Source organism: Microcoleus sp. ARI1-B5 (genome assembly GCF_036705795.1).
Taxonomy (GTDB): Bacteria; Cyanobacteriota; Cyanobacteriia; order Cyanobacteriales; family Microcoleaceae; genus Microcoleus.
The window spans coordinates 1-57,671 of sequence record NZ_JAUBVK010000036.1; the positions used below are offsets into that span (position 1 = coordinate 1).

Sequence of the window (57,671 nt, forward strand, 5' to 3'; positions counted from 1 at the left end):
TGTGACTGTAAAATTATAAGTCGTGCCGCTACCTGTAAAGCCGCTAACCGTACCGTTAGTAAGATTAATGCCACTCGCACTAAATCCTGTCACATTTTCACTGAAAGTTGCTGTGACTAAAAATGGTGCATTTATTGTTGTCGGTGATGCGGATTTCAAGGCAACAGTTGGCGGTGTAAAATCAGCAGTACGAACCAGTTGAGTTGCTGCGGTATTGTTATTATTGGCAGTATCCCTAGCTTTAGCAGCAAGTACATCAACTGTGACATTACCATCAGCATTCGGAGTAACGGTAAAATTATAAGTCGTGCCGCTACCTGTAAAACCGCTAACCGTAGCGTTAATAACATTAATGCCACTGGCACTAAATCCTGTTACATTTTCACTGAATGTTGCTGTGACTAAAAATGGTGCATTTATTGTTGTCGGTGATGCGGAGGTTAATGCAACAGTTGGTGCGGTAACATCAGCGGTACGAACCAGTTGAGTTGCTGCGGTATTGTTATTACTGGCAGTATCCTTCGCTTTAGCAGCAAGTACATCAACTGTGACAGCGCCATCAGCATTCGGCGTGACATCAAAGGTGTAGGTTTTGCCGTCAACTGTGACAAAGTTACCGACAGTCGCATTGGCGAGGGTGATATCAGTATTATCAAACCCGGTGACATTTTCACTGAATGTTGCTGTGACCCTAAATAAACCATTTACTGTTGTTGCTGATGCGGATGTTAAGGCAACAGTTGGTGCAGTAGTATCAATAACTATGGCTTTGCTACCGCCGAGGGAGTTGGCTGAGGCGGTAGTGGGGAGGGTTAAGAAAGCGTCAAAGGCTGTAACAGCAGTTTCTTTAATTGTGCCGCCGTTGAGGGTGAGGGCGGTGGTGGCGAGGTATTCTAAGTCACCGGAGGTGTCTCCTGGTTGCACTACATAGTTGAAGGTGAGTACAGTACCGCCGCTACCGCTGGCATAGGTGGCAAAGCGGTCAGTTGTGCCTGTTTCTAGTTGCAGTTGGGGTGTGCCACCTGTGGTATCTACGTTGACAGCAGCATCGAAGGTGACGGTGATGGCGATGGTATCACCTGCTTTGTAGCTGCCGTTAGCGGTGGTGGCGGTGACAGCAGTAACTTTGGGGGTGGTGTTGAGCAGGATGGAAACGCTGTTGTTGTTGCGGTTCGCCACAGCTAAGTCAGGTTTCCCGTCCCCGTTGATGTCGTCGATGCTGACGGAGAACGGGTTATTGCCAGTAGGGAAGGGGACTGGGGTGGCGAAAGTGGGGGTGGTGGCTCCGGTGGGGGTGGTGTTGAGCAGGATGGAAGCGCTGTTGCTGGGGTTGTTCGCCACAGCTAAGTCAGGTTTCCCGTCGCCGTTGATGTCGCTGATGCTGACGGAGAGGGGGTTAGTGCCAGTTGCGAAGGCGGCTTGGGGAGCAAAACTGGCAGTGGTGGCTCCGGTAGTGGTGGTGTTGAGCAGGATGGAAGCGCTGTTGTTGCCGTTCGCCACAGCTAAGTCAAGTTTCCCGTCGCCGTTGATGTCGCCCATGCTGACGGAGCCGGGGCTAGTGCCAGTAGCGAAGGCGGCTTGAGGAGCAAAACTGGCAGTGGTGGCTCCGGTGGTGGTGGTGTTGAGCAGAACCGAGGCGCTGTTGCTGTTGAAGTTCGCTGAAGCTAAGTCTGGTTTCCCGTCGCCGTTGAAGTCGCCGATGCTGACGGAGTAGGGCTCAGAGCCAGTACCGAAGTTGGCTAGGGGGGCGAAACTGGCAGTGGTGGCTCCGGTGGCAGTGGTGTTGAGCAGAACCGAGGCTGCGTTGCTGAATCTGATCGCTAAAGCCAAGTCTAGTTTCCCGTCGCCGTTAAAATCATCAAGGCTGCCGGAGAGGGGATTAGGGCCAGTAGTGAAGACGGGTTGGGTGGCGAAACTGGCAGCCGTGGCTCCGGTGGCGGCGGTGTTGAGCAGGATGGAAACGCTGTTGTTGTTGCGGTTCACCACAGCTACGTCGGGTTTCCCGTCGCCGTTGATGTCACCGATGCTGACGGAGACGGGGCTAGTGCCAGTAGGGAAGGTGGCTTGGGGGGTGAAAGTGGGGGTGGTGGCTCCTGCGGGGGTAGTGTTGAGCAGGATGGAGACGTTGGCGCTGCCGATGTTCGCCACAGCTAAGTCGGGTTTCTTGTCGCCGTTGATGTCGCCGAGGCTGACGGAGACGGAGTAACTGCCAGTAGGGAAGTCAACTTTGGTGGCGAAGCCTAGCACGCCCCTGTAGGTTTTGAGGGTGTTGGCGTTAAATGGGATTGGTGTTTCAATCAAGCCTGTGTGTACTTCCAGTTCCCAGTCTCCACCCAGTGCCGCATTGCCTGTAAGGTTGGCAGAGGCGGCGATGTCGGCACCAGTTAATTCACTCAGGCGTTGGAGGAATTGGTTAGGTTTTGTGGGCTTAACCCCAGTCGGTTTAACACCAGTCCCGCCGGAGGTTAAAACCCCCGTCCGATCGCGAAAGTCCTCTGAAAAAGACTGAATAAATGAATTCTCTAGATTCTCTTCAGTCGGTTTTAACCGACTTAAGCTATGAGACAGGGGTTTTAACCCCTGGCGGATGTGGGGAATGTGGGGGATGTGGGAGATGTCGGGGCTGTCAATTTTCACCGATACATCGGCGGCGACATTACACCCGTAGAGGAGAATATCGGCACCGGGAATTAATGCTTTGCGCCACTGTTTGAGTTGAGGGCCTAAGCTTTCTATGTTGCTGTTGTTGAGTGTATTTGTACCGAGTTGTACTGCACCTGGACTGCCGTGAGAAATGATATGGATTGCTTCTATATTTTGTTCAATTGTTAGCCTTTCGGTGATTTGCTTGATGCCATCGAGCGTTTCATCTAGGATAATTACTTCAGCCTTTGGGGAAACGCCGCTAATTAAACTCTGATAATCTTCAACACTCGAGTCAATAAAAACTAGAATTGAAACCAACTTTTGGTGTATCATTTGCATCCTATTTAATTTTAGATTTTTAGAGCGTTCATTCAAATAGCATTTATAGAATCACTAGCAATCATAGGCTAGTGATTCCATCAGTCCTTGCGATTGCTTCGCTTCGTTCGCAATGAGATTGTTAGTATTTATGCACTTACTACTATGTCATTACGAATAACAAAGCAAGTTTATGTCGCGATTCAAGAAGCAATTGCAATCACCTTTATACCTTACCAAGGACTCCCAATCATTGTAAAGCCCGACCAATAATAAGGATGGGACAGGTTTTCATTACCTAGTTTAGCTAATTCTGGTGGCAATTCTAACTCCTTATTTAAGTTTGACAAAATTAAACGACCATTTTGAATGCGAACTTGACCTTTAATCATAGCAATCTGAGCCTGCCGCAAGGCTTCCGCTTTAATAGGCGCGACTTTTAACTCATGGTAAAATTCAGCCATTAACCCTAAAGTACCTTCATCGCTGACGTACCAAAGACTCGCCAAAACTGACTTCACCCCCGCTTGCACAGCTAGCCCCGCAAAGCCTAATTCCACGCCCTCATCACCCACAGCAGTTTTACAAGCGCTCAACACCAATAGCTCAACTTTAGGCGACTGATTCCACCCTAGTTCGCGCACGCGATCGAGTGTTAGTCTGGTGTCTGATAACTGAATGTAAGAATTGCTCGGTGCTCCTGGCTTAAATTCTCCGTGAGTGGCGAGGTGAATAATCCGATAGGGTCTGTCTTTGCCCTGCGACCTAAGATTGTTGAGAGTAAAGGTTTGGTTGAGGAAGGATTCGCCTTTCCATTCGGAGGCAATAGCATTAAGTTCTGCGGGCACTGCTGGCAAGGGTTGGTTATTAGTAAATTGTGATGCTCCCATTGCTAAAACTTCAGCATTTTTAACGCTTTCATAGTTAGTATCGGTCAAGTTGACACTGGGAATGAGTGCGATGCTGTATTTTTCTACTAGAAATTGAGAACCGTCATGGAGGGCGGCTAAGGGGAGCGATCGCAACCCCGCATCCATACTAAAAACTAGCGTATCGATGCCCAGAGCTTTCAAATCAGCTTCCAAGGGCGCAATTATCCACTGGTAAAGTTGTTGGGATGCTGGCAAATATGTCTGAGTATTGATTTTGCTGGGATTAAGGAGTTCAGACCTGAAGCTGGCGGCTACTTGCATCAAAGTTTCGCGCCGGGCGGCGGGGATGCTTTTATGAATTGGGATACCCGTAGGGGGGACGATTATCAGGTCTAATTGTTCAGGGCGGGCTAAGGCGTAAATAATGGCTGTTTTCTTACCAGTTTGGTTGGCGATCGCTCTAATTCTTCCCTGTATGGCCGTAAAAGATTGCAAGTCCCGCCGGATTTCCTGGTTGACGTATGACCCCACTTGTTGGCTATAGAAGATATCCATAAACAAAGTGGCTTGAGAGATATCGCCTTTATCGATTAGCCGTGTGATATCGCTGGGGCTAACTATATTTAGAGGCGATGCCGTTTGGACAACTTCGCTTACCCAATCGGATCTGTAGTTAAAAAGAGATTCAATTCTATTAATGCTATTCAGGTTGCCAGATTGGGCGATCGCATTGGTAATTGAAATATCCGGTAATGTCGTTTGTTCTGATATTGGAGATGGCGCGGGTTCCGGTGTTGGTGGTGGTATTGGAGATGGTATTGGAGATGGTGTCGGTTGTGGTGTCGGTTGTGGTGTCGGTTGTGGTATTGGAGATGGAGTTGGTTGTGGAGTTGGAGATGGTGTTGGTTGTGGAGTTGGTTGTGGTGTTGGTTGTGGAGTTGGAGATGGTGTTGGTTGTGGTGTCGGTTGTGGAGTTGGAGATGGTGTTGGAGATGGTGTCGGTTCCGGTGTTGGAGATGGTGTTGGTTCCGGCGTTGGCGATGGCGTTGGCGATGGCGTTGGTTCCGGTGTCGGTTCCGGTGTTGGAGATGGTGTTGGTTCCGGTGTTGGTTCCGGCGTTGGAGATGGCGCGGAAGTAACGATCGCAATATTGCCCTGAGTGTAAGTGCTAGGTGGCACCGGCACCGCGAACTGCGGCGAAATAGTCTCGGAACCTGATGTAATGGCTCCCGTCGTCCCATTCGTTGTCGCATCCCCGACAATAAAAGGTGTAGTAGTGCTCCCCGCGTGGCGAATAGTAATCGCGCCACCACTTGTGCCATTAGCGCTGGAAATGCTCACATTTACACCGTTACTATCTGTAAAAGTGCCGCTGACTGTGAGAAGATTGCCAGCCGTGAGGTCAATACTGCCGCCACTAGACTGAAGAGTGCCTGTAACGGCGATGTCGCTGGCAGCTTTGAGAGTAATATTACCCCCAGAAGTCGCGATCGCATCGAGCGCAATGTCCCCTGCTGATTCCAAAATCACAGGCCCGCCTGCTGTCGAAATCGCTCCCACTCCGATGCTATTGCCCGAAGCAACACCGGGCGAAGCAAAAAATGTCTCCCCTGCTGTCGTATTCGGCGGCACATTGGCAGCATTCGCCAGAGTCGAAACGCCCGATCGCAGAATTAAAGCTGCACTACCTGAAAGCACCGCTGCATCTGGATCGGCGGAACCGGACAAAGTAGTATCTGGCCCAGTGATAGTAATATCTCCCGCCGCGATCGCGCCTTTTGCTTCTACCTTAAGTGAGGTTCCAGTATAATCCCCAAATCTCACATCTCCCTCCGAGCTAATAATCGGGTCGTACAAACTCACAAAACTGCCGCCGTTGCCAGACAATGTGAGAATACTTACATTACCTCCCGCAGCGAAGTGAGCATCGCCCGAAACATTGCCGTTACTCAATAATGTGATATCCCCTGCGGATTGGAATGCAGGGTTAGGATAATTTAGCGCGAAGATATCAATATTTTGATTACCTTGTATAGTAAGATTGCCGCCCGCGATCGCCCTGAAAGGATAACTTCCATCCCTCACCCGCACCGTATCTCCTGCAAATAGATTCAAATTGCCCTCAGTAAGTAGCTGGCTTTCTACCAAAGTGAGATTACGTGCTGCCGAGAGTGTAGCATTCTGACTATTAACAGTAGAACTAGCGATCGCCACATCCCCGCTTTCCACCCTCAAACCCCCCGTCAAAACCACTTCTCCTGCACCGTTAACGGAAATACCAGTAGCAGAGTTCCCACCTGCACCCGCAAGCAATTGCGGAAGAGACAAAGGCAGAGATAATTGCCCATTCTCTGCCAACAATCCCCCGTCAACAACCCCTATTTCTAAACTTAATAAATGTCCTTGTTGACTAATCCGAACTGCCTTCTCACCAGGGACAGCAGCGACAATAATATTACCTTGGGGAGCATTCAGGGAACCAGTGCTGACAACTGTGCCGCCAATTAAACTTATACTTTGTTCCGGCAAAACAGCTAAATTACCTGCATTGAGGATACTTCCCGGTTGGCTGAGATTAAAGTAAAAAGTGTTCGGACTTCCTATCAGCGTACTGTAATCGTTCGCTCCAGCCACATTGAACAAACCGGAATCAAAACCGATGTTAGTAGCAGTAGTAGCTGTAAAGGCAGCCGGAAGATTCAAGCTAGCATTAGGGCCAAAGATAATGCCCGAAGGATTTATTAAAAACAGGTTGGAATTGCCGCCACTTACTTGAATTAAACCATTAATAATAGAAGGATTGCCGCCTACTACCCGACCCAGAATGTTGCGAATAGCGGGAGTAGAAATAAAATTAGCAATCTGCCCTTCGCTGAGTCCAAATTGTTGAAAACTGTGGAAAAGATTCGCTCCATCTCTAGAAGTTTGGCCGCCTGTAATATTCAAGCGATCGCCGCTAGGCGTGACAGTAGTGCCAGCGTCATTGGGTGCGGGAACAATGGGTTGTGCTTGTAGCACCCCTGTACTGACAATAGTGGCTGCGATCGCTAGCATTGCAGCACCATGTATAGAAAAGAAGGCTAGTTTCATTAGCTTTGAGCTGGCAGAGCACGTATCTGACAATTATCACTTTAAGGTATTGGGTGCTCAGTGCGGTCAACTGCAGCGTAGACTTAGCGATTAAGAAGCTCGTCACCATCAGGGCGGTTGCTATACCTGAAATCCACATTCTGCACCCTCAACTGTCACGATCGGTTTTTACTTATTTTTATCCAGCAATAAAGCTATAAATTATAGCTTTATACCGTACATTGACTGATAAAAAACGTTTTAAAGCCATAATTTTTTATTTTAAAAAGAGAGTTTTATGCGTAATTATGCTGTGTCACACCCCAAGCAGCGTAATGTGGGCTGAAAATCAAAGCAAAAGTGCGATCGACTGTTGAGGCATCCTATGCACTAGGCGATCGAAATCTGGGCTACCACAAAGTATTTGCAGGCTGCTACCCGAAAAACTAAACATTTGTTACACAAACAAAAATTTTGCCTTTCTAACGTGCTATTCTATACACAAAGCTGGTGCGTTTTGACTGCGCGTTAATTTTTAGCAAAAAAATCAATATGCTCTCGATTCCAGGCGTTTCGGTTGTGGCGGTTCTTTACGAAAGTGTCAACTCTCTGGTTTACCGGGCGATTCGGGAAGCAAATAACCAGCCAATTATCCTCAAACTTCTGAAAGAAAGCTACCCCACACCTCAAGAATTGCTGCGCTACCGCACCGAATACCGCATCACCCAAGAGCTAAAAGAGGCGGGAGTCGTGCGGGTTTATGACTTGCAAAAATACCAAAACACCCTCGTGATGTTTGTAGAGGACTTTGGCGGCGAATCCTTGACAATTTGGATGCAGCAGCGAAAGTTTAGCCTAAAGGAGTTTCTGGAAATTGCGATCGCCACAACTGAAATTTTAGGGCAAATTCACAGGGCAAACATCATCCACAAAGATATTAACCCTTCTAATATAGTATTCAATCCAGCGACCGGGCAGCTCAAAATTATCGACTTTGGTATTTCTACTCAGTTAACGCGAGAAACGCCAACCCTGAAAAACCCCAACATTTTAGAAGGAACCTTAGCCTATATTTCACCCGAACAAACTGGCAGAATGAATCGCTCTCTCGATTATCGAGCTGATTTTTACTCGCTCGGCGTCACATTTTACGAATTGCTTACAGGAAAACTGCCTTTTGATACAGAAGACGCTTTAGAACTGGTTCACTGCCACATTGCTAGGCAGTCAGCTCCTCCGCACGAAATTGAGCCAGAAGTTCCCGTAATTGTGTCTCAACTTGTCAGTAAATTGATGGCGAAAAATGCCGAAAACCGCTATCAAACTGCCGGGGGGCTAAAACACGATTTAGAAATGTGTCTGGTTCAATTACAAGCAACGGGTAACATTGAGCAGTTTACCTTGGGAACGCGGGATATTACCGACCGTTTCATGATTCCCGAAAAGCTTTACGGCAGAGAAACTGAAGTTTCTAGTCTATTAGCAGCCTTTGAACGAGTCAGTACAGGTAGTGCCGAAATGATGCTGGTGGCTGGCTTTTCTGGCATTGGTAAAACCGCAGTAGTGAACGAAGTGCACAAGCCGATCGCCAGACAGCGCGGCTATTTTATCAAAGGCAAATACGACCAATTTGGGCGCAACATTCCTTTCTCTGCATTTGTGCAAGCATTTCGGGAATTGATGGGACAATTATTATCAGAAAGTGACGCTCAATTACACAAATGGAAGACCAATATTCTGACAGCAGTAGGCGACAGCGGGCAAGTGCTGATTGAAGTGATTCCTGAGTTAGAACGCATTATTGGCCCTCAACGTCCTGCACTAGAATTGTCGGGGAGTGCTGCCCAAAATCGCTTCAATCTGCTGATGCAGAAATTTGTGCAAGTATTTACCCAAGCAGAACATCCCTTAGTGATGTTTCTGGACGATTTGCAGTGGGCAGATTCGGCATCGCTCAACTTGCTACAACTGTTGATGAAAGATACGGGGCATCTGTTAGTATTGGGTGCTTATCGGGATAATGAGGTATCATCGGCTCATCCGTTTATGTTGACGACCTATGAGATTGTGAAGTCGGGAGCCACGGTGAATACGATTATCCTGCAACCGTTGAGTTTAGCAGATCTCAATCAGTTGGTAGCAGATACGCTGATTTGCGATTTATCTTTTGCTCAACCTTTGACAGAATTGGTTTATCAAAAAACCCAAGGTAATCCCTTTTTCTCGACTCAATTCCTCAAGGCGTTGCATGAAGATGCTCAAATTACTTTTGAGTGGAATTTACGGCATTGGCAGTGCGATATTGCTCAAGCTAGACTTACCCATGCCTCGGATGTGGTGGAGTTTATGGCGGTGCAATTGCAGAAGTTGCCTGCCCAAACTCAGGATGTTCTAAAACTGGCGGCTTGCATTGGATCGCAGTTTGATTTAGAGACCTTGGCAATAGTCAGCGAAGAATTACCAGAACAAACTGCATCATCACTCTGGAGAGCATTGCAAGAAGGACTCATTTTACCCATTACTGAAGGCTATAAATGCTTCCTTCAAACACAGGATATATCCCATCCTGAGTCTATTACCAATCCAACTTATAAATTTCTGCACGATCGCGTCCAGCAAGCGGCTTATTCCCTAATACCCGAAAACCAAAAACAAGCCACTCATCTCAAAATTGGACAGTTACTGCTACAAAATTATTCGGAGATAGAAAGAGAAGAAAAACTCTTTGATATTGTGGGGCATTTAAATCAAGGAATTGAGTTAATTAATCAATTAAGTGAACGAGAAGCCTTAGCCCAACTCAACTTAGAAGCGGGACGTAAGGCTAGAAGTTCTACCGCCTACGCTGCGGCAAATATCTATCTGCAAACAGGGATTGAGCTACTGAGGGCCAACTGCTGGCAAAGTCAGTATGAGTTGACCCTGAATCTTTATGTTGCTGCTACCGAAGCCGCCTATTTGAATGCTGACATTGAGGTTATGGAACAGATGGCAGCACAGGTATTGCAGAATGCTCAGACAATTTTAGACAAAATCAAAATTTACGAAATTTCAATCGCCGCCCAGACAGCCCAGGGCAAGCTGTTGGAGGCGATCGCAGTGGGCAGAAATGCACTCTTACAACTGGGGGTTGAATTCCCAACTGAACCTGACGAAGCTTTGATTAGTAAAGCGCTACAAACCCTGAAGAGTCAACTTCAGGGCAGACAAATAGAGGAACTGGTTGACCTACCTGTGATGACAAATTCCCAGACTCAGGCAGCTATGCAAATGTTAGGAATGTTACCGGGAACGATTTTCATGGGAATGCCCGGTTTACTACCACTCCTTAGCTCGACGATGGTGAGTTTATCGCTCTCCTTTGGAAATGCACCCCCATCAAGCGTGGGGTATGCACTTCATGGTATGGTGTTGTGTGGTTTTTTGGGAGAGGTAGAAACAGGCTATCGCTTTGGTCGATTGGCACTCAGCTTGCTCAATGGGTTCACTTCACGGGAATTCAAGTCCATCATTCTGGTGATGTTTGGGGCTTTTATGCAGCATCATAAGGAAGCTATGAGAGCAGTGATATCTACGGAGAAAGATGGCTATATGGCTGGCATGGAATCTGGCGATTTCCTTAACGCTGGCTACAACATACTCACTTACTTTCACGCCAAATTTTTCGGTGGGGTAGAACTAGAGACTTGGGAACCCGAAATAGCAGATTACAGCACTGCCTTATATCTGGTGAAGCACTATTCTGCTCAGGATTCTTTGGATATGATGCGGCAGACGGTGCAGAACTTGAGGGAATGTGTGAGTCAACCGGATTGCTTAATAGGAACTGCATACGATGAAAGTGTAATTATTCCTAAGCAATATCAGAACAATGAATTCGCAGCGATCGCTTTTACCTACATCAACAAACTACTTCTTGCTTACTCGTTTGGCAATTATTCGGCTGCCCTATGCCACATTACCCAAGTTAAGTCGTATTTGATGGCAATATCGGGAAGTGTTTATTTTCCCATTTTCCATTTCTATGCTGCCCTAACACACTTGGCGCTATTTCCCACACAGCTAGAAATTGAGCAACTAGAAATTCTCGCTCAGGTACAAACACATCAAACGACTCTGCAACAGTGGGCGCAAAATGCTCCGATGAATCATCTGCATAAATGGTATTTGGTTGAGGCCGAAAAACATCGGGTTTTGGGTAATAAAGCTGAGGCGATTGAAATGTACGATCGCGCCATCTCCCTTGCCAAAGAAAATCTCTTCCTCAACGAAGAAGCACTAGCTAATGAACTGGCGGCGAAATTTTACCTAGAATGGGGCAAAGAAAAAATTGCTCAAACCTACATGATTGAGGCATATTATTGTTATGTTCAATGGGGAGCCACTGCTAAGGTAACGGATTTAGAAACCCGATATCCGCAGTTATTGGCGCCAATCCAACCTGGAAGAAAAACAACTAAAGCTACGGCATCAGTAACGACCACGGGTTCTGGTTCTAACTTAGATATCACCACAGTAATGAAAGCTTCTCAGGCGATTTCCGGCGAAATAATGCTAGATAAGCTAATGTCTAGCTTGATGAAAATTTTGATGGAAAGTGCAGGGGCGGAAAGAGGATATCTAATTTTATGCAATCAGGGAAAACTGTTAATTGAAGCTGAAGGGAAAATAGATGACAATCCCGTTACCGTGTTGCAGTCAATCTCAGTTGAAAATTGTCAAGAACTTTCCAAAGCGATTGTCAATTATGTAGCCCGCACTCAAGAAAGCGTGGTACTAGATGATGCTGTCCGAGAGGGACAATTTACCAACGACCCCTACATCCAAAAGCATCAGCCCAAATCAATTTTATGTGTGCCGCTGATTAACCAAGCTCAAATCATTAGTATTGTTTACCTAGAAAACAATCTGACAGCCGGAGCTTTTACGCCAGAAAGAGTGGAACTATTAAAAGTGTTATCTGGACAGGCAGCGATCTCGATCCAAAATTCTAAGCTTTATACAGAAGTCCGCGAAAGTGAGAACAGACTCGCTCAATTTTTAGAAGCAATCCCGGTCGGGGTGTCAGTGCTGGATGCTTCTGGCCAATTTTACTATAGTAATCGCGCAGCTATTCAATTATTAGGTAAAGGAGTTCTTCCTAACGTCACCAGCGAGCAAATACCAGAGGTTTATCAAGTGTATAAAGCTGGAACAGAGCAGGAATATCCCTCGGCAGAATTGCCTGCTGTGCGGGCGTTGAGGGGCGAAAGTGCCACCGCTGAGGATATGGAAATTCACCAAGACAACAAGATTATTCCGATCGAGGCTTGGGGTACTCCCATCTATGATGAAAAGGACAACATTTCTTATGCAATTGTAGCCTTTCAAGATATCACGGAGCGTAAAAAAGCCGAAACAGAGCGAATCAGATTTACCAATGAATTGTTCCAACTCAACAAAGCTTACGAGCGCTTCGTCCCCAATCAGTTCCTCCAGTTTTTAGAGAAATCAAGCATTATTGATGTCGAATTGGGCGACCAAGTGCAGTTAGAAATGTCGGTGTTGTTTTCCGACATTCGCGACTTCACCACGCTCTCGGAAAGCATGACGCCGGAGGACAATTTCAGATTTATCAATTCCTATCTTTCTCGCATGGAACCCGTCATTAATGAAAATAACGGGTTTATTGATAAATATATTGGCGATGCGATTATGGCGCTGTTTAGCGGCGAGGCGGATCATGCGGTGAAAGCGGGAATTGCTATGCTGCAGGGTCTCGTTGAATACAATCAAAATCGCGCTAATTTTGGCTGTGCGCCGATTCAGATTGGGATTGGCATCAATACTGGAACTTTGATGCTGGGAACGGTGGGCGGTCAAAATCGCATGGACGGGACGGTAATCAGCGATGCGGTGAATTTAGCTTCTCGCGTGGAAAGTTTGACGAAAAATTATGGGGCGTCGCTGTTAATCACCCAGGAAACTTACTCGCGTTTAGAAAATCCATCCGAGTACGCAATCCGCACCCTCGATACGGTAAAAGTCAAGGGAAAATCTCAATTAGTAACAGTTTATGAGGTGTTTGATGCCGATGGGCCAGAAATCAAAGCGGGCAAGTTAGCTACGCTGGAATTGTTTGCAGAAGCCTTGGCAATTTACTCGGAAGGGAATTTCGCGGAAGCGGCGCGGCTGTTTTCCGAGTGTTGGCGTCACAATCAGGGCGATCGCGTGGCTAAAATTTATTGGGAACGCTGTCAGTCTGCATTGGCGACTCCCACAAAAATCCAAGACAGGCCACACAATTTAGATTAATTGCAACAGTCCCAAACTCGATCGCTACATTGTTGGAAGGGGAGTTCATTTTCATTTTTCATCAGTGGTATTGGGGCGACGGTTGGGTGCAGTCTCGGTTGGAGGGAGTGTCGCTGCTGCCACTGAATTTGGGGCAAACGGCTAGTTTGTTGCGGCTGCGGGAGTTTTTGGCGGGTAAGCATAAAGGCTCAGAGTGATGTGAAGCGCGATCGCACTTATTTTCTGTCAAAGTCTCATTCTTCACGTTTACCGATTTTGCCTGTTAAGGTGTAGTGCATCGCCTTAAGTTTTACCTCATCTTTACTCCCTAACTCTTTCAATTTCCTTAACTAACTCGAAGCCACATTGCCTCACACTATTGACATAACTTTGGCAACATATATATTAATAATTCGTAAATAGCTAGGTCAGGAGGAATACAAATTTCGACACAAATAATTATATCTGAAGATAGACGAATCCTAAATTAAACACAGCTAGGCTATATAACTAGCATCAAATAAACTACTTAAAAATTACTTACTAATAAATTGATTGATATAAGGAATTTTTAAGTAGAGCTTAAGATTAAAAAAAAGGAAATTTATGGTACTAAGCATTATTGTTCACGGTGGAGCAAAAACAATTTCAGAAGAAAAGGTTGCAGCCAACAATGCAGGCTGTACGGCAGCAGCAGAAGCTGGTTGGGCAGTGCTCGCAAGCGGGGGTACAGCAGCAGAAGCTGTTGAGGCAGCTATCCGGGTTCTGGAAACTGACCAGACATTTAACGCAGGTTTTGGATCGGTTCTCAACAACCAGGGAGAGGTAGAACTAGACGCAGCGATGATGGAAGGCGGTTCCTTGGGTTGGGGAGCGATCGCAAATGTTCAAGGCGTGCGCCATCCCATCTCAGTGGCGCGAAAGATTATGGATACAAAACCCATGTTCTTAGTAGCGGATCACGCAGAACATTTTGCAGCAGAAAATGGAGCCGAGATGTCTGCAAAAGAAGACTTAATCGCTGACGAGCAACAGGAAGAGTGGGAGGAGGAAAAAGAAGTTATTGACCGCCCCAATACCGTGGGTTGTGTAGCTTTGGATAGTAATGGCACCTTAGTTGCCGGTACCTCAACAGGCGGCACTATGAATAAGCCCGCCGGTCGGGTCGGCGACAGCGCCATTATTGGCTCAGGCTTGTTTGCTGACAGTCAATACGGCGGTTGCTCGACCACAGGCGATGGTGAGTCGATTATGCCAGTAGTTTTGGCTAAGATAGCGATCGACTTTCTCGCCTCCGGCAAGCACCCAGACGAAGCAGCGCAGATGGCAATTGAGACTCTGGCATCTAAGGTCGCAGGAGAAGCTGGGTGCATCCTCATAGACCCTCAAGGGCGGGTTGGCTGGGCGCATAACTCAACCGACATGGCTTGTGCTTATAGAACCTCAGAAATGGACAAGGTGGCTGTGTTCACTAAGAAAAAACAACTCGTCCATCATTGAAATTATTGAGGTTGCATTCTCTCTAGTTGGAGAGAGCTAAAATGCCGCAACTAATATCTTGTTTCCTAGGTATTAAGTAGCTGGACATCAATAAACATTTTTTCAATTTGTAGGGCGGGCATTGCCCACCCTACTTTTAATTATGTCGAGCTACTTAGTGGCCGAGAAAACAATTCAATTCAAACTCGACTTGGACGTTTCTATGAACTCAACATACGACTTTCCTTACTTTGAGGGTAATTCTCTTTCCGATTTGTTTGCTCCAGACATCACAGATGCACGTTATGCGTTCATCCTAAATTACCCTGCAACTGCGAGTTGGGCTGCTTACCCCAACAGGGAAAAATACTTTATTCAAGACGGCAGCAGTGAAGCCACCAAAACTTCTTTCGACAAGATTGGTCAGAAGGAACCTTGGAAAAATCTGGCTGTGTTAGGCGATGCCATCCCAGGGATTGTGATTAATTCGCCGCCGAAGTCGCTGATTGAATATTGGCGCGAGCATTTTGGCTTCAGCTACAGCAGTATGGAGATTGTAGACTGCTCAACTTATCTCGAAGATCTCAGCCGAAGCGATCGCTTTGACAAACTCATAACTCTATTTCCCTTCGACAATCTCAAACCTGAAAAACACGCCGTCCATCCCGACATCCACTACCACTTGCTCAGCAAAGCAACGCTAGCAGAATTAGGCGTGCAATGTCCGAAATACCAAACCTACAATCTGCACGAAGTCAATCTCGAAAGCATTCAGTTACCAGACCAATTCCCCTACTTGATTAAAACATCCCACGGACTTTCTGGAGAAGGCACTTATATTATCAAAAGCGCCAGCGATCTGAACTACTGCTTGCAGGAAGTGAGGAAATATCTCGATATTAAGTTGGTGGATACGATTATTGTCTCGGAATTCGTCAAGAATGAAGTGCAGAACTATTGCGTGCAGTTCTATGTAAGCAAAACGGGAAATATCAGGCTCATCGGCACTACCAGCCAACTTGTCACCCCAGAGGGCAGCTATTTAGGGGGACTGATTCACTACCGCGAAACCGACATGAGTAGGTTTTTTGAGATGATTGCCGCTATTGGTAAATATGCTCACCAACAGGGTTATTTCGGCGTTATTGGCTTCGACGTGCTGGAAGACTCTGAGGGACAGTTGTATGCCATCGATGCCAATTTCCGAGTTAATGGCTCGACTCCGCTTTGTGTGCAGCGCCATACCTTACTGGGGCTGGGAAAGGAGGTGGCTCAATATTCCAGTAACTGGCGAATGGATGGGACTTTGGAATCGATTCTTGTCACGCTGAAACTAGAACTCGATCGCAAGGACTTGATAATCCTGTCGGCTTTAGAGAAGGTTAAATACGGAAAAATCTACACGGAAATTTACGGGATAGTTGCGGGTGAGGAGATGAAGGAAATGCAGCACATCGAGGAGAATTTGCACAGTAAGGGATTGCAGCAATTTGGTTGATATCTCCTCTACCGATTGCAGCGGTTATGGGGTTTTCCCCCTCATCTCGCGCGCATGGTTCGGTGATATCGGGAAACGGGTCATCAAAAATCAAAATTGAAGGTTCCACAGCTTTGAAGTGACCCGATTCATGGGGTTCGGCAAGATAATGCCACAGTTCGCGAATATCCTCAACTAAATAACACTTTGATTTAGGGGGATTTCGATCCAAAACTCTGTTCTTTCTCCGGGTTCTGATGTACACCACAGTTTTCCTTTATGCTTTTGGCTCACAATTTGATAACTAATAGACATCCCCATTCCCGTACCTTTTCCTACCGGTTTGGTGGTAAAAAATGGGTCAAATAGCCGTTTTTTGACTTCCTCTGTGATGCCACACCCATTATCAGCAATACAAATTCTGACCAATTCTGAGTTATACAGACTCGTACTAATCCGGATTGTCTTTTTCTCCACCCGGTCTCGCTCATCTAAAGCATCCAGAGCATTTGTCAGAATATTCATAAATACCTGGTTAAGTTGTCCTGCATAACATTCGATATGCGGCAGATTACCGTACTCTTTGATCACTTCAATCTCTGGATGTGTGTGTCTGGGCTTGAGACGATTTTGCAGAATCATCAGGGTGCTTTCAATACCTTCATGGATATCGACAGCTTTGAAATCTGCTTCGTCCAATCGAGAAAAATTCCGTAGAGATTTAACAATATCGCGGATACGTTCAGAACCTACTTTCATAGACTTGAGCAGTTTTGATAAGTCTTCGCTCAAAAATTCGATCTCAATATCTTCCGACTTGGCTTGAATCTCCGATACCGGCTGGGGATAATACTTTTGATAAAGCTGTACTAGCTCTAGTAAATCTTGGGTATATTGGCTAAGATGAGATAAATTACCGTGAATAAAATTCGCGGGATTATTCACTTCATGGGCAATCCCGGCTACCAGTTGCCCCAGAGATGACATTTTCTCACTTTGGATGAGTTGGGCTTGAGTCTCCCGTAGTTCTTGAGTGCGTTCTTCTACTTTTTGTTCGAGGGTGTGGTAAGAGTTCTTTAATTCCTGACTCATTTGATTAAAAGATACTGATAAAGTTACCAATTCCTCTACGAGAGTGTCGGGAACATTTTGCTCGAAATTTCCACTGGCGATCGCCTGACTGGCTTGACTCAATCGCCGAATAGGTTTAGCTATCCATTGTGAAGTGATAATTGCTAATCCTGTTGCGATTACCAGTGATAATAGACACAGGATAATCGTCGTATTTCTATTATAATTTATTTGCTCCATAAAATCAGATTCAGGCACGACGACTACAATTAGCCAATCGATGCCTCTACCATCATTCAGCGGTAGCAAATGAACAAACTGCCGTTCACTGTTGAGGGTAAATTCTAACTGTTCTGATTTATGAATTTGGTCAAAGTTACCAAAATATTTCTGCAAATATTTAGCTGTCTCCCGCACAAATGGTTCGCTACTTTCCACGGCGTAAATCATCTTCTGAGCTTTACCTTGTCCTTTGATTAGTGGCTCTTTTGTTGAACTAGAAATCATTGAACCCGATCGCTCCATCACAAAAGCCTTACCTGTTTTACCAATAGACAAACTTCCCAGAAATTCCCTTAAATTTTCTGAGAGGACAACAAGAGTGGCACAGACACCCACAAGTTTACCTTCTGAGTCATAGACAGGTTCGCTGGCAGTAATTGCAGGCTTACCATTGTTGACAATATTCACAAAAATATTGCTCCAAGTAGGCCTCCCTGCTTTCACAGCAGAAAGATACCAGGGGCGTTGGCGAGGATCGTAAGAAGAGTTTACCTGTTCTAGGAATTTTTGCCGATAGCCCCAATTATCCATTTCATAAAAATAAAAATGATAGTTTGTTTCTTGATTACTCGCAGTCATCGCGATTTTTGACTCTCGACGAGTCGCACCCAGATAATATCCTTGAGCATCGCCACAATAGGATGAAAAAACAAAAGGGGAGATTTGCACTTGGGTTAAAAATTGCTTAGCGTTGCGGCCATTCACCATGTCCATGTGGCCCTGTGCAAAAGCGACTGAATTCACACGATTGATATCATGAGGTTTGTTGATATATTGCTTGAGTTCTCCTTCAATGCGTGCTATTAGTTCCTGACGAAGTTGAGTCGCCACATCGTTAACCGCTTTTTGTCCATTGCGTAACGAAAGCCAACCTGTTAAGCTCACTGCTGTAAAGATTTGTAGAACAAAAGGAACAACAAGAACACCACGCAGAGGAATTTTTAGACAATTCGCAGTTGGAGGCATAGATGATAATGCTTAGCCATTGGTTCGAGTCTATCATAATATCAATTCATCTCCCTGAGCGTGAAGCGGAGCTATCCCGAGCGTGAATCGCCCTTTTTGTATGCCCGTTAATCTGCGGTTAAAAGCGATCGCTTACTGGAAGTTTTTTATTTGTCCGTTGGTCGGTAAATTGACAAAATAGCATATATTTGATAGGTCGTTAATTTTTGCATTCAACTAACAAATGATATTAATAGCTATCTTGGTTTATGTAAATCCAATAGTCGATCGCATTTACCAGCCTACTTACTTCGCCCGCACCACCAACACCGAACAAGGAGCCTCAGCCACAACCTCAGCACTCACCGAACCCTCCAAAATTCGCTTTAAACCAGTCAAACCCCGACAGCCGATCGCAATTAAGTCCACTTTATAAATATTAGCCAAACGCAAAATTTCCTCGGCCGGTTCCCCCGAAACAATCTCTAACTGACTCTCGCAAGGCAACTTTTCCTGATAAGATTGCAACAACTTCTCTACTTCTCGATAAGCAATCTCATTTCCCTGAGCGTGAGGTCGATCGACAACCGCGTCAAAATCCGACGTACCCGGACTCACAACATGAACTAGAATCACCTTGGCCGTCGCTTCTAGCCGAAATTCCCCCACAGCTTGCAGCACCTGTCCTGCAAACTCAGAACTGTCGATCGCCACCAAAACAGTATTCAATACCATGGAATTTTAAATCTCAGATAACTTAGATATTAAATTTTTCATTGATTGTCGCCTACTTTCAACAATCTCGCGCTGCTGGCCAACATCATCAGCCCTCACACAAAAACCCGGTTTCCTAACATAATTGCGTCATTAAAGCAAGATTTTGGAAGAAACGGGATTTCTTAATCCCGCAGCGCGCAAGTCCCGATCGCCAATCTAAAATCTACCAACTAAAATTTAAAATTCATCCTTTCCCTCATTTTCAGTCCGCAAGCGCACCGAATCAGCATGAGAAGGCAAACCCTCAGCTTGGGCCAACACATTAATCGCCCTACCCACCTTTTTCAGTGCAGCCGGCGAATATTGAATCAAACTCGAATGCTTCATAAAAGTTTCCACCCCCAACGGGGAAGCATAGCGCGGAGATCCTGAAGTCGGCAAAGTATGATTCGGCCCAGCCAAATAATCACCCACAGCTTCCGGCGTCGATAAGCCCAAGAAAATCGCCCCAGCGTGCCGAATTTGTTCGAGCAAAGCCCAGGGATCTGCCACTTGCAATTCCAAGTGTTCCGGAGCAAACTCGTTAGAGAGTTCCGCCGCCGCCTTCAGAGAATCAACCACTACAACTAAACCGTAATTCGCGATCGCCTTTTCCGTCAAAGTCCGGCGCGGGTGATTTGTCAACTGTCTGTCTACCTCAGCCACCACCTTTCTAGCCAGCACCGAATCCGCCGTCAGCAAAATCGCCGACGCCATCGAATCGTGTTCGGCTTGAGCCAACATATCTGCTGCTACGTGTACCGGATTCGCCGAAGCATCAGCAATAATCAGCACCTCCGAGGGCCCAGCCAGAGAATCGATCCCCACAGTCCCGTAAACCAGTTTTTTAGCTAGCGTCACGTAAATATTCCCCGGCCCGGTAATTAAATCTACCTTGGGAATACTTTCCGTACCGTAGGCCAAAGCTGCGATCGCCTGCGCCCCGCCTACCCGATATATCTCATCAACTCCCGCCTCCTGAGCCGCTACGAGCACCGCAGGATTCATTTTCTTCTCCTGTCCGGGGGGAGTACACATCACCAGTCTCGGCACCTTGGCGACCGAAGCTGGCACCGCATTCATGATCACCGAGCTCGGATAGGACGCCTGACCGCCAGGAATGTAGATCCCCGCGCGATCGACCGGCGTGTAGCGCTTGCCCAAAACAACCTCGTCATCACCAAACTGCACCCAAGACTTCGGGACGCGCTGTCGGTGAAACGCCTCTACCTGTTTGCAAGCGAGCCGGATCGCATTTAATAATTCTTTCGACACCTGCTGGTAAGCAGCATCCAATTCGGCGCCGCTCACCCGTAAATCTTCCACATTTAGGGTCATGCGGTCAAATTCAGCGGTATAGTGCAGCACGGCCTTATCGCCTTTGCGCCTTACAGCTTGCAGCACCTCCCGCACGGTGGCTTCTTTGTGAACGACAAGTTCGTCGTGGGTGCGATCGCAGATTCGTCGCAGTTCAGCTTGTGCCTCAACCCACTGAGTAATAATTCGCAGCATGGAGATTAGGAATGCCGTCAATAATTCACTAACATTTGCTTGACAATTGGGGATTTTTGTGGCGATCTCCTGGAGAAGTCGCCCACCACCAGTCCACAAGCTTAAACCGCGAGACTCGCGGCAGTTTCAAAGGCTTCGTTTCCCGGCTTCAGTGCAGCGTTTAAATCTCTGTCGAGGATTTTGCAACACTGAGGACAAGTCAGTCGATTTTAGATTTTAGATTTTAGATTTTAGATTGACTCCACAGATGAATCTGGGATCTTGAACCTTCGTCTAAAATTTTGGCATCTCCACGACGATTGTCGGGGCACGGCACCTTTTTCTGGGCGGGGTCACAACCTTTTCTTGGAATTGCCTGTCACAGAACCGGGTGCGGAGTCCGAGGGTGAGAGGGTGAGAGAGTGAGAGTGTCCGAGGGAGTCCGAGTCCGAGAGTCAGAAATGGGAAAAATTTTCCCTCCGGCCTCTTCCTTCTTTTGTCTTCCCTCTGCCTTCCGTCTTCTAGCTTCTGCCTTCCGTCTTTTACCTTCTGCCTTCCGTCTTCTGCAAGTGCTTCTTGGCGAAGCCCAAATAACCCGTACTCTTTGTTATAGCTTAACTTGGATTTTTCAGGGAATGGGATTTTGAGCGGAATAGATGCTATATTAGATTTTCCAACACCTGATAATTTTTTATAAAAAAACGCCAAGTTATTGTATACTTGAAAATTGCGCGCAATAAACCGTAACTTTAACTGGTGGCGGTACAAGCCCCGCAACACGCCTCCTTAACACCCGTGTGATACCTTTGAGTGTCGTCAGGGGTAAAAAATGAGTCGTTAAACGAGTCAATCGATTTTCCATTTTTCGATTTTCCATTGTCGATTGACTTGCAGCGCAGTGAATCTGGGAGCTTGAATTAAGGTCTAAAATTTTGGGCCGATCGCGACAGGAGTACGTGGCACAGTATTTATTTTGGGGCGCGGTCAATAAAAAATTATTGCGCGACCGCCACCAAAAAGTAGCAGCCGACTCAGCTCGATCTGAGCTAGAGGCTAGTGGCTGTCTGACTCGGCCTTGAAAAATCAAGCTTTTTGTGGCTCGCTCCGGAAAAAGTTGTCCTGCAAAACCCCGTGTCTTTAGACTATCTTGAGACAAGGTTGTATCAATCAATACCTACTTCCACAAACTGAACTATGGCAAATATTAAGTCCGCCGTCAAACGAGTCAAAATCGCAGAGCGCAACCGCTTGTACAACAAGTCTTACAAGTCAGCAGTAAAAACTCTGATGAAGAAGTATTTTGCAACCGTAGAAAAGTACGCCGCATCTCCTACCCCTGAATTAATGCAAGAAGTCCAGCAACGGATGTCTGAGGCCTACAGCAAAATTGACAAAGCTGTGAAAAAAGGTGTACTGCACCGCAACAACGGCGCTCGCAAAAAGTCCCGCTTGGCCAGAACCCTCAAGCCACACGAAACACAAGTAGCATCCTAAGACAGAAGGAAGTTCGGCAACGAGCAATGTACAAGATGTAACGGATTTAACGGATGGATGTTGAGGGAAAAAGGAAAAGGCAAGTTCGGCAACGAGCAGTGTAGGGATTTGACCGATGGATGTTGAGGAAAAAAAGGAACCGGGAAAATTTTCCCACTCCGCCCATTCCCCCACTCTCGCCCTCTCCCCCTCCTACCTCAGGTACTCGGACACTCGGACATTCCCCATGCAGCTCATCGATACTCACGTTCATATCAACTTTCAGACTTTCAAGTCGGAGTTAGAAGCCATTCGAGAACGCTGGCGCGAAGCGGGTGTGGTTCGGCTGGTTCATTCTTGTGTAGAACCCGAAGAGTTTGCTGGAATTCAAGCAATTGCCAATCGGTTTGCAGAAGTCTCCTTTGCGGTAGGGCTTCACCCCCTAGATGCCGACAAGTGGAAAGACGAGACTGCAAGCCTGATTAGGGAACTAGCGATTTCAGACTCTCGGGTAGTGGCGATCGGGGAAACCGGACTGGACTTTTTTAAAGCAGACGATCGCGAACACCAGTTTAAAGTGTTTGAGGCACAGCTTACAATTGCCCAGGAACTCGACAAACCAGTCATTATTCACTGTCGCGACGCCGCCGCCCCAATGGCCCAAATGCTGCGGAACTTTTGGGAAACACGCGGCCCGGTGCGCGGGGTGATGCACTGCTGGGGAGGTACGCCCGAAGAAACCCAGTGGTTTTTAGATCTGGGTTTCTACATCAGTTTTAGCGGAACAGTCACCTTTAAAGGCGCCTTGCAAATACAAGCATCAGCTTGTATGGTAAGTAGCGATCGCATCCTAGTCGAGACAGATTGCCCTTTTCTGGCCCCCGTACCCCAACGGGGAAAACGCAACGAACCAGCTTACGTCTATTACGTAGCCGAGCAAGTTGCTAAATTGAGAGGAGTTTCTCTCTTAACTTTGTCTCAGCAGACAACCGAAAATGCTTGTCAGCTATTCGGCTTTTCACTTTAGCTTATTCAGAACAGAGAAACGAGGAAAACAGGTCGAGTTAGGGGCAAGCAACGGGGAAAATCTCATCTATATTCTTCAGAAAAAACCGAATTCATCCTTGATTTGAGATTCTTTGGGAGTTGCCTGCTGCGATCGGATTTGCGTCCTATAATAAAAAGAACCAGCCGATCGGGCGATCGCTTGGTATCGGCGCCATCGCAGTCGCCGCACTGCCAGCTTGGGCGAGGATACCCTAACCTTCAAAGCAGGCAAAAAAATCAAGCAATACCTCAAACTTACACATCACAAAAAACTTGGAACCTCAGCAATTTGGCAATAGCTGTCAAGTAAATTTTAGGAGTCAAATGTGTAGGGAATTTACCCGGAAACACCAAGATATCGAAGCTAAAAGCATCTCGATCGAAGCCAAAATCCGCACAAAACTACGGCGAGCGATAGGTAAAAATAACCGTTGCAGCAGTTGGCAGGCGATCGAAAACATCATATAAATTCTCTCACACAATCCATCAAAAAAACGCAACAAGGTAAAAAGGCCAAGCCTTGGCGCCATGTAAAAAGCTAGAGCCACTGCGGAAAAAGGACACCCATGACCACTAAAGATTACACAGAATTCGCCTTCACCCTGCCCGACCTGATCGAAATCCAGCGGGCAAGTTTTCGCTGGTTTCTAGAAGCCGGACTGATCGAAGAACTCGACAGCTTCTCCCCAATTACAGACTACACGGGCAAGCTGGAACTCCACTTCATGGGCAAAGACTTCAAACTCAAGCGCCCGAAATACGACGTAGACGAAGCCAAGCGCCGGGACAGCACCTACTCGGTGCAAATGTACGTCCCCACCCGCTTGATTAACAAAGAAACAGGCGAAATCAAAGAGCAAGAAGTCTTCATCGGCGACTTGCCCTTGATGACCGAGCGCGGCACTTTCATCATCAACGGTGCGGAACGAGTAATCGTCAACCAAATCGTGCGATCGCCAGGCGTATACTACAAATCAGAAACAGACAAAAACGGCCGCCGCTCCTACAACGCCAGCCTCATCCCCAACCGTGGCGCGTGGCTCAAGTTCGAGACAGACAAAAACGATTTAGTCTGGGTGAGAATCGACAAAACCCGCAAACTCTCGGCCCAAGTGCTGCTCAAAGCCCTAGGCTTGACAGATGGCGAAATCTACGACAGTTTGCGCCACCCGGAATACTTCCAAAAAACGATCGAAAAAGAAGGACAGTTCGGCGAAGAAGAAGCTTTGATGGAGCTGTACCGCAAACTGCGACCGGGCGAACCCCCCACCGTAGCCGGCGGCGAACAGCTCCTCAATTCCCGCTTTTTCGACCCCAAACGCTACGATTTGGGCAGAGTCGGCCGCTACAAACTCAACAAAAAACTGCGGTTGACAGTTCCCGACACCGTGCGGGTGCTGACATCCCAAGATATCTTGACAGCGATCGACTACCTGATCAACCTCGAATTCGACATCGGCTCAACCGACGACATCGACCACTTAGGCAACCGCCGCGTCCGCAGCGTCGGAGAACTGCTGCAAAACCAAGTCAGAGTCGGGCTCAACCGCTTAGAAAGAATTATCCGCGAACGGATGACCGTCTCCGACGCCGACTCCCTCAGCCCCGCTTCCCTGGTCAACCCCAAACCGCTGGTAGCAGCAATCAAGGAATTCTTCGGTTCCTCGCAGCTATCTCAGTTCATGGATCAGACCAATCCCCTAGCGGAACTGACCCACAAACGCCGGCTGTCCGCCCTCGGCCCCGGAGGCTTGACTCGCGAACGCGCCGGATTTGCAGTGCGGGACATTCACCCGTCCCACTACGGCCGGATTTGCCCGATCGAAACACCGGAAGGCCCCAACGCCGGACTCATCGGTTCCTTGGCAACCCACGCCCGCGTCAACCCCTACGGCTTCATCGAAACACCTTTTTATCCAGTGGAAAAAGGACGGGTGCTGCGCGACAAAGCCCCCGTATACATGACAGCCGACGAAGAAGACGACTTGCGCGTCGCCCCCGGAGACATCAGCCTCGACGAAAACAACAACCTCTTGGGCGAAACCGTAGCCGTCCGCTACCGCCAAGAATTCACCACCACCACCCCGATGCAGGTGGACTACATGGCGATTTCACCCGTGCAAATCGTCTCCGTGGCGACATCGCTGATTCCGTTTTTGGAACACGACGACGCCAACCGAGCTCTGATGGGATCGAATATGCAGCGGCAAGCCGTGCCGCTGCTGAAACCAGAACGCCCGCTAGTCGGTACCGGCTTGGAAGCTCAGGCCGCCCGAGATTCCGGGATGGTGGTAGTTTCCCGGATCGACGGCGAGGTGATTTACATCGACGCAACCCGGATTATTGTCAAGCCGCTGGCGGTAGATGCCGAGTCGAATTCCAGCGAAGAACATTTCATGATTCGGGAATACGACGACCTCAAAGCCAAGCAGCCCTCGGTTTGGAAGCAAAAATATGCCGGCTGCATCGAACACGAACTCCAAAAATATCAGCGATCGAACCAAGATACCTGCTTGAACCAGCGCCCGCTGATCTATGAGGGCGATCGCGTCGTAGCCGGCCAGGTGCTCGCCGACGGTTCTTCCACCGAAGGCGCCGAACTCGCCCTGGGCCACAACATCCTCGTAGCTTATATGCCCTGGGAGGGATACAACTACGAAGACGCCATGCTAATTAGCGAGCGCTTGGTGTACGAAGACGTATACACCAGCATCCACATTGAAAAATACGAAATCGAAGCCCGCCAAACCAAACTCGGCCCGGAAGAAATCACCCGCGAAATTCCCAACGTCGGCGAAGACGCTTTAAGGCAGCTAGACGAACAGGGCATCATCCGCAAAGGCGCTTGGGTAGAAGCCAGCGACATTTTAGTCGGCAAAGTCACGCCCAAAGGCGAATCCGACCAACCGCCGGAAGAAAAACTGCTGCGGGCAATCTTCGGCGAAAAAGCCCGAGACGTGCGCGACAACTCGCTCCGCGTACCCAACGGCGAAAAAGGCCGCGTCGTGGACGTGCGGGTTTTCACCCGCGAACAGGGCGACGAACTGCCCCCCGGCGCGAATATGGTCGTCCGCGTTTACGTAGCCCAAAAACGCAAGATTCAAGTCGGCGACAAAATGGCCGGCCGCCACGGCAACAAAGGTATCGTGTCCCGGATTCTGCCGATGGAAGATATGCCCTACTTGCCCGACGGCACCCCAGTTGACATCGTGCTCAATCCCTTGGGCGTACCGTCGCGGATGAATGTGGGTCAGATTTTTGAATGCTTGCTGGGCTGGGCGGGCGAAAACCTGTCGATGCGGTTCAAGATGGTGCCGTTTGATGAAATGCACGGGGCTGAAAAGTCGCGGGAAACCGTTCACGGCAAGCTGGAGGAGGCGCGCGAAAAAACTGGCAAGCCTTGGGTGTTCGACGAAAAGCACCCCGGCAAAACGATCGTCTACGACGGCCGAACTGGCGAACCGTTCGATCGCCCAGTCACCGTCGGCATCGCCTACATGCTCAAACTCGTCCACTTGGTAGACGACAAAATCCACGCCCGCAGCACGGGGCCTTACTCGCTGGTAACGCAGCAGCCTTTGGGCGGCAAAGCGCAGCAGGGGGGTCAGCGGTTCGGGGAAATGGAAGTTTGGGCTCTCGAAGCGTTCGGCGCAGCTTATACTTTGCAGGAGTTGCTGACTGTCAAGTCGGACGACATGCAGGGCAGAAACGAGGCTTTGAACGCGATCGTCAAGGGCAAAGCCATCCCGCGCCCCGGTACGCCGGAATCCTTCAAAGTGCTGATGCGGGAGTTGCAGTCTTTGTGCTTGGACATTGCCGTGCACAAGGTGAATACGAACGACGAAGGCAGCGAGCACGTTGAGGTGGATTTGATGGCGGATGCCGGCGGCAGGCGATCGCCCTCCAGGCCTACCTACGAATCGCTTTCTCGCGACGAACTCGACGAGGATTAGGGATTTTAGATTTTAGATTTTTTGGCAACATTCAATCTAAAATCTTTAATCGATACTCTCAAATAAAAATGCCTCAGCAGTGTTCGTACCACTGTTGAGGCGAATCAACGCTCTAACAAGGAGATGCGCTGACATGATTATTGTAACAGTTATCCCCGGAATTGAAGGAGAATTCGATCGGGAGACAGGCTGTATTAATTGGCAAGGCAGTAAGTTTGGTAACGGTTACGGGCGTAAGTGGATCGATGGCAAAACGGTATTAGTCCACCGATTAGTCCTCGAATCGAAAATAGCAGGATTCCTCGGTTCCAGTTATTTTGCTTGCCACACCTGCGACAATCCAGGCTGCATCAACCCGGAACATCTCGTAGCGGGGTCTGCTGCTGAGAATACCGGACAGATGATGGGGCGCGATCCTCTTCGAGGGCTGCGCTAACGCAAAACTCCCAGACGAAAAAGTATTGCGGGAAGTGGTAAATTGTCTATCCAACAACTGCGAGAAATTCAGACTAAATATTTATCTGGAACAGCCAAAAAACACCTAGCACGAGAGTATGGGGTACAACATGAAACTATTACTAAGATCGTTCAGACAAATATTCCAGATAATTTCACCACAGTTCCCCCACGCTTTGTAGGAGAAATTCAAGACAACGGCTGCATAATTTTCCAAGGCGCAAAAGACGGTGCCGGCTATGGCAGGTATTTAACAAAAGATGGGAAACAGGCAACAGTCACTCGTGCTGTTTTAGCAGAGAAATTAGGATATGAACTTCCCACCTATATGGATGCTTGTCATACTTGCGATACTCCCAGTTGTATTAATCCAGAACACCTCTGGGCTGGTACTCGTTCCCAAAATGCCTTAGATGCTTCCCAAAAAGGACGCACCCAAGGAAAAAGTCATCCCCTTTCCAATGCCAAATTAGACTGGGAAAAAGTGCGAGAAATCCGGCAAAAACTAGCAGCAGGAGAGAGAATGAAGGATGTAGCTGAAGCATACGGCGTAACTCCCTCAACTATACACAATATTAAGTATCACCTGACTTGGAAGGAAGCAGGCGAAGAGGTTCCGATTCCTCGCATGGGTGGATATCTCGATCGCAAGCTGACTTTTGCTCAAGCAGAGGATGTGCGAGAAAGAATTAAAGCTGGAGAATCTCTTGCTCAAATTTCTCGCGAATTGGGAGTGTCCAAAAATGTCATTTATGACATTAAAACTAATGCCACATATAAAGGAGTCTGATAGTGATTTAATTGCAAAACAATCAATCAAAACAGATTAATTAGAGCCAATAATTTCAAGTAAATCATCGAGTGGAGTCAAGAATGGCTAAGATAGAACAACGATTTGATTACGTAAAGATTGGGTTAGCTTCACCAGAAAGAATTCGACAATGGGGAGAGAGAACTTTACCCAATGGTCAGCTTACCGGCGAAATTATCAAACCAGAAACCATAAATTATAGGACATTAAAACCGGAAATGGACGGATTGTTTTGCGAGCGCATTTTTGGGCCTGCAAAAGATTGGGAATGTCATTGTGGCAAGTACAAAAGAGTGCGTCATAGAGGCATTGTTTGCGAGAGATGCGGTGTTGAAGTCACTGAATCTCGCGTCCGCCGCCACCGGATGGGATTTATTAAATTAGCAGCTCCAGTAGCTCACGTTTGGTATCTCAAAGGCATCCCCAGTTACATGGCAATTCTGTTAGATATGCCCCTGCGAGATGTAGAACAAATTGTCTATTTCAACGCTTATGTTGTGCTGAATGCTGGTAATGCTGAAAAGCTGCAATACAAGCAATTGCTCACAGAAGATGCTTGGCTGGAAATAGAAGATGAACTTTACAGCGAAGATTCCACGCTGACGGGCGTAGAAGTAGGAATTGGTGCTGAAGCTTTGCAAGTTTTGCTGCAAAATATTCCGCTAGAAAGCGAAGCGGAAAAGCTGCGGGAAGATATTGCTAATGCTAAAGGCCAAAAACGGGCGAAGTTAATTAAACGCTTGCGGGTAATTGACAACTTTATCGCTACGGGTTCTCAACCCGATTGGATGGTTCTCAGTGTAATTCCGGTGATTCCTCCGGACTTGCGGCCGATGGTGCAGCTAGACGGCGGGCGTTTTGCAACGAGCGACCTCAACGACCTTTATCGGAGAGTTATCAACCGCAACAACCGCTTGGCGAGACTGCAAGAAATTCTGGCGCCGGAGATTATTATCCGCAACGAAAAGCGGATGCTGCAAGAAGCTGTGGATGCGCTGATTGATAACGGACGGCGGGGCCGGACTGTGGTGGGCGCAAACAACCGTCCGCTGAAGTCGCTGTCGGACATTATTGAAGGGAAACAAGGTCGTTTCCGGCAAAACTTGCTGGGGAAACGGGTTGACTACTCTGGACGTTCGGTGATTGTGGTGGGGCCGAAACTGAAGATTCATCAGTGCGGTTTGCCGAGGGAAATGGCGATCGAGCTTTTCCAGCCTTTCGTCATCCACCGCCTAATCCGCCAAGGACTCGTCAACAACATCAAAGCAGCCAAAAAACTGATCCAGCGCAACGATCCCAGTGTCTGGGACGTGCTGCAGGAGGTGATTGAAGGACACCCCGTCATGCTGAACCGGGCGCCGACGCTGCACCGTTTGGGGATTCAAGCCTTTGAGCCGATTTTGGTAGACGGAAGGGCGATTCAGCTTCACCCGCTAGTCTGTCCGGCTTTTAACGCTGACTTTGACGGCGACCAAATGGCCGTTCACGTACCTTTGTCTCTGGAATCTCAGGCGGAGGCCCGCTTGCTGATGCTGGCTTCTAACAACATTATGTCGCCGGCAACCGGAAGACCGATCGTCACTCCTTCTCAAGATATGGTGCTCGGTTGCTATTACTTGACAGCCGAAAATCCTCACGCTCAAAAAGGAGCAGGTAATTATTTCTCCAACCTTACCGACGCGGTTGTAGCTTACGAACAAGGAGTCGTGGACTTGCACTCATACGTGTGGGTGCGGTTTCAAGGCGCGATGGAAAACACAGAACCCGAAGGTGAACCGCTGAAGGTGGAGCGATCGACAGACGGTACTGTGACGAAAGAATACAAGTTCCGTCGGGTTCGGTTCGATTCAGAGGGTAAGACGATCAATCAGTTTATTCGGACTACTCCGGGCCGGATTATCTATCACCAAACGATCGAATCGGTAATTAACAATTAGGAATTGGGCAATGGGTAATTGGTAATTCGTAATTGGTAAGTCCTAAAGGCGAAAAAAATGAGGTGCGACTTAGCGGCAAGGTACACAAAGCGAACCCTAAATATCGATGTTAGGCTGCTGAAATTCTATTAATTACCAATGACCAATGACCAATGACTAATGACCAATGACTAATGACTAATGACCAAATTACTAACAGCAGAAAAATGACAGAAAACAAAGAAAATAAGGAAATTGTTTTTCGCAATCGAGTTGTTGACAAAGGTCAGCTCAAAAAGTTAATCTCTTGGTCTTTCATGAACTATGGAACGGCCCGCACGGCACAAATGGCCGACAAACTCAAAGACTTGGGTTTCCGGTTTGCGACCAAAGCGGGAGTTTCGATCAGCGTAGACGATTTGCAAGTACCCCCAATCAAACGACAACTGCTGGATGCAGCCGAAGAAGAAATCCGGATCACCGAACAGAAATACACCAGAGGCGAAATCACGGAAGTCGAACGCTTCCAAAAAGTAATCGACACCTGGAACAGCACCTCAGAAGACCTCAAAGACGAAGTAGTCAAAAACTTCCGAGCCACAGACCCTCTCAACTCGGTCTACATGATGGCCTTCTCCGGCGCCCGGGGCAACATCTCCCAAGTGCGGCAGCTAGTAGGGATGCGCGGATTGATGGCAGACCCCCAAGGGGAAATCATCGACTTGCCGATTAAAACCAACTTCCGCGAAGGACTCACCGTCACCGAGTACATCATTTCCTCCTACGGAGCCCGCAAAGGCTTAGTAGATACCGCCCTCCGCACCGCCGACTCCGGCTATTTAACGCGCCGGTTAGTGGACGTATCCCAAGACGTAATCGTGCGGGAAGTAGACTGCGGCACCCAACGGGGAATTCGCGTGCGGCCGATGACCGACGGTGCGACCGTGCTGATTCCCCTGAAAGACAGGCTGCTGGGGCGCGTGTTTGCCCGAGATGTGGTGCACCCCAAAACCGGAGAAATCGTGGCTTTTGGGAACGAAAGAGCCGTGCGAAATCAGCCAATTACTGAGGAGCTGGCAGGGGAAGTTGGTAAAGCCGGAGTCGCAGAAGTTTATTTGCGATCGCCCCTAACCTGCGAAGCCACCCGATCGGTATGTCAGTGCTGCTACGGTTGGAGCCTCGCCCACTTGCAGATGGTAGACATGGGAGAAGCGATCGGGATTATTGCGGCCCAGTCGATCGGCGAACCGGGAACCCAGCTCACCATGCGCACCTTCCACACGGGCGGCGTATTCACCGGAGAAGTCGCCAAACAAGAACGCGCGCCTTTCCCGGGCGTGGCAAAGTTCAAGAACTTGCGCACCCGCGGATTCCGCACCAGACACGGCGAAGAAGCCCTCGTAGCCGAAAACAACGGCAAACTCGTATTCGAGGGCGACGGCTTTGAAGAAGGCAAATCCGGCGCCAAAAATCAGAAGCTCAAGATCGAACTGGCGATCGTCCAAGGTTCCACCCTGATGGTCAAAGACGGACAGCGCGCCGTCCCCGGTCAAGTTTTGGCAGAAGTGCCGATCGTCGGACGCGCCGCCCGCAAAACAACCGAAAAAGTCACAACCGACGTAGCATCCGACTTGGCCGGCGAGGCGAAGTTTGCTGACTTGGTACCCGAAGAAAAAACCGACCGCCAAGGCAACACCACCCGCACGGCCAGCAGGGGCGGGCTGATTTGGATTCTTTCGGGCGAAGTGTACAACTTGCTCCCGGGTGCCGAACCCGCCGTCAAAAATGGCTCTCGGATAGCAGCTAACAGCGTCATCGCCGAAACCAAACTCGTCTCCGAACACGGCGGCGTAGTCCGCATCGCCGACGAGCGAGAAATCGAAATCATCACGGCTCAAGTGCTGCTAGACCAAGCAATCGTCCGCGCCGAAAGCGCAGGCGGCCGCGACCACTACATCATCGAAACCGCTTCCAACCAGCGGTTTTCGCTCAAAACAGCACCCGGGAGCAAAGTCATCAACGGCGAAGTAGTGGCCGAACTGCTCGACGACAGCTACCGCACCGCCACCGGAGGCATAGTCAAATACGCCGGAGTCGAAGTCCACAAGCGCGGCAAAGCCAAACTCGGCTACGAAGTGGTCAAGGGCGGCACCCTGCTGTGGATACCAGAAGAGTGCCACGAAGTCAACAAAGACATTTCCCTGCTGCTGGTAGAAGACGGTCAGTTCGTCGAAGCCGGTACCGAAGTCGTCAAAGATATTTTCTGCCAAACCAGCGGCGCGGTAGAAGTAACCCAGAAAAACGACATCCTCCGGGAAATAGTCATCAAGCCCGGGACAATGCACGCGGTCGATCGCCCGCCCCTGACTTTGGGCGAGGGTCAAATAGTCAGCGCCGGTCAAGAAATCTTCCCGGGCTTGATTGCCGAAGAATTGGGCTATGCCGAATACATCGAAACCCCCGAAGGTCCAGCCTTGCTGCTGCGGCCGGTCGTGGAGTTCCCAGTGCCCGACAAGCCGCCCGTGCCTTCCCAAACGGCGCTCAACGAGTCGATCGCCCTCAAGGCTGTTCAGCGGCTGCCCTATAAGGACGGAGAGCGCGTCAAATCTGTGGAAGGACTGGAACTGCTGCGGACTCAGCTTATTTTAGAAATCGGTTCCGGGGCGCCGCAACTGGCTGCTGATATCGAGCTGCTGCCGGATGAGGATGATGCTTTCGCTTTTGGGGCGGACAATTCCGGCCCGGCTTGGGGATCGTCTGATGAAGCTGCACGGGAGCAGGATCTCGCTCTGCTTGAAACCGATGGGGGCGAGCTGCCGAATCGGATTTTCCGCTTGCAGCTAGTGATTTTGGAATCGCTGGTAATTCGGCGGGACGTGTCGGCAGATCCCACCCAGGGCAGCACCCACACGAGGCTGTTGGTGGAGGACGGACAGTCGATCGCCCCGGGGGCAGTGGTAGCCCGGACGGAGATTCTCTGCAAAGAAGCGGGGATTGTGCGCGGCATCCGCGAGGGAGTCAACGAACCGGTGCGCCGGCTGTTGGTGATGCGGGATGCGGATTCTGTGTCGGTTGAAGTGGCGGGTACGCCAGAGGTCAGTCCCGGTCAGTTGCTGGTGGCCGGTACAGAGGTAGCGCCTGGGTGCTTTCTCGAAGAATCCGGCCAGGTGGTGAAGGTTGTACCGCCGTCCGATTCCGGGGAACCGGCGAAAATTATCCTGCGGGTGGCCCGCCCTTACCGGGTTTCCGGCGGTGCGGTGCTCCACGTAGACGACGGCGACTTGGTGCAGCGGGGCGACAATTTGGTCATCCTGGTGTTCGAGCGGGCCAAGACAGGAGACATCATTCAGGGTTTGCCCCGGATTGAGGAACTGCTGGAGGCGCGGAAGCCGAAGGAGGCTTGTATTTTAGCCAAGCGGCCGGGGACGGCTCAGGTGGTCACCGACGACGATGTTGTGGAACTGGCGGTGGTTGAGGATGACGGTCGGATCGAGCAGTATCCTTTGTTGCCCGGTCAAAACCCGATCGTGTCTGACGGCCAGCGCGTGGGCGTTGCCGAACCTTTGACGGACGGGCCTGCGAACCCTCACGAGATTCTGGAGGTATTTTTCCAGGTGCTCAAAGAGCGCCAGCCGACTTTTGAGGCGGCTTTGGAGAGTTTCCAGCAAGTGCAGACTTTCTTGGTGAACGAGGTGCAGTCTGTCTATCAGTCTCAAGGCGTAGATATTTCCGACAAGCACATTGAGGTGATTGTCCGCCAGATGACGAACAAAGTCAGGATGGAGGACGGCGGCGACACTACCATGCTCCCGGGCGAGTTGGTGGAACTGCGGCAGGTGGAGCAGGTAAACGAGGCGATGTCGATTACTGGCGGGGCGCCGGCGGACTACACTCCGGTGCTGCTGGGGATTACTAAGGCTTCGCTGAATACTGACAGCTTTATTTCGGCTGCTTCGTTCCAAGAAACTACGCGGGTGCTGACCGAGGCTGCGATCGAGGGCAAGTCTGACTGGCTGCGCGGGCTCAAGGAAAACGTGATTATCGGCCGCTTGATTCCTGCGGGTACTGGGTTCAATGCCTACGAGGATGCTAGCGTTCAGGATGCGGGTTTTGACGGTGCCGTGTTTGATGACGACATCCAGGATTTGCAGGAGGATGTGGTGTTGGACGATCGCTCGGCGCGCCGCAAGTATACGATCGAGAGTCCTTTTGATGTCGGGCGCGACTCTGACCTTGAGGCCGATGAGGATTTTGATGAGGTTGAGGTTGATGAGGACGATTTTGTCCCTGATACTGATGATGATGCCTTAGGGGCTCACGCCGACGAGGATGATGATATCGGTTACGACTTCGACGAGGACGAAGACTAAGAGGAGTGTTTTGAGATTGCCGCGCAGCCCGCGATCGCGAACTGCGCGGCAATTTTCTGGTTCGTCGCAAGCCGCGCTCTTCGAGCGCGAGTGGAAAAATCTTAAATTTCTTAAGCCTAAGAGTCTCACCCCGAGTGAGGTATGTCTGGTAATGGGGAAAAAGGTAATGGGTAATGAATAATGAGGGAGTGAGCTTTTGAACCGCAAGCTTTTTCCCCATTACCGATTACCTTTTTCTTTCATTGCCCAAGCGTCCGCGAATCTTTCGCTCATGAGTGCTATACCTCAAAACTTAGAACTCAAAACTCATAGGCGATCGGCACATCCACTCGCCGGGACACTCTCCGTCAGAAGATATGAGTCAGAAGGCATAAATCCGAATTCAAGAAAACTTGATTTTCCAGAATTTTAATTGTTTGAACTTGGCCTTACAATTAGGGATCGTCTCCTGCTTTGTAAAAAGCATTTTTTTGTTTGAGTGCGAGTTCATATAGCACAGCACGGGTTATACAAGACTCGCTCTTGACTGGGGACGCTCCCACTCGCGACAGCTTGCGCACAGATGCTCCCAACAATTAATACCAATTATTAAAAGTCATGCAACATTATTCGTAGGGTGCGTCGAAGAAAGACAATTCCGGCGGCATAAAGAGCGACAATCTCACAGAGCCGCACCTTACACAATCGTTGAGTCAACAAGCCCAACACTTGTTTTGTAGCAAGACTTTTTATAAATGGTATAAGACTCTTTCTTCCTTCTTCCTTTTCTGGCGAGGATAACTAAAACCTTCGCGTCTTCCCTCCATTACATCCGTTACATCCGACGAGTCCGAATCTGTTGCCGAACTTCCTTCTCCATATATGGTTCGCTCACTGAGGGAGCAAAGCCTTGATCCGATCGACAAACTCTTGATGGTCTACTACGGGTTTAGAGATGTAACCGTCGGCACCGCTTTGATCGAGAAACGTTTCTCTATCACCAGCCATCGCGTGAGCAGTCACCAAAATAATCGGCAGCGAGGCTGTTTGCGGGTCTGCTTTCAGCAGTTGAGTAATCTTAATGCCGTCAACAGATTTTCCCTGGTACACGCTCCGCGAAAGAGACACGTCCATTAAAATCAAATCAGCTTCGCCGGATGCTGCAATCTGCATCACTTCTTCAACATTTTCCGTGTGCTTGACGGCTAAGCCCCCCCGCTTCGTCAGTATTTTGGAAAAAACCCGAGCATTGACCAAATCGTCCTCTACAATCAGAACGGTTTTCATAAATAAATATGGGAAGTATGGAAACTTTGCGACTTTAGTCCAAAGAGGAACACGGCACGGGGATTACATTCCCCGTCAAAAATGCAGAGTTTTTAGCGCCATCAGCCGGGAAAGACTGCAAAACCCGCATATATATCCTTGAGCCACTAACTCTCAGAGGGTGTACAGATGCCCAGAAGCATCCATTACCATCATTTAGACTACTACATACAGACAGTTTAGTGGTTTTTTAGAACTAGACCTAACACTGGCGATAGTCTCAAGATTCCCCGGCAGCAAATTTTTAGTAAGGTGTTGTAGATTTAAATTGTATATTTGAATTCCCTATTCCCCTTCACAGTCAAATCCTCGAACCACGAGCGAGAATCCCCCTCTCCCCCTCGAACATCACAGACAATCTCTGGCGGGAGGTGCTGCTTATCCTCTCTTTCGGTCAACCTTCCGACTTGTACCATTTTAGATTTGAGATTTTAGATTTTAGATTTTAGATTGGGCATGATTGATGAGATAAGGGTTTGGAGCGCGGGTCTACAGTTGCATTACTTATTGTAACTGGTAGGAGAGTCCCGGAGGCTTGACAATTATTTTTTTTCTTGCTTTTAGAGTCAAGCCATGTTGATTCACATACTCGGGCCGAAGCATTCGCAGTAGCGAATATCGCGGGGATTGTTGGGGATTCCCCATTCTGGGTTTTGACCGCAGGAGACGGCTTAAAAGATCGACTATTTGGTCGATCGAGCTGCTGTCAGACGCTTGAGAACTCGCGATTCGAGCTTTTGACGGAGCTGAATTCTCCGGCGATCGGCATTTGTGAGCGATTATAAGAAAAAGCATGACTGTGAATCAACCTTCTCGCGGCGGCCGATAAATAGACAGGTAGGCGCTCCTGTCGGCAACATAGAGGTTAGTGTAAGAGTGGAGAGTAAGAGGCAAGTGTTGCCCGTCTTCGGCATTCTCACCACTGCTTTCACCTGTTAAATTTATTTTTATCCTCCCGCTGGGCGGTTTTGTCGAACTTTCGGTTCGCTGCATCAGCAAACGCTTTTCAGTCGAGACAGGCAACCTGAGCATTATTGACCCCGCCCAAAAACGGGTACCGTGCCACGTACCATCGTCGTGGAGATCCCAAAATTTTAGACTAAGAGTTCCTACTCCCTGATTCAAAGCTGCGAGTAAATCTAAAATCTCAAATCTAAAATCTCAAATCGACTGACAGAGGCTGTCTTCACTCAGGAATTAACGGACACAAGGACTCATGGCTAAACAACTCAACCTACTTTCCGGGCAAGTAATTTCTACGCCTCTGCACGCCGAGATGCAGCAATCGTACCTCGAATATGCCATGAGTGTGATCGTCGGGCGAGCTTTGCCTGATGTCCGCGACGGTTTAAAACCCGTGCACCGTCGAATTTTGTACGCGATGCACGAACTCGGTTTGACACCAGACCGACCTTACCGCAAGTGCGCCCGGGTAGTTGGGGATGTTTTGGGAAAATATCACCCCCACGGCGACCAATCGGTTTACGACGCTCTGGTGCGCATGGTTCAGGAGTTTTCGAGCCGCTATCCAATGCTTGCGGGTCACGGCAATTTCGGTTCGGTGGACAATGACCCGGCTGCTGCGATGCGCTACACGGAAACTAGGCTGGCACCGATCGCCCACGAAGCCATGCTAACCCAAGTCGGCGACGCAACTGTTGATTTTACTGGTAACTTTGACAATTCCCAGCAGGAACCGATGGCGCTCCCTGCTCAGTTGCCGTTTCTGCTGCTCAACGGCTGTACTGGCATTGCTGTGGGGATGGCTACTAATATCCCGCCCCACAATTTGGGCGAGGTGGTAGACGGTTTAATTGCTTTGATTGAAAACCCGGAACTCTCCGACGAGAAGTTGATCGAACTGATTCCTGGCCCGGATTTCCCGACCGGGGGGGAAATCGTCTCTACAGAGGGCATTGTTGACGCCTACACCAAGGGTCGAGGTAGCATTGCGGTGAGGGGTGTGGCTGGGGTGGAAGAAGTGCCTGGTAATCGCAAGGTGCGCACTAAAACGGCGATCGTGGTGACGGAGTTTCCGTTTCAGGTAAATAAGGCTGCTTGGATTGAAAAGGTGGCGGAGTTGGTGAATGCCGGCCGCCTCGACGGTATTGCTGATTTGCGCGACGAGAGCGATCGCGATGGCATTCGCGTGGTGATTGAACTGAAGCGGGAATTTACCCCAGAAGCAGTTCTGGCTCGTCTTTACCAACAAACTGACCTGCAAACAAATTTTGGCGCGATTTTGCTGGCAATTGTCAACGGTCAACCGCGACAGTTGACGCTGAGACAATTGTTGCAGGAATTTCTGGATTTCCGAGAATTAACTCTTACCCGCCGCTACAATTACGAATTGCAGGCCGCAGAACGCCGCTGTCACATTGTTCAAGGCTTAATGTTGGCTTTGACAAATCTCGATACTGCGATCGACATTCTCAGAAATGCTCCTGACGGTACTACTGCTAAGCAAATTTTCCAAGTTCGCCTCAATTTGAGCGAAAGTCAAGCTGATGCAATTTTGGCGATGCCGATGCGCCGGCTGACTGGTTTGGAAAGACAAAATTTGCAGTCTGAGTTGGATGAGCTGATGGCGAACATTCAAGAATTGCAGCGGTTGTTGAGCGACAGGCGCGAATTTTTGAAGGCTTTGAAGAAGGAATTGCGATCGCTCAAACGCAAGTACGCTGACGGACGGCGCACTAAATTTGCCAATGGAACCGGACGCGCAGCCAACCCCGAACCACAAGTTTCTGGTAAGAAAAATGCTGGTGTGAAGCCGTTGTTACCGGCAACGATTCAGCCTAACTTATTGCCCGTTATAGAGCCTGAGGAAACTATTGTTGAATTTTCGCACAAGCAGTACGTGCGCCGCGTACCGGCTGGGGAACGTCCGCGATCGAAAACTCGCGAAAAATCGGTTTCGGCTCCCGAAAAAAATGAAGATTTTATTGTGACGGCGAACCTGACGAAAACCGATCGCACTTTGGTCATCTTAACTCCTAACGGCAAAGCTTACCCGCTGAAAGTTGCCGATATTCCTAGCAGCAGCCAAAAAGATCGGGGAACCCCGATTGTCAGCTTGTTGTCGCCCAGCGCTACTAAAGAAAGTGCCGGTCGTGCTTTTTCGGAAATCACAGTTGCACATTTTATTTTGCCGGAAAATTCGGAGGCTGCAGATTTAGTAACTCTGACTCAACAAGGGAAAATTAAGCGCTTGCCGATGCAGGAATTTGCTGATTTGACTAATCGCGGCGTGACTGTTGTTAAACTCAAGGAGGACGATCGGCTGCGCAGCGCCAGTCTGGGCCAAGTTGGCGATCAAGTGGCCGTCGCAACTTCGGGAGGCCGAGTCCTCCGGTTTGATGTCGATGACGAACAACTGCCGCCAATGGGCCGCAGCGCCCAGGGTTCTCAAGTCACCAGGTTGCGGAAGCAGGAACAGTTGGTGGGTTGTATTACGATCGACCCCGAGGACAGTCTGGTGCTAATTTCGGAGTTGGGTTGGGCTAAGCGAATGCCTGCGGGTTCTGTCAGGCTGACTAACCGCGGCGAAATTGGCACTCAAGCTTTTCGCTTCGCAGAGCCTAAAGATGCTTTGGTTGGCTTGCTGCGGGCTGTTCCGGGTACGGATGTTAAACTTTTTACTACTTCTGGCCGCTTGCTGCGATCTCCGGCTGATGCTATAGCTTTTTGGGGGAAGGATGCTCCGGGCGATCGAGTTTTTGACCTCAATCCGGGTGAAAGAATTATCAAGGTTATCAGCAGTCAATAGTCATTGGTCATTGGTAATGGGGAATTGGTAATAGGAAATAAGCCTTGTTCTCAGGATCGGCCTGGGAATACATAGCCGGAGGAAAAGCCTCCAATTCCCCAATTTCCCAATTCTCCAATTCCCCCAATCTAAAATCTAAAATCTAAAATCTAAAATCGTCTGATGGCGCAAGTTGTATTAGAAAATATCTACAAAAGCTTTCCCCTGGGCCAAGGAGAACAGGAAAAAGCAGCAAACAGCGTCGCAGAAAGTGTCTCGCCAGAGGCCTCTGGCTCAACTTCTAACACTGTTTTGCGGCGGATTAACCTGACCGTCCAAGACGGGGAATTCATGGTGTTGGTGGGGCCTTCAGGCTGCGGAAAAAGCACTTTGCTGCGATCGATCGCCGGTTTGGAAGTTTTGACAGCGGGCAATATCTGGGTTGGCGATCGGCTAGTTAACGATTTGCCTCCAAAAGACCGAGATATCGCTATGGTATTTCAAAATTATGCTCTCTATCCTCACTTAACTGTTTACGATAATCTAGCCTTTGGATTGCGCCGCTCACTGAAGGAAGAAGGAAGTTCGGCAACGGATGGGGTAACGGATTTAACGGATAGAAAGAAGAAAGAAGGAAGAAGGGACAAGGAAAAAGCTAGAAGGGAGCAGCTAGAAGTTAGGGGGGATTCTGGAGAAGAGAAAGACCAAGAAAAAAGAAGCAGGGAGAAGGCAGAAAGAATTAGAAATCAGGTAAAAGAGGTTATTAATTATTTAGCTTCTAATACTGTAAACAACGAGCGAATATATACTTTAGTGGAAGATTTTTTAGTAGGAGCAACTCGCAAGTTTCCTCCGGGTTTGCGCTATTTGTCTGCACGGGAAAAGGCGGTAGGAGAACGAGTCCTGAAGGTAGCTCAATTGTTGCAAATAGAACCTCTTTTAAATCGCTTGCCGAAACAACTTTCGGGAGGGCAAAAGCAGCGGGTAGCTTTGGGTAGGGCGATGGCTCGCAATCCTCAGGTGTTTTTGATGGACGAACCGCTATCGAATCTTGATGCGAAATTGAGGGCCCAAACGAGATCGCAAATTGTGCAGTTGCAGCGGCAGTTGGGAACTACTACTATTTATGTGACTCACGACCAAACTGAGGCGATGACTATGGGCGATCGCATTGCGATTATGAATGCAGGTCAGCTTCAGCAAGTCGCTAAGCCTCTAGAGCTTTACAACAAGCCGGCTAATCTGTTTGTGGCTGAGTTTATCGGTTCTGGGCCGATGAATTTTTTGCAGGTGCAGTTTACCGCCCCGCTGTTGATTTCTCACCCGCAGTTTCGCTTTACTTTGCCCGATATTTGGGCGAAAAATTTACAGCAATATGACGGGCGAGGGCTGATTTTGGGCATCCGGCCGGAACATCTGAGCATTCACCCTCCTGCTACCAAAAATCTGTCGGTACAAGTGGAAATTGTGGAGGCTTTGGGACACGAAACTTATTTGCGGGTGTGTTTGACTGATGCTCCGGCCGTGCGGATGCAGGTGCGGGTTCCTCCTGAGCGATCGGTCCGAGTTGGCGAAAAGCTGTGGCTGGCGATCGCCCATGACAAAATTCACTTGTTTGACCCGGATACCGAATTGGCTATTTTTCCTCGTTAGGGAACAGGAGAAAGGTCGATCGCGGTCACGGAGAGCAAAAATCACAAACTTGCACTTTGTTCAAGCCATTGTTATATTAATTTACACAACCCTGACAAAAGTTAACGAAGGGAGTTCATACTATGCAAGAACCAAAACGCAACGCTTGGAAGTGGGGCTTCACCGAAGGAGCTGAAAATTGGAACGGTCGTTTGGCGATGATTGGCTTCTCTGCTGCTGTCATGATTGAATTGGTTTCGGGTCAAGGCCTGCTTCACTTCTGGGGCTTGCTCTAATTTTCTAGAACCGTGGATGCACTCAAGATCTAGAAACCCGGCTGATGATTAGCCGATCGATGCAGTAAGATTTTTCTTAAAAACCGGGTTGATGAGGGTAAATCCTATAGTCCTGGACGCAACTGTCACAATAGTTAAAGATTTTTTTTAGGTATCTTGTTGCGTCCAGGACTGTTGCAGTAAAGTAGATTACTTTTTGTAAATTTCCGGTAATTTCTTGAAAATGCGTTATCCTAATTGCCATGGGAGCGAAGAGCAAGCAGCTAAACATAATCTGACTTGCAAGCTCAATCAAGTGCTGAAGCGTCAAGCAGCTAAATAGCTGTGTTGTAGTAAGCATGACAGAAAAGCACATATTTGTAAGTTGTTTTTCGTCTAACCATAATTTAGGTTGTGGTTCAAAGAGCGCTTTCGATATTTTATTGGAAGCTTTGAGAGATACCTCTTTGACTAGGAGTTTCAATAATTCCAAGTCTTACTATACTTAGTAATCTCGGATTGTCCGGGATTTACCAGGTTAAATGTATCTGTCCTATTTCTAGTTAAGATTTTTTAGACACTGCAAAGCTTGGGAGTTCCTTTGGGGACTCCCAAAATTTTGCCCGGGCGCTTTTAGCAGCGCAATTTTTGCAGGGGGATTGGCCCGCTGCAAATAGCGACTTGCTCGCCCTGCAGTTAGCAGCACAAAATTTAACAGCGATCGCTCACAACTGCGGTGGGGGGTTTCTCCCCAAAAGAGTGCGAATCACTCTTTTGGGTGATGCGAGACAAATACTCTAGCGGATATATTCTTTTAAGATGCTGTTGCGGTTGGGATGGCGCAACTTCCGCAGGGCTTTAGCTTCAATTTGGCGAATCCTCTCGCGAGTGACGTTAAAGATTTGACCAATTTCCTCCAAGGTCTTCATCCGTCCGTCATCTAAGCCGTAACGCAGCCTCAGTACATCCCGTTCTCGGGGGCTGAGAGTATCCAAAACGCTTTCCAAGTCTTCCCTCAGCAAGTTCTTCGAGACTTGATCTTCTGGCGTTTCCCCGTCAGATTCAATAAAGTCTCCCAGACGCGAATCTTCCTCTTTGCCGATCGGAGTTTCTAAAGAAATAGGCAACTGTGCGGATTTAGCGATGAACCGCAATTTCTCGATCGTCATCTCCATCTTAGTGGCGATTTCTTCTTCCGTAGGCTTGCGGCCCATTTCCTGAGAAAGCAGTTTCGTAGTTTTCTTAATCCGCGAGATGGTTTCGTAAAGGTGAACCGGTAGGCGGATAGTCCGGGATTGGTCGGCGATTGCCCTGGTGATGGCTTGACGTATCCACCAAGTTGCGTAGGTAGAAAACTTGTAGCCTTTTTCGTGGTCGAATTTTTCAGCGGCCCGGATCAGACCCAAAGAGCCTTCTTGAATCAAATCTTGGAAAGACAAACCGCGATTCATGTACTTTTTGGCGATCGACACCACCAAACGCAGGTTTGATTGCACCATCTTCTCCTTGGCGCGCCTGCCGACGTGGAGTCGGTGACGGAATGCAGGTAGTGCCATCTCTACAGCAGTAGCCCATTCGTTGTCTTTGGGTTCGCGGTCTAACTCTTCGAGAAGTTGTTCTCGAACTCGCTCTAATTCCAGCAAATCTGCAATCTTGCGGGCGAGTTCAATCTCTTCGTCAGCTCGCAACAGTCGAATCCGACCGATTTCTTGCAGGTAAAGACGAATAGAGTCTTCAGTATAATGCTTTTTCTTTGCCTGAGCCCGACGGCGGGCTTTCGCGCCTTTGCCAGCTTTAGTGTCGTCCTCCTCAGATTGAGAGTCTAGAAAATCTTCTCGATCGTCTTCTTCGTCGATAAAGAGTTCCAACTCGCTTTCGGGTAGAACGCTTTCGGCGTTCCTAAGCAACTCGATTGTTTCCATTGTGGGTTTGATTTTGGTTTCGAGTACGGTGTTAGCCTGGATCATGCCGCCTTCCTCATGCTCCTGAATTAAAGAATAAATAACCGTGGAATAGTGTCTGTTTGTAGTTTAGACAAGTTAGCCAGTATTGACATGGACGCAGGAAGAAATAGTGGGATTTTCGGTCTGCTAAGTGAAGCAGTGACCGAACTGCACCAGTTTGATGAGTCAAAGTTCGAGTTCTGGGAAAGAAGTAGCCAGCGCATTCAATCGATCGCACACTTTAACGTCGCAACCTCGGATTGAGCGTGCGGTTTTTTCTTTGACCGCTAGTTATCGCAGCATCTGCGATACCTTGGCCAGAGCGGCGAACCCTGAGATGCGATCGATCGCACCTCAAAAAATACTGGCTTTTTTACTCGCTACTTCGACCTTTTACCCCTAGAATTTTGTCGGCACGGAGCCCTCTAACTTTTGTGTTCGAGGTGTCCAACTTTTGATTTGCTTGCTGCTTTCACGATGTTGTCATACATCACAGTTGCACGGCAAATTTTCGCCACCGAGTATGCGGGTCTGCTGCCTAAAATGCAACAGCAGAGGGTCGAAGCACCAAACAGTGAGAATCGGATCTTGCAAAGACCCTTCCGATTGTAGCCTTTCTCACAAAAAATGGAAGTTGTTTTCCGTTTTTTGTCAAGAACTAGGAAAACTCTGTCAGGTTAGCTTGACAATACGGACTCATGTCGGGCCCTGCTAAATCCTGAGAATGGCCCGCAAAAACTTTATTGCCGATCGAACGGCGCTGTTTTGTGTGCATATCTGGGTGAACGGCTGCGGCGTAGTCTGCCAGACAGTTAGCAGGCAATTTTTGACTTGCCCGAATTGGGACTAATACAATCCGTGTAGATGCACCCATTTTTACCCTGTTTCCCTGAATTGAATCATACGCAATCTGCGATTGAATAAAGCTTGCGAGCTTTAGTTGTAAGCCGGCAACTCTCTGGTGAGAGACCGACGATGACCCCAAATGAAGCGTTGCGGGTTTAGTAGTGCAACAGGGGCTTTCATTGTTAAGTTAGCTCAAATCTCAGAAATTGGGTTTAATTTTGACGTTAAATCACATTAAGTTCTTAACGTCACATTCTCATTTAAGCAGTTCTAAACGAGTTTGTCTCGTCAGCGGCAAAAACCACCAGGATAAATTTTACTCAGAGTTAACCCGCCGCGCAACTGGCGGCTGCAAACTGCTCTAAAATTTGTGGGCTTTCGGCTCGCACTGGCGCGATCGCACCATATCAGAAGCCACACAATTCGCCATCTCCCGGAAGCACTAACTTTACGCTTGCTTTAAATATATCGTCACAGTGTGAAGATTCGATCGAGCCCTTCAATCAATTTTAGGTACAATTGCCGAATTGTCTTGAATCCGAGCGATCGCACGGTACTGTTGCCTCATCATTAGCTGAAGGATTTTGAAAGGTACGGCGGTGGCGCGATCGATCTGATTTATGTTACGTTTTTTTACAGCGTGTTCTGCCAACGCTTGACCTCTAAATAATCGTAGCTTGCGGGGCGGAACGCCATCGCACTCCTAGCTCAGCAATGATCGGATTAAAATTTGTCTATAAATTTTATTATACCTGCTGACTATCGATACTTTCTAATAAACCTCGATAAAAGACTTGGAAGCTTTTAGAGCGATTTAATTCAGGATTCATATATTTAGAAATTTCGCTAGAGGCTTTATATTTTTCTAATCCTCCCGGATGATATCCAGCTTTTCGCAGGACTCTTTCCAAAGCCTCCCATGTGCCTCCTTTGATAGCATCTGGATCGCGATAGGGTTGTTGAGTAGCTAAACTGGCAGAGACTTTAGGATAAGCTTGGCGAATTGCTTCAACATCGCCGAAAAACCACGCTTCTAATTCTTCAACTACAATCCGATTTAAGACTTGGAATGATTTATCTTTTTGAGAGGAAGATTTAGTAATTAATCCTGATGATATTGCCATTATTTCTAGTTGTTGTTTTAATTTGAGACAATCTTCTCGATCTTCATCTATTAAAATAACAATTTTCCAATCAGGCGGAAGCCATGCTTGATAACCTTTCAAACGGTTAGGCAATTTAGCCAGTAAATCTGTTTTTCCTCGAAAAGCATGAATTTTAGAGGTAACAGCCGATGGCAAAATTTTGGGCAAAAGCTGGCTCAAAGCTGATTCTAGGGATGCTTCTTCCACTAAAAACTCAAGATGCAAAATGCTCACCTACTCTTAATTTTCAAGTTAAAATCATTGCGGTACACCCGCATTTTTGAGGGGATTTCCCACATCAAAGAAATCTTCCATCCACAGCGAACCGAGCAATGAACCGTTTTCTATAAATTGTTTAATTCCCTGCATATCTGCGGTTCTTTTGGCTTGAGTAAAACCTTTTTCATCTCTATATAATACCCATAATTCCTCGGGTTTTAAACGATCTACAAAAAAGGGAGAATGGGTTGTTATCATTAATTGAGTATTAGCAGAAGCGGAACGACATTCTTCTGCAAGCTGAGGTAATAATTGCGGATGCAAATGATTTTCGGGTTCTTCTATTCCCACTAATTGCGGGGGATTTGGATCGAATAAAACTGTCAAATAAGCTAAGAGTTTTAACGTACCATCGGAGGCATATTTTGCCAAAATGGGATGAGAAAAAGGAGCATCTTTAATTTCCAACAAAAGTCTGCCATCCTGCATGACAAGAGCCTCGACTTTTTCGAGGCGTGGAATACGAGCAGAAAGGGTTTTTAGTATTTCTTCTAACCGTTGGGGATGTTGTTCTTTTAGGTATTGAATAACATTAGGTAAATTGTCACCAGTGGGGGACAATCTTTCCTGTGCACCTGCTTCGGGAAGGCTGCGGGTATTATCTGCGGTTAAATAGGATAAATACCAACCTGTAATAAAGCGTCTTAATGCGCTGACGCGAGGATGTTTGGCAAATTGTCCTAATGTATTTACGGCTAATAATTCAGGTGATGCCAGTTGTTCGGTAATCCTTTCGCCTTCTTCATCAGGACTTTCGCCACTAATGACTTGTCCTTCGCCTTTCTTGAAGTCTAAAAACCGAAAAGGTTTACCTTGGCTGGCTCGCCTCCACTGTAACGATTCTTCAGCGATGAAAGGTCGATTATTTTCTTCATCTATGGCGAGATGATAGGTAATTAACGGCGATTTGTATGTCTCTCGATATTTTAATTCAATAATGATGCAGCCTGTACTATCTCGGGTGCGTAATTCTCGAAATCTGCCCCTTCTATCCCATGCTTTTCGGAGGCTTTCATTGAAACATTCAGACAGGAAAGCAAAAACATCAAAAATAGTTGATTTACCGCTACCATTAGGCCCTAATAAGACAGTTAAGGGGGTTATTTTTTTGAGTTCTAGATTATGTAAAGCTCGGTAATTTTGGACTTTAAGATACTCTATACGGGGAATATTTTTCATAATTTCACCTCCTTAACTATACTTGGTGTTTCTTGGATAAGTAGGTCGTTTTCATTAAACCTAAAACGCTTTTTCGTTAGATTCCCGACTTCTCAAAGAAGTCCGGAATCTGGGTGTTGGGTTTTTTGAGGTTGTGCTACAGAAAAATGATTACTGATTCCGCAGCCGAGGGTTGACAAATTCGTTTAATCCTTCTCCCACCAAAGACAGTCCGACTACCATTAAAGTCATGGCTAAACCGGGAAACAAAGCTGTCCACCAAATGCCGGTAGGTAGCGCATCTAAAGCTAAACGCAAGTCGTGTCCCCATTCCGGAGTTTCTTCGGGAAGTCCCAAACCGAGAAATCCTAAACCTCCTAATGTTAAAATTGCGTCAGCGGCGTTGAGTGCGAACAGCACCGGTACGCTCCCAATGACGTTCAAAAATAGGTAGCGCGACAGCACTGTCCAAGTGTCTGCACCCATGGCGCGGGCGGCTTCGACAAATAATTCGGTTTTGACGCTGGCGGTGTGATTCCTGACGACGCGGTAGTATTGAGGGATGTAGGAAATGCTCAGGGCGATCGCAGCATTCAATACTCCTTTTCCCACGACAAATGCTAGCGTCAAAGACAGCAGCAACCCCGGCAACGTATAAATTGTATCCATTAAAAATAACAGCACCCGATCGAGCTTTCCGCCCAAATAACCGCTAACCAAACCCAGCGGCACGCCGATAAACAAACTCAAAGCTGTGGCTAAAATCACGACTTGCCAAGCCGCCCGCGAAGCAAACAGCGTCCGGGAAAACACATCGTAGCCGCTGCGGCTGGTACCGAACCAATAATTCGCCGACGGCGGTTCGTGAATCGGATTAATCAAAGCATCGGTAGGATTTTGCAGCCATCCCCAAGCTTGCATCGCTGGAGACAATGCGGCTACCAATACAAACACGGCAGTGATTGCCAAACCCGCCCACATCATTTTCATTGACAGGCTTGAGGGTGAGGCAATGTTGAGAAATCGCGGTAGTCGGAGGCGGCTTTGAGCCATAACTGATAATTGGTGCGTCAGATTTGTTTTCATCAGCATATCAATATTTACCGAAAACCATAAGAAGACTTTTTAACCGCAGATGAACGCAGATACACGCAGGTAAAATTACATCAGCGTTCATCCGCGTTCATCCGCTGATATCTGCGGTTAAAAAGTCTTCGCTAATTTGCCTTCTTACAAATTGCTGGCAATTAACTCCCGGTACTGACTTTTCGGCTTAACTCCCTTGAGCTCAGTCACCAAAGCTTTGTCTTTGAAATACTGAATCGTCGGCGTACCAATCACGCCAGCATTTTCAGCAATTTCCGGGTCTTCTTCGATGTCAATTTCCACATAGTGAATTTTGCCCTCGAACTCATCTACTACTTTGCTCAAAATCGGTTTGAGACTGTGGCAAGGGCCGCAACTCGGAGCCGAGTATTTGACCACAATCAGCCGATCGCTATCGTGGAACAACTTCCGCAAAGCATAACCTCCTTCGTGGCGCGTGTCGTTGATATCAAAATTCTCGCTGGTTTTGCGGACTTTGGGAGCTTCCGGCGCGGAGGCGGGTGACTCGGATTCCTCAGTTTGACGGAATTCCTGCGTTAAACCGTTAACTGAGAGCCAGCGCTCAGCCAGCATCGCCCCCATGCAGCCACTACCTGCTGCGGTGATGGCTTGGCGAAACTCGTGGTCTTGCACGTCGCCGACAGCGTAAACTCCCTCGACGCTGGTTTCTACTGAACCGTGTTTGGTAGAGATATAGCCTACTTCGTCGAGTTCTAGCTGACCTTGGAAAAGTTGAGTGTTGGGAGTGTGACCGATCGCGTAAAACAAACCTTTCACCAGCAAATCGCTCTCGGCGCCGGTCTCGATGTTTCTAAGTCTCACCCCGTCCATTTTCCCTCCGGGCTCTCCCAAAATATCGAGTGCTTCGGTGTTCCAGTGCACGGTAATTTTGGGATTGCTCAGCACTCGGTCTTGCATGGCTTTGCTGGCGCGCATCCGATCGCGCCGCACCAGCATATGTACGTGAGAGCCGTATTTTGTCAAATAAATAGATTCTTCTGCTGCGGTGTCGCCCGCGCCGATCACAGCTAAATCTACTCCTTTAAAAATTGGGGTGGCGCCGTCGCAAATCGCACAAGCGGAAATGCCGTGACTCCAAAATACGTGTTCGCTAGGCAGTCCCAGTCGTTTCGCTGTCGCGCCTGTAGCGATTACTATGGTGTGGGTTTTGATTTCTCTGTCTTCCGATCGCACTGTAAACGGACGCTTTGTTAAATCAACATAAGTTACATCTTCCGTGTATAACTCCGCACCCCAGCGCACTGCTTGAGCTTTCATCCGATCCATCAGTTGCGGCCCGGTAATGCCTTCGGGAAAGCCGGGGAAGTTTTCTACTTCTGTGGTGGTCATCAGTTGACCGCCGGGAATGCCTCCGGTTTGGTAGCCTTCAAAGACTACGGGTTTCAGGTTTGCTCTCCCGGCGTAGATCGCGGCGGTGTAGCCTGCTGGGCCTGAGCCGATAATTACTAGGTTTTCTACGGTTTCGTTGGTCATAGCTATTTAGTTGAACTCATAACGACTTCGTTTAACTTAATTGTAGCAGATTTAAAGCTTGAGGCTATACCATTTTAGATTTGAGATTTTAGATTTTAGACTGGAAACGACTGATTTTGTATGGGTTTGCAGCTTGCTTACAGTTGCATTCTTTTTTTCACTTAGGTTGATGCGATGGCGCGATCGATCGTACTTACTATTTTTGAGGGGAAAAGGGCGATCGGGACAACTCAATCTGGTTTCATAAGCAAAAACAATATAATAATTATTTTCGTTTTAAATGTTCAATCAATTCCCGAAAACCCCCAAAATTACCATGCTTCACTATTGATTCTATTCTCATTTATTTGACGTATTTGCGCCGTTTGAGCTATTATATGATTCTGATACTCCAGGGGCATTATGACTAATTTTGCATTTGTAGCCTGAAACCCTTTAAATTGGTTAAATAAACGAACTCAGCAAATGTAATACATACAACTTTTTATGCAAAATACGCATTTTATGAGTTAAGAATTGTAAGCAAAATTTAGGCAAATTTGACAAAATACAGTTATTGTGATAAAGAAGGTGCGATCGGGGAAAAATGGGATTAAGATTTTTAACCGCAGATGTAGGCGGATTAACGCGGATTAACGCAGATAAGATCGAATTTTGCTTTTTAGACTAATGGATAAAATCAAGATATTGTTTGTTTGCAGCCAAAACAAGTGGCGGAGTTTAACGGCAGAGAAAATATGCCAGAAGGTTGGCGGCTGCTGCGCGCGATCGGCTGGAACGGAAAAAGGTGCCAGAATTAGAGTAACTGAAGGTTTGATTGGTTGGGCTGATGTCATATTTGTGATGGAAAAGAAGCATAGCGATCGACTTGGCAGCAAATTTCCCGACAGTCTTAAAGGCAAGAAGGTTATTTGCCTGCAAATCCCCGATAATTACAGATATATGGAACCGGAGTTAGTCGAGATTTTGCAGGCGAAACTGAGTCCGTATCTGGAAATGTCCGATAATCAGACGAATTTTATGCAGCGCGTTCTTGAACCGGAGGTTATGGATACTTGGGAAGAAGCTGTCGAGTATGACTCGATGGATTTTACTGAGGTGAATGCTGCTTTTGCTAAAAGTGCGAGATCCCTCGGGCCGATGTGTGGGAAAATCTTAGATGCTGGGACTGGTACGGCGAGAATCCCGATCGCCATTGCTCAAATGCGTCCGGACTGGGAGCTGACTTGCATTGATTTGTCGGCAAATATGCTGAAATTAGCAGCGGAGAATGTCGAAAAGGCCGGAGTTCAGCAGCAAATTAAGCTGGAATTAATTGATGCTAAAGCTATGCCTTATCCTGAGAGTTGTTTTGACATGGTGATTTCTAACAGCATTATCCACCATTTGCCCGACCCGCTGCCGTTTTTGCAGGAAGTCAAGCGAGTCTTAAAACCGAACGGAGCAATATTTTTGCGGGATTTACTCCGGCCTGTGGATGAGACTATGAGGGATAATTTAGTTCAGATGTATGCGGGAGATTGCAACTCGCATCAGAAACAATTGTTCGGCGATTCGCTGCAAGCGGCTTTTACGCTGGATGAAGTTGAGACGATGCTGGAAACTGCCCGATTGCAGGGGTTGAGAATTTATGAATCTTCGGACAGGCACTGGACGGCAGAGCGCGCTTGGATGTAAAGTGTGGATTGTGCGAGCGGACTCAGTGTTTACTATTCTCTCCACAATTATCTCATATCCCATCAAAGTTGTTCGTAGTGAGGACTTTAGTCCTCAAATTTTGATGAGGACTAAAGTCCTTACTACAAACCAATTTTTGCTGCTTATCTACTCAATCTAACTTGGCAAATTTTGATGAGGACTAAAGTCCTTACTACGAACCAATTTTTGTTGCCGATCTACTTAATCTAACTTTATAGTACCGAGGATTGCTCGATCACGCCCTGCGTCTTTAGCTTGATAAAGCGAACGGTCTGCTGCTGCAATCAAATCTTTTTTTGAAATTTCCGAGCGCGGCACCGTAGTCGCCACTCCCAAACTCAGTGTAACACAAGCCGACACTGGCGATTTAATATTTTCAATTTCCAGTTTTTTCACCCAGACTCGAATTTGTTCTGCAATCGAGACAGCCATCTCTGGTGAAGTTCGAGGTAAAATTACCGCAAATTCTTCGCCTCCCCAGCGAGCTACCAGCCTTTCCTCTGAAACTTCGCCTGCTGAGTAATTTACAGCCTCAACAATAGTTTGGGCTACCTGTTGCAAACAAGCATCTCCCGCCTGATGTCCGTAAGTATCGTTGTATTTCTTAAAAAAGTCAATATCGCATAAAATCAAAGATAGTTCTGCTGTTTCTTCTCCCAATTCCTGCCATGTTTTCTCTAAGTATTGGTTAAAACAGCGGCGGTTTGCTACGTGAGTTAAGCCATCCGAGTTAGCAAGGCGATACAATTCGGAATTAGCTGTTTTTAGTTGAGAGTTAGCTGCTTCCAACTCAGATTGTGTCACAGATAAATTGTAGTAAAGTTCGCTAATATACCAAGTAGCTTGTTGGTGAATTTGAGATAAAGCTACCAATACTTGATGCACGTCCAAAAGTCGGTAAACTTGAGGTTCTAACTGCACGACTATCGGCTCGTAAAGCTGTTCCGGCGGCCGCTGCACTGCTCGCTGAGCTGCCATGACAATTAAGGCTACTCCTGGTAAAATTAAAATATCGGTTTGAGCTATTTGATACAAAGCCAAAATCGGTCTGCAAGCAAATATATCTACTCCGTAAGGGCGGCTCATGCGTTCCATAAATCGCCGGCGCGATATCATCCCTAAAAAATCGCCGTTGACGGTCAAGATAACTCCCGGAAGCAGCGGGTGAGCTTGAAATAACTTAGCTACGTCTTTAGCTAGGGATGAAGCTTCAATCTGAAAATTGAATAGAGCCAGCTCTTTAAGAGTAGACTCTAAAGTTAAATTTTCGGGTGGTTTTTCAGGCAAGTTATATGGCGCGATAAATTCCACAGACACAGCGCAGATCCGAATGAACAATACAGCAGCAACAAAGCCAGTGTCAGCTATTAACTTATATTAACATTTGTTTGTTAGGAATGGCTGTATTCTTTACTACACTGTTTATTTAAAGGGATAAGTTGCTGCGTTAGCTTCAGCCGTGCCTGCAGTGCATTGATTCATCCTCACTTAATTATAGATTTGTTGAATTATTACTCGGTTTTTTACTGTTGGCTGTTACTGTTGGTGTTTAATTCTGAAGATGTATGCGATTTGAATATGTTGTATGAAAGCTGCCAAATGCAGGAGTTCGATCGACCTAAACAATCTAAACTATTTCGGCGACGGCATTCAAATAACACTCACAGGCCGATCGTCCGAAACAAACCAGAAGCACTTGGTCGATCGAGCTATTGTTGGCGAGAAACTGCTTAACTTCAGACACAGCAATTTTGGCTGCCCGGTCTATGGGGAAACAAAACAGGCCCGTACTGATAGCCGGAAAAGCAATTGTGCGGATTTTGTACTGCTGGGCCAAAGTCAAACTGTTGCGGTAACATCGAGCTAACAGCTCATCCTCTCGACGAGTACCAATTTCCGAGACGGGGCCAATTTTCCAAACGGGGCCGACGGTGTGAATTACCCAGCGACAAGGAAGGCTGTAACCGCCAGTAATCTTAGCCTCACCAGTCGCACAGCCATTCAATTTTCTGCATTCTTCCAACAAACCGCGGCCGGCCGCCCGGTGAATGGCTCCGTCAACACCGCCGCCTCCCAAAAGAGTTTCGTTGGCTGCATTGACGATCGCATCCACCTCTTGCTTTGTAATATCGCCTTCAATAACTGTTATGCGTTCTAACATCGCAATTCAAAATTTTAAATCTCAAATCGAGCTTAACAAATTGGAACAGGGCTCGCAATGCAAACCCAACTCTCCCAATTCCCGACGGGCAAATTTATCTGCCGTTAGTACGGCCATCCTCTGCTGGTTTGTGAACGAGACTTTTTTTATGAACCGCAGAGGACGATATTGACGCAGAGGAAGAGAAGAAAAGAGAGAGAAGAGAGTAGCAGCTATGCTGACAGCAATTTCACAATTATCTCACCAACCCCAAGTTCCGATTCCTCCCTTAAACGGGCCGACAATATCTTTGGTAATCCAACCTCCGTAAAAATCCCCTGGTTGAGATTGCACTAATTCGCCGTCCACATAACAAGCATCCATCAGGCTCGGATAAAAAGCCACACAATCTTTAATCGGTGCAAAAACCCGATCGGGATTGGGATAAAACCAAGCAGCATTTACAACTTCCTTCGACCCTACCGTCACAGTGTAATAACCCGCTTGTCCCTTCCACTCGCACCACGAGCTCCGCGAAGTTTTTTGCAAATATTCCATTTGGATGTCTTCGGGGGAGATATAGTAGACAGGAGGGTGACTTGTCTCCAATACCCGCTGAGCGCGCCGCGTATCCGCGATCGTCACTTCATTAAAAACTATCTGTACGTGTTTGGTCGATTCCTCAAGGCGAGGGGGACGCGGGTAATCCCAAACAGACTCTTGACCCGGGCCGGGCTCGGGGCGATCGAAGTTCACTTGCACAATCTATCCTCGAAAAAAAAAATAATTAGCGACTTAGGATTACAATTTAATGTAACCTTAATATAGTCGCTGCTTGAGACACTCACCAGCTTTTGTCAACTCTCCGTCCTATGAGCATTCGCGGTATAGATGTTTCCGACTACCAGCCCAACGTCAATTGGCAAGCAGTTGCCAAGGGAGGCATTCTCTTCGCATTTGTCAAATCGACGGAAGGTGCAACATTAGTTTCCCGAACTTTCGCCGGCAATTGGGCGGGAATGAAAGCTGCGGGGATTCAACGCGGTGCTTACCACTTTTTTCGACCGGCAAGCAGCGTTCGAGGACAGATAGATTTGTTCCTGAAAACTGTCAAACTCGAAGCGGGGGATTTGCCGGCCGTCTTGGATTTGGAAACTACAGGCGGTTTAAGCGGGGACGAGTTGTGCGATCGCGCGACAATTTGGCTCGAAGCAGTCGAAAAAGCCACCTCGATGCGACCGATTATCTACACCTACCCCGGATTCTGGGACAAACTCGGGACACAGCGCTTGGCCGATTACCCGCTGTGGATTGCTCACTATACCAGTGCTGATGAGCCTTGGGTGCCCGGCGGCTGGAAGACTTGGACTTTTTGGCAGTACAGCGACACCGACAGCGTGTCCGGCGTCTCGGGCAATGTAGACGGCAATATTTTTGAAAGCGTCCGAGAAGGCGCCGTAAATTATAAAGTTGCAGACATCCAGAAGCAATTAAGAAGTAAAGGTTTCTATAAAGGCGCCATGGACGGTAAATTTGGAGCCACCACCACAGCGGCGCTCGTCTCGTTTCAAAAATCTCAAGGTATGAATGCAGACGGCATCGCAGGCCTGAAAACCTGGGCCGCTTTGATGAGAAAACCTCCAAAAGTAATTGTTCCCCCTCCAACTCCCACACCCGCTCCCACACCCGCTCCCACACCCGCTCCCGTATCAGCCGCGCGGCTGACTGAGCTATTCTCATCTTATCAAGCTAGCGCCAGCCAAGATACTGCCTTAATTTGGCTGCAAAGTCAAGTTTCTACCTCTGTTTTAGGGGAATTTGCTCAAAAGTGGCGGACAACCGCTGTACCTCAAGACACTAATTTGCGATTGATAGATGTCGGCAAATTTTATCGCGGTTTGGCAGAACAAGACCAAGCTTTAGATTGGCTGCAAAAACAAATTTCGCCCGCTGTGATTGCCGAGTTTGCGCAAAAGTGGCGCTCTCAATCTAATGCTACAAATTCTCCAATTCGGCTGATAGATGCCTGCAAGTTTTATCGGGCTGCACCAAACCAAAATCAGGCTTTGGATTGGTTGGAAAAACAAGTCTCGCCGGCAATTCTCTCGGAGTTTTTGCGCAGGTGGCGGAATGCCAAATGATTTGAGATTAATTCTAAAGATGAATTTGGTTGAAGTGTCCTGAAATTAGGTCAACCGCAAATTTTAGGCAGATGCAACCGACGATGCAACGCAGATGTATTTCAAGATAGTTTCTGAATGAGTGCAACAAGTCTCTTTGAGAATTAACTCCACATCAAATCTCCCCTTCTCCCCCTCTCCCCCTCTCCCCTTCTCCCCTTCTCCCCTTCTCCCCCTCGAACATAACAGACAATCTAGGCGCTACAGTTTACTCTCATCTTTGACGCTAAGAGAATTATCTGATAAAGTTATAGCCAATATCAAGGTTTTTTAATCTTATTAGCAAAAATCCAGGGCCGTGCCGAGCTTGTACCAGCGCCAAATATAGCGCCTGTACTCAAATCACCCGCGATCGCACTTTATAAATCTGAGCGGGCAGCCTGTAACAATTGTATCTATGGAAATCCCCTTTAACATCACCCTGTTGATGGTCATGACCGTCACCTGCGGTATCGGCGCTCAAGTTCTGGCCGCTTATCTGAAAGTTCCGGCGATCGTATTTTTGCTGCTGTTCGGCATTTTAGCAGGCCCGGATTGCTTGGGACTGTTGCACCCCAATCTGTTGGGCAGCGGTTTAGAAGTTATGGTCTCTCTTTCTGTAGCCTTAATTTTGTTTGAAGGCGGCTTGAATTTGGAATTGCGAGATTTAGGCAAAGTTTCCGGCAGCATCCGCAATTTAGTTACTTTCGGCACTTTAATTACGCTAATTGGCGGCGGAATGGCCGCACACTGGTTGGGAGAATTTCCCTGGCCGATCGCATTTCTGTATGCTTCTCTAGTAGTCGTCACAGGCCCGACAGTCATCGGCCCATTGCTCAAACAAGTATCCGTTGACAAAAAAGTCGCCGCCTTGTTAGAAGCCGAAGGCGTTTTAATCGATCCCGTCGGGGCAATTCTGGCAGTATTGGTACTGAATATTATCTTAAACGGCAATGCTGATTTATTGGTCTTGTTCCGAGACTTAATCGTGCGGCTGTTCGTCGGCGCAGTCGTCGGAGTTGCCGGAGGTTGGCTGCTGGGATTCATTCTCAAGCGATCGCAATTTCTCTCAGAAGACTTGAAAAACTTAGTAGTTTTAGCCGGTTTGTGGGGATTTTTCGGCTTAGCAGAAGAACTCCGCAGCGAATCCGGGCTGATGGCAACCGTCCTCTCCGGCATCGTTCTCAGAGCGGCAGCAGTACCGGAAGAAAGGCTGCTGAGGAGGTTTAAAGGTCAACTCACAGTCCTGGCCATTTCCGTGCTGTTCGTGCTGCTGGCGGCCGATTTATCCCTCGCTAGTGTAGTCGCCCTCGGTTGGGGAAGTTTGTGGACAGTTTTAGCTTTAATGTGGGTAGTGCGACCGATCGACGTGTGGCTTTGCACGTGGAACAGCGGGCTGAACTGGCGACAGAAATTGTTTGCTTGCTGGGTAGCGCCCAGGGGAATTGTCTCAGCGTCGATCGCATCTTTATTTGCAATTTTGCTCACCCAGCGCGGAATCAACGGCGGCGACTCAATTAAAGCCTTAGTTTTCCTGACAATTATTATGACAGTTTTCGTGCAAGGGCTGACGGCGGGATGGATAGCTCAACTTTTGGGTGTCACCTCAAAATCAGCAACAGGTGCTGCAATTGTCGGGTCAAATCCTTTGAGCAGATTAATTGCTCGCTTGTTTCAAGATCGCGGAGAATCTGTAGCAATTATCGACACCAACCCGGAAGCTTGCGAACAAGCAGAACGAGAGGGTTTGCGGGTGTTTTTGAGCAGTGCTCTCGACCACAGCGTTTTAGAAGAAGCCGGACTTGATTCGATGGGAACTTTTTTGGCAATGACCAACAACGGCGAGGTAAACTTAGTGTTAGCTCAGCGAGCGGCCGAGGAGTTTGCACCGCCGAGAGTTTTGGCAATATTCCCCAAAGATCCGCAAGCAAATACGCCTGCAAATCAGACTAAAATCAATCAAGCTTTTGTCTCCGATTTGTCGCTGAAGGATTGGAACGAATATTTGACCGACAGCGAAGTAAAATTGGGGGAAAC

General features: G+C 47.9%; 36 protein-coding genes (1 of these 36 running past the window's edge). 17 read left to right on the top strand and 19 right to left on the bottom strand.

From position 1 onward, the window contains the following. Positions 1–2,979 (bottom strand): FG-GAP-like repeat-containing protein (locus tag QUB63_RS30500; protein ID WP_332949117.1); only part of this gene is annotated, 2,979 nt, incomplete at its 3' end. A gap of 218 nt (positions 2,980–3,197) precedes the next feature. Beyond that, positions 3,198–6,890, bottom strand: a complete 3,693-nt coding sequence (locus tag QUB63_RS30505) for a CHAT domain-containing protein (protein ID WP_442921768.1) — start codon at positions 6,888–6,890, stop codon at positions 3,198–3,200. A 567-nt stretch (positions 6,891–7,457) separates the two neighbouring features. Here QUB63_RS30505 and QUB63_RS30510 point away from each other — a divergent pair. The 3 genes from QUB63_RS30510 (at position 7,458) to QUB63_RS30520 (ending at position 16,155) form a co-directional block, all read left to right on the top strand. Beyond that, positions 7,458–13,199, top strand: coding sequence for an AAA family ATPase (locus QUB63_RS30510; protein WP_332949119.1), 5,742 nt, complete (start codon positions 7,458–7,460; stop codon positions 13,197–13,199). Between the two features lie 585 nt (positions 13,200–13,784). Continuing rightward, positions 13,785–14,678 (top strand): isoaspartyl peptidase/L-asparaginase family protein, encoded by an 894-nt coding sequence (locus QUB63_RS30515; RefSeq protein ID WP_332949120.1) that lies wholly within the window; start codon positions 13,785–13,787, stop codon positions 14,676–14,678. A gap of 202 nt (positions 14,679–14,880) precedes the next feature. After that, positions 14,881–16,155: a carbamoylphosphate synthase large subunit gene (locus tag QUB63_RS30520; RefSeq protein ID WP_332949121.1), complete on the top strand. Its 1,275-nt coding sequence runs from the start codon at positions 14,881–14,883 to the stop codon at positions 16,153–16,155. Positions 16,156–16,329: 174 nt separating this feature from the next. Here the strand turns inward: QUB63_RS30520 and QUB63_RS30525 are convergent, their stop codons facing one another. The 4 genes from QUB63_RS30525 to QUB63_RS30540 all read right to left on the bottom strand — a co-directional run bounded on the left by QUB63_RS30525 (position 16,330) and on the right by QUB63_RS30540 (position 21,387). Then, positions 16,330–18,453 carry an ATP-binding protein gene (locus QUB63_RS30525; protein ID WP_332949122.1) on the bottom strand — a complete coding sequence of 708 codons (2,124 nt, stop codon included), beginning with the start codon at positions 18,451–18,453 and terminating at the stop codon, positions 16,330–16,332. A gap of 285 nt (positions 18,454–18,738) precedes the next feature. Continuing rightward, a complete protein-coding gene (locus tag QUB63_RS30530; protein ID WP_332949123.1) occupies positions 18,739–19,167 on the bottom strand; it encodes a universal stress protein in 429 nt (142 codons plus the stop codon). 219 nt (positions 19,168–19,386) lie between these two features. Continuing rightward, positions 19,387–20,700, bottom strand: coding sequence for a histidinol dehydrogenase (gene hisD, locus QUB63_RS30535; RefSeq protein WP_332949124.1), 1,314 nt, complete (start codon positions 20,698–20,700; stop codon positions 19,387–19,389). A gap of 273 nt (positions 20,701–20,973) precedes the next feature. Continuing rightward, the gene (locus QUB63_RS30540; protein ID WP_332949125.1) at positions 20,974–21,387 is read right to left on the bottom strand and encodes a hypothetical protein; all 414 of its coding nucleotides are present in this window, start codon (positions 21,385–21,387) and stop codon (positions 20,974–20,976) included. Positions 21,388–21,873: 486 nt separating this feature from the next. Here QUB63_RS30540 and rpsT point away from each other — a divergent pair, with 486 nt between their 5' ends. Together rpsT and QUB63_RS30550 are read left to right on the top strand one after the other, a co-directional pair. Then, positions 21,874–22,173 carry a 30S ribosomal protein S20 gene (gene rpsT / locus QUB63_RS30545; protein WP_332949126.1) on the top strand — a complete coding sequence of 100 codons (300 nt, stop codon included), beginning with the start codon at positions 21,874–21,876 and terminating at the stop codon, positions 22,171–22,173. Between the two features lie 226 nt (positions 22,174–22,399). Then, entirely contained in the window at positions 22,400–23,179 is a 780-nt protein-coding gene (locus QUB63_RS30550) for a TatD family hydrolase (protein ID WP_332949157.1), read from the top strand. 75 nt (positions 23,180–23,254) lie between these two features. On the opposite strand, the gene QUB63_RS30555 is transcribed toward QUB63_RS30550, so the two are convergent. Then, the gene (locus QUB63_RS30555) at positions 23,255–23,440 is read right to left on the bottom strand and encodes a hypothetical protein (RefSeq protein WP_332949127.1); all 186 of its coding nucleotides are present in this window, start codon (positions 23,438–23,440) and stop codon (positions 23,255–23,257) included. A gap of 325 nt (positions 23,441–23,765) precedes the next feature. Here QUB63_RS30555 and rpoB point away from each other — a divergent pair, with 325 nt between their 5' ends. The 5 genes from rpoB (at position 23,766) to QUB63_RS30580 (ending at position 34,705) form a co-directional block, all read left to right on the top strand. Then, a complete protein-coding gene (rpoB, locus tag QUB63_RS30560; protein ID WP_332949128.1) occupies positions 23,766–27,152 on the top strand; it encodes a DNA-directed RNA polymerase subunit beta in 3,387 nt (1,128 codons plus the stop codon). A 133-nt stretch (positions 27,153–27,285) separates the two neighbouring features. Beyond that, a complete protein-coding gene (locus QUB63_RS30565) occupies positions 27,286–27,588 on the top strand; it encodes an HNH endonuclease (protein WP_332949129.1) in 303 nt (100 codons plus the stop codon). A 42-nt stretch (positions 27,589–27,630) separates the two neighbouring features. After that, positions 27,631–28,398: an HNH endonuclease gene (locus tag QUB63_RS30570; protein WP_332949130.1), complete on the top strand. Its 768-nt coding sequence runs from the start codon at positions 27,631–27,633 to the stop codon at positions 28,396–28,398. A gap of 83 nt (positions 28,399–28,481) precedes the next feature. Then, entirely contained in the window at positions 28,482–30,356 is a 1,875-nt protein-coding gene (locus tag QUB63_RS30575; protein ID WP_332949131.1) for a DNA-directed RNA polymerase subunit gamma, read from the top strand. Positions 30,357–30,562: 206 nt separating this feature from the next. Then, complete coding sequence (locus QUB63_RS30580) at positions 30,563–34,705, top strand: DNA-directed RNA polymerase subunit beta'' (RefSeq protein ID WP_332949158.1); 4,143 nt, start codon at positions 30,563–30,565, stop codon at positions 34,703–34,705. 870 nt (positions 34,706–35,575) lie between these two features. On the opposite strand, the gene QUB63_RS30585 is transcribed toward QUB63_RS30580, so the two are convergent. Next, on the bottom strand, positions 35,576–35,971 hold the full coding sequence (locus QUB63_RS30585; protein WP_332949132.1) for a response regulator: 396 nt from the start codon (positions 35,969–35,971) through the stop codon (positions 35,576–35,578). Between the two features lie 843 nt (positions 35,972–36,814). Then, positions 36,815–37,042 (bottom strand): hypothetical protein, encoded by a 228-nt coding sequence (locus tag QUB63_RS30590; RefSeq protein WP_332949133.1) that lies wholly within the window; start codon positions 37,040–37,042, stop codon positions 36,815–36,817. Between the two features lie 184 nt (positions 37,043–37,226). On the opposite strand from QUB63_RS30590, the gene QUB63_RS30595 reads away from it, so the two are divergent. The 3 genes from QUB63_RS30595 (at position 37,227) to QUB63_RS30605 (ending at position 41,686) form a co-directional block, all read left to right on the top strand. After that, positions 37,227–39,779, top strand: coding sequence for a DNA gyrase/topoisomerase IV subunit A (locus QUB63_RS30595; protein WP_332949134.1), 2,553 nt, complete (start codon positions 37,227–37,229; stop codon positions 39,777–39,779). Positions 39,780–40,109: 330 nt separating this feature from the next. Further along, positions 40,110–41,411, top strand: a complete 1,302-nt coding sequence (locus tag QUB63_RS30600; protein ID WP_442921767.1) for an ABC transporter ATP-binding protein — start codon at positions 40,110–40,112, stop codon at positions 41,409–41,411. A 122-nt stretch (positions 41,412–41,533) separates the two neighbouring features. Continuing rightward, the gene (locus QUB63_RS30605; protein ID WP_332949136.1) at positions 41,534–41,686 is read left to right on the top strand and encodes a chlorophyll A-B binding protein; all 153 of its coding nucleotides are present in this window, start codon (positions 41,534–41,536) and stop codon (positions 41,684–41,686) included. 776 nt (positions 41,687–42,462) lie between these two features. On the opposite strand, the gene rpoD is transcribed toward QUB63_RS30605, so the two are convergent. Continuing rightward, positions 42,463–43,632, bottom strand: a complete 1,170-nt coding sequence (gene rpoD / locus QUB63_RS30610) for an RNA polymerase sigma factor RpoD (protein WP_332949137.1) — start codon at positions 43,630–43,632, stop codon at positions 42,463–42,465. A gap of 157 nt (positions 43,633–43,789) precedes the next feature. On the opposite strand from rpoD, the gene QUB63_RS30615 reads away from it, so the two are divergent. Then, positions 43,790–44,011 (top strand): hypothetical protein, encoded by a 222-nt coding sequence (locus QUB63_RS30615; protein ID WP_332949138.1) that lies wholly within the window; start codon positions 43,790–43,792, stop codon positions 44,009–44,011. A 255-nt stretch (positions 44,012–44,266) separates the two neighbouring features. On the opposite strand, the gene QUB63_RS30620 is transcribed toward QUB63_RS30615, so the two are convergent. The 6 genes from QUB63_RS30620 to trxB all read right to left on the bottom strand — a co-directional run bounded on the left by QUB63_RS30620 (position 44,267) and on the right by trxB (position 49,637). Then, the gene (locus QUB63_RS30620; RefSeq protein ID WP_332949139.1) at positions 44,267–44,482 is read right to left on the bottom strand and encodes a hypothetical protein; all 216 of its coding nucleotides are present in this window, start codon (positions 44,480–44,482) and stop codon (positions 44,267–44,269) included. Between the two features lie 471 nt (positions 44,483–44,953). Next, a complete protein-coding gene (locus tag QUB63_RS30625; RefSeq protein ID WP_332949140.1) occupies positions 44,954–45,106 on the bottom strand; it encodes a hypothetical protein in 153 nt (50 codons plus the stop codon). A 94-nt stretch (positions 45,107–45,200) separates the two neighbouring features. Beyond that, on the bottom strand, positions 45,201–45,833 hold the full coding sequence (locus QUB63_RS30630) for a DUF4276 family protein (protein WP_332949141.1): 633 nt from the start codon (positions 45,831–45,833) through the stop codon (positions 45,201–45,203). 24 nt (positions 45,834–45,857) lie between these two features. Continuing rightward, complete coding sequence (locus QUB63_RS30635) at positions 45,858–47,057, bottom strand: AAA family ATPase (RefSeq protein WP_332949142.1); 1,200 nt, start codon at positions 47,055–47,057, stop codon at positions 45,858–45,860. A gap of 150 nt (positions 47,058–47,207) precedes the next feature. After that, a complete protein-coding gene (locus QUB63_RS30640; RefSeq protein WP_332949159.1) occupies positions 47,208–48,089 on the bottom strand; it encodes an ABC transporter permease in 882 nt (293 codons plus the stop codon). A gap of 177 nt (positions 48,090–48,266) precedes the next feature. Continuing rightward, positions 48,267–49,637: a thioredoxin-disulfide reductase gene (gene trxB, locus QUB63_RS30645; RefSeq protein ID WP_332949143.1), complete on the bottom strand. Its 1,371-nt coding sequence runs from the start codon at positions 49,635–49,637 to the stop codon at positions 48,267–48,269. A gap of 669 nt (positions 49,638–50,306) precedes the next feature. Between trxB and QUB63_RS30650 the strand changes: the two genes are divergently transcribed. Next, entirely contained in the window at positions 50,307–51,314 is a 1,008-nt protein-coding gene (locus tag QUB63_RS30650; protein ID WP_332949144.1) for a methyltransferase domain-containing protein, read from the top strand. A 222-nt stretch (positions 51,315–51,536) separates the two neighbouring features. Here QUB63_RS30650 and QUB63_RS30655 read toward each other — a convergent pair whose 3' ends face one another. The 3 genes from QUB63_RS30655 to QUB63_RS30665 form a co-directional block, all read right to left on the bottom strand. Further along, a complete protein-coding gene (locus QUB63_RS30655) occupies positions 51,537–52,652 on the bottom strand; it encodes a diguanylate cyclase domain-containing protein (protein ID WP_332949145.1) in 1,116 nt (371 codons plus the stop codon). Between the two features lie 310 nt (positions 52,653–52,962). Beyond that, entirely contained in the window at positions 52,963–53,496 is a 534-nt protein-coding gene (locus QUB63_RS30660; RefSeq protein WP_332949146.1) for an O-acetyl-ADP-ribose deacetylase, read from the bottom strand. A 240-nt stretch (positions 53,497–53,736) separates the two neighbouring features. Then, positions 53,737–54,231, bottom strand: coding sequence for a DUF427 domain-containing protein (locus tag QUB63_RS30665; protein ID WP_332949160.1), 495 nt, complete (start codon positions 54,229–54,231; stop codon positions 53,737–53,739). 116 nt (positions 54,232–54,347) lie between these two features. On the opposite strand from QUB63_RS30665, the gene QUB63_RS30670 reads away from it, so the two are divergent. After that, positions 54,348–55,616 (top strand): GH25 family lysozyme, encoded by a 1,269-nt coding sequence (locus tag QUB63_RS30670; RefSeq protein WP_332949147.1) that lies wholly within the window; start codon positions 54,348–54,350, stop codon positions 55,614–55,616. A gap of 436 nt (positions 55,617–56,052) precedes the next feature. Continuing rightward, positions 56,053–57,671: the 5' portion of a cation:proton antiporter gene (locus tag QUB63_RS30675; RefSeq protein WP_332949148.1), read on the top strand. The gene runs 340 nt beyond the window's last position; the window shows 1,619 of its 1,959 coding nt (coding positions 1–1,619); its start codon is at positions 56,053–56,055; its stop codon lies beyond the right edge, outside the window.

What these genes read in the sequence shown, in the direction of transcription:
- QUB63_RS30525 (WP_332949122.1), bottom strand. Translation starts at nt 18,453, where the DNA reads ATGCCTCCAACTGCGAATTGTCTAAAAATTCCTCTGCGTGGTGTTCTT.
- QUB63_RS30590 (WP_332949133.1), bottom strand. Translation starts at nt 37,042, where the DNA reads ATGCTCAGGTTGCCTGTCTCGACTGAAAAGCGTTTGCTGATGCAGCGA.
- QUB63_RS30615 (WP_332949138.1), top strand. Translation starts at nt 43,790, where the DNA reads ATGAGTCAAAGTTCGAGTTCTGGGAAAGAAGTAGCCAGCGCATTCAAT.
- QUB63_RS30595 (WP_332949134.1), top strand. Translation starts at nt 37,227, where the DNA reads ATGGCTAAACAACTCAACCTACTTTCCGGGCAAGTAATTTCTACGCCT.
- rpoB (WP_332949128.1), top strand. Translation starts at nt 23,766, where the DNA reads ATGACCACTAAAGATTACACAGAATTCGCCTTCACCCTGCCCGACCTG.
- QUB63_RS30550 (WP_332949157.1), top strand. Translation starts at nt 22,400, where the DNA reads ATGCAGCTCATCGATACTCACGTTCATATCAACTTTCAGACTTTCAAG.
- QUB63_RS30660 (WP_332949146.1), bottom strand. Translation starts at nt 53,496, where the DNA reads ATGTTAGAACGCATAACAGTTATTGAAGGCGATATTACAAAGCAAGAG.
- QUB63_RS30635 (WP_332949142.1), bottom strand. Translation starts at nt 47,057, where the DNA reads ATGAAAAATATTCCCCGTATAGAGTATCTTAAAGTCCAAAATTACCGA.
- QUB63_RS30510 (WP_332949119.1), top strand. Translation starts at nt 7,458, where the DNA reads ATGCTCTCGATTCCAGGCGTTTCGGTTGTGGCGGTTCTTTACGAAAGT.
- QUB63_RS30620 (WP_332949139.1), bottom strand. Translation starts at nt 44,482, where the DNA reads ATGGGTGCATCTACACGGATTGTATTAGTCCCAATTCGGGCAAGTCAA.
- QUB63_RS30565 (WP_332949129.1), top strand. Translation starts at nt 27,286, where the DNA reads ATGATTATTGTAACAGTTATCCCCGGAATTGAAGGAGAATTCGATCGG.
- QUB63_RS30520 (WP_332949121.1), top strand. Translation starts at nt 14,881, where the DNA reads ATGAACTCAACATACGACTTTCCTTACTTTGAGGGTAATTCTCTTTCC.
- QUB63_RS30640 (WP_332949159.1), bottom strand. Translation starts at nt 48,089, where the DNA reads ATGGCTCAAAGCCGCCTCCGACTACCGCGATTTCTCAACATTGCCTCA.
- QUB63_RS30580 (WP_332949158.1), top strand. Translation starts at nt 30,563, where the DNA reads ATGACAGAAAACAAAGAAAATAAGGAAATTGTTTTTCGCAATCGAGTT.
- QUB63_RS30515 (WP_332949120.1), top strand. Translation starts at nt 13,785, where the DNA reads ATGGTACTAAGCATTATTGTTCACGGTGGAGCAAAAACAATTTCAGAA.
- QUB63_RS30600 (WP_442921767.1), top strand. Translation starts at nt 40,110, where the DNA reads ATGGTGTTGGTGGGGCCTTCAGGCTGCGGAAAAAGCACTTTGCTGCGA.
- QUB63_RS30650 (WP_332949144.1), top strand. Translation starts at nt 50,307, where the DNA reads ATGGATAAAATCAAGATATTGTTTGTTTGCAGCCAAAACAAGTGGCGG.
- QUB63_RS30605 (WP_332949136.1), top strand. Translation starts at nt 41,534, where the DNA reads ATGCAAGAACCAAAACGCAACGCTTGGAAGTGGGGCTTCACCGAAGGA.
- QUB63_RS30670 (WP_332949147.1), top strand. Translation starts at nt 54,348, where the DNA reads ATGAGCATTCGCGGTATAGATGTTTCCGACTACCAGCCCAACGTCAAT.
- rpoD (WP_332949137.1), bottom strand. Translation starts at nt 43,632, where the DNA reads ATGATCCAGGCTAACACCGTACTCGAAACCAAAATCAAACCCACAATG.
- QUB63_RS30530 (WP_332949123.1), bottom strand. Translation starts at nt 19,167, where the DNA reads ATGGTATTGAATACTGTTTTGGTGGCGATCGACAGTTCTGAGTTTGCA.
- hisD (WP_332949124.1), bottom strand. Translation starts at nt 20,700, where the DNA reads ATGCTGCGAATTATTACTCAGTGGGTTGAGGCACAAGCTGAACTGCGA.
- QUB63_RS30505 (WP_442921768.1), bottom strand. Translation starts at nt 6,890, where the DNA reads ATGCTAGCGATCGCAGCCACTATTGTCAGTACAGGGGTGCTACAAGCA.
- rpsT (WP_332949126.1), top strand. Translation starts at nt 21,874, where the DNA reads ATGGCAAATATTAAGTCCGCCGTCAAACGAGTCAAAATCGCAGAGCGC.
- QUB63_RS30575 (WP_332949131.1), top strand. Translation starts at nt 28,482, where the DNA reads ATGGCTAAGATAGAACAACGATTTGATTACGTAAAGATTGGGTTAGCT.
- QUB63_RS30585 (WP_332949132.1), bottom strand. Translation starts at nt 35,971, where the DNA reads ATGAAAACCGTTCTGATTGTAGAGGACGATTTGGTCAATGCTCGGGTT.
- trxB (WP_332949143.1), bottom strand. Translation starts at nt 49,637, where the DNA reads ATGACCAACGAAACCGTAGAAAACCTAGTAATTATCGGCTCAGGCCCA.